The sequence below is a fragment of the Neolewinella lacunae genome (assembly GCF_014349155.1).
Classification (GTDB): Bacteria; Bacteroidota; Bacteroidia; order Chitinophagales; family Saprospiraceae; genus Neolewinella; species Neolewinella lacunae.
Window position 1 is genome coordinate 60,919 of record NZ_JACSIT010000141.1, and the last position, 57,671, is coordinate 118,589.

At 58.3% G+C, this 57,671-nt stretch carries 41 protein-coding genes (1 of these 41 running past the window's edge); 27 read left to right on the top strand and 14 right to left on the bottom strand.

Annotation, left to right across the window (positions count from 1 at the left end; translation table 11 throughout):
* Nucleotides 1–459: 459 nt before the first annotated feature.
* Together H9S92_RS16020 and H9S92_RS16025 are read right to left on the bottom strand one after the other, a co-directional pair.
* Complete coding sequence (locus H9S92_RS16020; protein ID WP_187467702.1) at nt 460–4,104, bottom strand: ABC transporter permease/M1 family aminopeptidase; 3,645 nt, start codon at nt 4,102–4,104, stop codon at nt 460–462.
* 63 nt (nt 4,105–4,167) lie between these two features.
* A complete protein-coding gene (locus H9S92_RS16025) occupies nt 4,168–5,055 on the bottom strand; it encodes an ABC transporter ATP-binding protein (RefSeq protein ID WP_187467703.1) in 888 nt (295 codons plus the stop codon).
* A gap of 214 nt (nt 5,056–5,269) precedes the next feature.
* Between H9S92_RS16025 and H9S92_RS16030 the strand changes: the two genes are divergently transcribed.
* Together H9S92_RS16030 and H9S92_RS16035 are read left to right on the top strand one after the other, a co-directional pair.
* Nucleotides 5,270–6,325: a metal ABC transporter solute-binding protein, Zn/Mn family gene (locus tag H9S92_RS16030; RefSeq protein ID WP_187467704.1), complete on the top strand. Its 1,056-nt coding sequence runs from the start codon at nt 5,270–5,272 to the stop codon at nt 6,323–6,325.
* A 62-nt stretch (nt 6,326–6,387) separates the two neighbouring features.
* A complete protein-coding gene (locus H9S92_RS16035) occupies nt 6,388–7,128 on the top strand; it encodes a hypothetical protein (RefSeq protein ID WP_187467705.1) in 741 nt (246 codons plus the stop codon).
* Nucleotides 7,129–7,137: 9 nt separating this feature from the next.
* On the opposite strand, the gene H9S92_RS16040 is transcribed toward H9S92_RS16035, so the two are convergent.
* On the bottom strand, nt 7,138–8,232 hold the full coding sequence (locus H9S92_RS16040; RefSeq protein WP_187467706.1) for an alkane 1-monooxygenase: 1,095 nt from the start codon (nt 8,230–8,232) through the stop codon (nt 7,138–7,140).
* Nucleotides 8,233–8,498: 266 nt separating this feature from the next.
* Here H9S92_RS16040 and H9S92_RS16045 point away from each other — a divergent pair, with 266 nt between their 5' ends.
* The 3 genes from H9S92_RS16045 (at nt 8,499) to H9S92_RS16055 (ending at nt 16,514) form a co-directional block, all read left to right on the top strand.
* Nucleotides 8,499–9,665, top strand: a complete 1,167-nt coding sequence (locus H9S92_RS16045) for an acyl-CoA dehydrogenase family protein (protein WP_187467707.1) — start codon at nt 8,499–8,501, stop codon at nt 9,663–9,665.
* 545 nt (nt 9,666–10,210) lie between these two features.
* The gene (locus H9S92_RS16050; protein WP_187467708.1) at nt 10,211–15,790 is read left to right on the top strand and encodes an ice-binding family protein; all 5,580 of its coding nucleotides are present in this window, start codon (nt 10,211–10,213) and stop codon (nt 15,788–15,790) included.
* 181 nt (nt 15,791–15,971) lie between these two features.
* Nucleotides 15,972–16,514, top strand: coding sequence for a rhodanese-like domain-containing protein (locus tag H9S92_RS16055; protein ID WP_187467709.1), 543 nt, complete (start codon nt 15,972–15,974; stop codon nt 16,512–16,514).
* Here H9S92_RS16055 and H9S92_RS22695 read toward each other — a convergent pair.
* A complete protein-coding gene (locus H9S92_RS22695) occupies nt 16,511–17,056 on the bottom strand; it encodes a DUF192 domain-containing protein (protein ID WP_187467710.1) in 546 nt (181 codons plus the stop codon). The genes H9S92_RS16055 and H9S92_RS22695 overlap by 4 nt on opposite strands.
* Nucleotides 17,057–17,176: 120 nt before the next feature.
* On the opposite strand from H9S92_RS22695, the gene ribA reads away from it, so the two are divergent.
* The 4 genes from ribA to H9S92_RS16080 all read left to right on the top strand — a co-directional run bounded on the left by ribA (nt 17,177) and on the right by H9S92_RS16080 (nt 21,143).
* Complete coding sequence (gene ribA / locus H9S92_RS16065) at nt 17,177–17,812, top strand: GTP cyclohydrolase II (RefSeq protein ID WP_187467711.1); 636 nt, start codon at nt 17,177–17,179, stop codon at nt 17,810–17,812.
* A 115-nt stretch (nt 17,813–17,927) separates the two neighbouring features.
* Nucleotides 17,928–18,515: a phosphoribosylglycinamide formyltransferase gene (gene purN, locus H9S92_RS16070; protein WP_187467712.1), complete on the top strand. Its 588-nt coding sequence runs from the start codon at nt 17,928–17,930 to the stop codon at nt 18,513–18,515.
* A gap of 51 nt (nt 18,516–18,566) precedes the next feature.
* Nucleotides 18,567–20,207, top strand: a complete 1,641-nt coding sequence (locus H9S92_RS16075; RefSeq protein ID WP_187467713.1) for an NAD+ synthase — start codon at nt 18,567–18,569, stop codon at nt 20,205–20,207.
* A 162-nt stretch (nt 20,208–20,369) separates the two neighbouring features.
* The gene (locus H9S92_RS16080) at nt 20,370–21,143 is read left to right on the top strand and encodes an ADP-ribosylglycohydrolase family protein (RefSeq protein ID WP_187467714.1); all 774 of its coding nucleotides are present in this window, start codon (nt 20,370–20,372) and stop codon (nt 21,141–21,143) included.
* Between the two features lie 6 nt (nt 21,144–21,149).
* Here the strand turns inward: H9S92_RS16080 and H9S92_RS16085 are convergent, their stop codons facing one another.
* Nucleotides 21,150–22,250 (bottom strand): ATP-binding protein, encoded by a 1,101-nt coding sequence (locus H9S92_RS16085; protein WP_406612230.1) that lies wholly within the window; start codon nt 22,248–22,250, stop codon nt 21,150–21,152.
* A gap of 185 nt (nt 22,251–22,435) precedes the next feature.
* Here H9S92_RS16085 and H9S92_RS16090 point away from each other — a divergent pair, with 185 nt between their 5' ends.
* The 4 genes from H9S92_RS16090 to H9S92_RS16105 all read left to right on the top strand — a co-directional run bounded on the left by H9S92_RS16090 (nt 22,436) and on the right by H9S92_RS16105 (nt 25,794).
* Nucleotides 22,436–22,999, top strand: coding sequence for an RNA polymerase sigma factor (locus H9S92_RS16090; RefSeq protein ID WP_187467716.1), 564 nt, complete (start codon nt 22,436–22,438; stop codon nt 22,997–22,999).
* Nucleotides 23,000–23,007: 8 nt separating this feature from the next.
* On the top strand, nt 23,008–23,706 hold the full coding sequence (locus tag H9S92_RS16095; RefSeq protein ID WP_187467717.1) for a hypothetical protein: 699 nt from the start codon (nt 23,008–23,010) through the stop codon (nt 23,704–23,706).
* Nucleotides 23,696–24,847: a DUF4097 family beta strand repeat-containing protein gene (locus H9S92_RS16100; RefSeq protein ID WP_187467718.1), complete on the top strand. Its 1,152-nt coding sequence runs from the start codon at nt 23,696–23,698 to the stop codon at nt 24,845–24,847. The genes H9S92_RS16095 and H9S92_RS16100 overlap by 11 nt, the downstream gene beginning before the upstream one ends.
* Before the next feature lie 191 nt (nt 24,848–25,038).
* Nucleotides 25,039–25,794, top strand: coding sequence for a YfgM family protein (locus tag H9S92_RS16105; protein WP_187467719.1), 756 nt, complete (start codon nt 25,039–25,041; stop codon nt 25,792–25,794).
* 118 nt (nt 25,795–25,912) lie between these two features.
* On the opposite strand, the gene htpG is transcribed toward H9S92_RS16105, so the two are convergent.
* Nucleotides 25,913–27,802, bottom strand: coding sequence for a molecular chaperone HtpG (gene htpG, locus H9S92_RS16110; protein ID WP_187467935.1), 1,890 nt, complete (start codon nt 27,800–27,802; stop codon nt 25,913–25,915).
* Between the two features lie 231 nt (nt 27,803–28,033).
* On the opposite strand from htpG, the gene H9S92_RS16115 reads away from it, so the two are divergent.
* The 4 genes from H9S92_RS16115 (at nt 28,034) to H9S92_RS16130 (ending at nt 33,344) form a co-directional block, all read left to right on the top strand.
* Nucleotides 28,034–29,839, top strand: a complete 1,806-nt coding sequence (locus tag H9S92_RS16115; RefSeq protein ID WP_187467720.1) for a Xaa-Pro dipeptidyl-peptidase — start codon at nt 28,034–28,036, stop codon at nt 29,837–29,839.
* A gap of 127 nt (nt 29,840–29,966) precedes the next feature.
* Nucleotides 29,967–31,334 (top strand): AAA family ATPase, encoded by a 1,368-nt coding sequence (locus H9S92_RS16120; RefSeq protein WP_187467721.1) that lies wholly within the window; start codon nt 29,967–29,969, stop codon nt 31,332–31,334.
* Nucleotides 31,309–31,971, top strand: a complete 663-nt coding sequence (locus H9S92_RS16125; RefSeq protein WP_187467722.1) for an RloB family protein — start codon at nt 31,309–31,311, stop codon at nt 31,969–31,971. The genes H9S92_RS16120 and H9S92_RS16125 overlap by 26 nt, the downstream gene beginning before the upstream one ends.
* Before the next feature lie 98 nt (nt 31,972–32,069).
* Nucleotides 32,070–33,344 (top strand): glutamate-5-semialdehyde dehydrogenase, encoded by a 1,275-nt coding sequence (locus tag H9S92_RS16130; protein WP_187467723.1) that lies wholly within the window; start codon nt 32,070–32,072, stop codon nt 33,342–33,344.
* Between the two features lie 183 nt (nt 33,345–33,527).
* On the opposite strand, the gene H9S92_RS16135 is transcribed toward H9S92_RS16130, so the two are convergent.
* Complete coding sequence (locus H9S92_RS16135) at nt 33,528–34,154, bottom strand: DUF4230 domain-containing protein (RefSeq protein WP_187467724.1); 627 nt, start codon at nt 34,152–34,154, stop codon at nt 33,528–33,530.
* A 138-nt stretch (nt 34,155–34,292) separates the two neighbouring features.
* Between H9S92_RS16135 and H9S92_RS16140 the strand changes: the two genes are divergently transcribed.
* Together H9S92_RS16140 and nadB are read left to right on the top strand one after the other, a co-directional pair.
* Nucleotides 34,293–35,474, top strand: a complete 1,182-nt coding sequence (locus H9S92_RS16140; RefSeq protein WP_187467725.1) for a class I SAM-dependent methyltransferase — start codon at nt 34,293–34,295, stop codon at nt 35,472–35,474.
* Nucleotides 35,475–35,578: 104 nt separating this feature from the next.
* The gene (gene nadB / locus H9S92_RS16145; protein ID WP_187467726.1) at nt 35,579–37,180 is read left to right on the top strand and encodes an L-aspartate oxidase; all 1,602 of its coding nucleotides are present in this window, start codon (nt 35,579–35,581) and stop codon (nt 37,178–37,180) included.
* A 39-nt stretch (nt 37,181–37,219) separates the two neighbouring features.
* Here the strand turns inward: nadB and H9S92_RS16150 are convergent, their stop codons facing one another.
* On the bottom strand, nt 37,220–38,185 hold the full coding sequence (locus H9S92_RS16150; protein ID WP_246463931.1) for a ribose-phosphate pyrophosphokinase: 966 nt from the start codon (nt 38,183–38,185) through the stop codon (nt 37,220–37,222).
* A gap of 202 nt (nt 38,186–38,387) precedes the next feature.
* On the opposite strand from H9S92_RS16150, the gene trmB reads away from it, so the two are divergent.
* The 7 genes from trmB (at nt 38,388) to H9S92_RS16185 (ending at nt 44,988) form a co-directional block, all read left to right on the top strand.
* Nucleotides 38,388–39,131, top strand: a complete 744-nt coding sequence (trmB, locus tag H9S92_RS16155; RefSeq protein ID WP_187467727.1) for a tRNA (guanosine(46)-N7)-methyltransferase TrmB — start codon at nt 38,388–38,390, stop codon at nt 39,129–39,131.
* Between the two features lie 137 nt (nt 39,132–39,268).
* Complete coding sequence (locus tag H9S92_RS16160; RefSeq protein WP_187467728.1) at nt 39,269–40,834, top strand: glycine--tRNA ligase; 1,566 nt, start codon at nt 39,269–39,271, stop codon at nt 40,832–40,834.
* Nucleotides 40,835–40,952: 118 nt separating this feature from the next.
* Complete coding sequence (locus tag H9S92_RS16165; protein ID WP_187467729.1) at nt 40,953–41,234, top strand: hypothetical protein; 282 nt, start codon at nt 40,953–40,955, stop codon at nt 41,232–41,234.
* Nucleotides 41,231–41,638, top strand: coding sequence for a putative toxin-antitoxin system toxin component, PIN family (locus H9S92_RS16170; protein ID WP_187467730.1), 408 nt, complete (start codon nt 41,231–41,233; stop codon nt 41,636–41,638). The genes H9S92_RS16165 and H9S92_RS16170 overlap by 4 nt, the downstream gene beginning before the upstream one ends.
* 20 nt (nt 41,639–41,658) lie before the next feature.
* A complete protein-coding gene (gene hflX / locus H9S92_RS16175; protein WP_187467731.1) occupies nt 41,659–42,870 on the top strand; it encodes a GTPase HflX in 1,212 nt (403 codons plus the stop codon).
* 117 nt (nt 42,871–42,987) lie between these two features.
* Nucleotides 42,988–44,109 (top strand): aminopeptidase, encoded by a 1,122-nt coding sequence (locus H9S92_RS16180; RefSeq protein WP_246463933.1) that lies wholly within the window; start codon nt 42,988–42,990, stop codon nt 44,107–44,109.
* A 120-nt stretch (nt 44,110–44,229) separates the two neighbouring features.
* Nucleotides 44,230–44,988, top strand: coding sequence for a hypothetical protein (locus H9S92_RS16185; protein WP_187467732.1), 759 nt, complete (start codon nt 44,230–44,232; stop codon nt 44,986–44,988).
* Nucleotides 44,989–45,136: 148 nt separating this feature from the next.
* Here the strand turns inward: H9S92_RS16185 and treS are convergent, their stop codons facing one another.
* From treS to H9S92_RS16205, 4 genes are all read right to left on the bottom strand, one after another.
* Nucleotides 45,137–48,418 (bottom strand): maltose alpha-D-glucosyltransferase, encoded by a 3,282-nt coding sequence (treS, locus tag H9S92_RS16190; RefSeq protein WP_187467733.1) that lies wholly within the window; start codon nt 48,416–48,418, stop codon nt 45,137–45,139.
* Nucleotides 48,419–48,631: 213 nt separating this feature from the next.
* The gene (locus H9S92_RS16195) at nt 48,632–49,321 is read right to left on the bottom strand and encodes a Crp/Fnr family transcriptional regulator (protein ID WP_187467734.1); all 690 of its coding nucleotides are present in this window, start codon (nt 49,319–49,321) and stop codon (nt 48,632–48,634) included.
* A gap of 130 nt (nt 49,322–49,451) precedes the next feature.
* Nucleotides 49,452–53,504, bottom strand: a complete 4,053-nt coding sequence (locus tag H9S92_RS16200; protein WP_187467735.1) for a tetratricopeptide repeat protein — start codon at nt 53,502–53,504, stop codon at nt 49,452–49,454.
* Between the two features lie 502 nt (nt 53,505–54,006).
* Nucleotides 54,007–54,783 (bottom strand): hypothetical protein, encoded by a 777-nt coding sequence (locus tag H9S92_RS16205; RefSeq protein ID WP_187467736.1) that lies wholly within the window; start codon nt 54,781–54,783, stop codon nt 54,007–54,009.
* Between the two features lie 327 nt (nt 54,784–55,110).
* Here H9S92_RS16205 and H9S92_RS16210 point away from each other — a divergent pair, with 327 nt between their 5' ends.
* Nucleotides 55,111–56,142 (top strand): dipeptide epimerase, encoded by a 1,032-nt coding sequence (locus tag H9S92_RS16210; RefSeq protein WP_187467737.1) that lies wholly within the window; start codon nt 55,111–55,113, stop codon nt 56,140–56,142.
* Between the two features lie 80 nt (nt 56,143–56,222).
* Here H9S92_RS16210 and H9S92_RS16215 read toward each other — a convergent pair whose 3' ends face one another.
* Nucleotides 56,223–56,714, bottom strand: a complete 492-nt coding sequence (locus H9S92_RS16215) for a hypothetical protein (RefSeq protein WP_187467738.1) — start codon at nt 56,712–56,714, stop codon at nt 56,223–56,225.
* A gap of 102 nt (nt 56,715–56,816) precedes the next feature.
* Nucleotides 56,817–57,671 carry the final stretch of an ABC transporter ATP-binding protein gene (locus tag H9S92_RS16220; protein WP_187467739.1) on the bottom strand. It continues 1,038 nt past the right edge of the window, so the window shows 855 of its 1,893 coding nt (coding positions 1,039–1,893); its start codon lies beyond the right edge, outside the window — the gene reads right to left on this strand; the stop codon is at nt 56,817–56,819.

Genomic DNA, 57,671 nt, shown 5'->3' on the forward strand with positions numbered 1-57,671 from the left:
TTCTCTTGGCCTCCCTCCCCCCGAGGCCGAACAGGTTCGAGCACGCAGTACGCGACGTAGGAGCAATCCTGTCATCCCGACTTCCCTTTTCTCCAGGCCTCCCCCCCAGAGGCTGAACAGGTTCAAGCACGCAGTACGCGACGTAGGAGCAATCCTGTCATCCCGACTTCCCTTTTCTCCAAGCCTTCCCCCTCTCCCGAGGCCGAACAGGTTCGAGCACGCAGTACGCGACGGAGGAGCAATCCTGTCATCCCGACTTCCCTTTCCTCCAGGCCTCCCCCCTCTCCCGACGCCGAACAGGTTCAAGCACGCAGTACGCGACGTAGGAGCAATCCTGTCATCCCGACTTCCCTCAGAAAGGTCTGCACTTGTTGTGCTGGCCTTTTGCTTTTGGGCAACCCTTCATGCCGGACCAGAGGCCTGGATCCAGCGCGACCGCTCTTGTTCCCCGGCCTTGCCCTACTCCTTCACGACAGGAATAAGATTATCATCCGCCACCCGGTCGATGAGCTTGTTGTAGGGGTCGATGCCCGCTTTCTCGGGGAGCGCGTCTACGTACACCACGATGGTGTGCTCGCCGGGCGTCAGCCAGCGCTTCTCCAGAAAGAGCGGTTGCTTCTCCACCAAACCCTGAGCGTTGGTGCCATCCGGACCGAAGACCCCGATCTCGATCAGGCTAGGTGCTGTGGGGCGGGCCTTTTCTTCTCCGGAGCCTTCGTAGCTGATCTTGCGCGTGTCGACCTTCAGCGTTACCCGGTACTTGCCATTGGCCTCTGGGGTAGGTGCGTAGACGGCAGATAGGGCGCGGTTTTCGTAGAGGGTGATCTCGGCGAAGCTTTCCCGGAGGAAGTACTGCATGGAATCCGGCGTAACGGACTGAATGAAGCCATACCAATCGGCCGTAGTGGCGAAGGGTGGATCTTCCTTCAGGGCGAAGCTATCCAGGAAGGCAGCAAAGCCTGCGTTGAGGCGGTCTTCGCCGATGTAGTCGGATAGGGCGTACATGATCAGGCCGCCTTTGCGGTACCAGACGTAAGCCTGGGTGTCGTTGTCCAACAGGGTTTTCTCGAACTTGCTTTCGCCGCTGCGCCCCCGCAGGTAGCTATCGAGTTCGTACTTCAGGAATTTGCCCATGCTGGCCTCGCCGTAGCGCTCTTTGGTGACCATGAGCGAGCTGTATTCGGCCATGGTTTCGGCGATCTGGTTGGCTCCCCGGGTGGCGCTGGGGGCAATTTGGTGGCCCCACCACTGGTGCGCTACTTCGTGGGCCGTGACGGTGAAGGCGTAGTCGTTGTCCGCCGGATCCCGGAAGTCTCCCGTCCAGCCGAAATCTTCTGCGTAGGGGACGGTATTGGGGAAGGACTGGGCAAAGGTGGCGTAGCGGGGAAACTCCAGAATCCGCAATTGATCGAACTGGTAGGGACTAAAGTTTCTGGCGTAATAGGCCAGGGATGCTTTGGCCGAAGCCATGAAGCGATCAAGGTTGCGGTCGTGGTTCTTGTGGTGGAAGATTTGAATTTTGACGTCGCGGCCGTTGGTGTTCCGGTAGACGTCTTCCAGCACTTCGTAGTTGGCGGAGGAGATGTTCCAGAAATTCTGGATTTTGCCTTCGTTGGCGTACTCGAAGTAGCGGCGGCCGTCTTTTTCGTACTCCTTCGTCAGTTTGCCCGGGGCGATGGCGATTTGATCGGGGGCCGTACTGACAGTGGCTCTGAAGGTGACGAAGTCGGAATCGTCGCCAAACAGCAGCGTGGCGCGGCCCTGGGCATCGTCCTGGGGCGGCAGGTCGTAATCCCGGATTTCGAGGCCGCGCTTTTTGCGTTCCAGGTCGGAGCTGATGCCCGCCCCGCTGGGGTAGCCGAAGCCGGGGAAGATGGAGTTGTTCAGAAAGGTGCCGTTGAAGACGATGTCGCGCTGGTAGCCTTCGTTTGGGAAGGCCCCGAAGCCACCCTCCACGACCATTTCCATCAGCGCGCTTTCCCCCGGCTCCAGTGGATCGGCCAGGTGGTAAATTTCGAAATCGAAGTCCTCTTCCCGCTGCACCAGTTCGGGCGCGATGCCGTCGATGGTAAAGACCGACATGATGACCGTTTTTTGGTCGTAGCTGTGGTTGATCAACAACGTATCGATGGCCGTGGCCCCCTTGTTTTTGATGCGGAACAGGCCGCGGGCTTTCACGTTGCGTTGTTCCGGGACGAGGTCGACGAAAAGCTCAGTATCCGTGATTTTGGGCTGGAGGAAACCATCGTACTTGCGGTAGCTTTTTTCGAAGGCCTCCTGTTGGTCGAGGCTTTCTTCGTTGGAAGTGTAGGTGTTTTTTACGCTCACGTTGTTGTAGATCGTGAAGCCGGAAAGGGCAAACACCGCCAGGGCCGCCGCAATGCCGAGGGCTGGTTTCAACCCCCAATCCTGGCCGAAGCGCTGGAAGCGGCTCTTCCACGCATTGTCCGTCCCCCGCGCCCAGAACAAACCACTGAGGATGAGCAGTACGGTACCGAAGGCCAACCAGTACACGTTGAACCAGCTGACTGAGCGTACGAAGTGGCCAAAGCCATTCATATCGGAAATGAGGTAGCCCGGCCGGCTGCCAAACAAAAACATGTTGTAGTCGATCTCCAGAATTGCCGGCACAAAGAACACCACGGCGTAGGTGCCAATGGCAACGACGTGGCCCAAAAACTTGCTGTTCACCAATACGTGCACAAAAAAGGCCAGCGACATCAGCACCAGGTACTGCGGCCAGGTGAGCAGATAAAGATCGGTGAAGTATTGCCCGAAGTCGTAATCGAAATACCCCTGTACCGTTTGGTTGAACACCCCGAGTATCCACACCATCGTCACCAGCAGGAAGGTGACCAGCACCATGGTCATTAGTTTGCCCCCGTAGATCGCCCAGCTGGGCACCGGCAGCGCGTCGCTGATCTGATCAAACTTTACCGTCCTGTCGCGGTGCACCACCTCGCCGGTGTAGAAGACCAGGATGACCAGCACGAAGAAGATGTAGGTCTCGTTCTTCATCTCCAGCATCGTGTAGGTGGTGGGCAGGCTGGGCGTACCGTAAATGGTGCTGCCAAACCAGCCGTCGAAAAACAGGAACAGGAGGGCCCCGGAGATGATCCCCGCGAAGTAGGGGTCGCGGAGGATCGACTTGAACTCGATCCAGGCCTGGGCAAACATGTGGCGGACGTAGCTGACCCCGTCAAACCTTTGCTGTACCGGAGGGATGGGCACTGCACCTGCGGCCGCGCCCCGGTTAAACTCTCCGGAAACGGCCTTTTTTACTTTTTCTGCCTTACCCCCCAAAAAGCGGACAAATTCAAAACGGAAAAGGGTAAACAACAGCAAGGCCAGGGCGATGCCGGGCCACAGCAGGCGGTTGATCAGCAAGTTACCCGTCAGCGGCGCATGAAAGGTATTCTGCTCCGGCGGGGTCAGGTATTTTGTCACCTCCTGAAATCCAAAAAGCCCGAAGGGGTCGATCAGCGAAACCAGGGACTGGTTTTCCAGGTCACTCGCCAGCGTTCCCGCCACCAGGTAAACGATGAAAAAGAGGATGCTGCCAACGTAAGACACGAAGATCTTGCGCGTCAGCGCGACCAGGCAAAAGAAGAAAGTGCCCGTAAAAATCAGGTTTGGCCAAAGGTAAACGGTGGTGCCGTAGACGTAATCGGCCAGCCGCAACGGACCGAACCGCTCCGGCTCCTCCCACTCCAGCAGGGGCCCCAGCGAGTAGCCAATCATCAAGCCCAGCACCACCCCCAGGCTGATGGCTAATAGTGTGACGAGCGACCCCGCGTAGCGACCCAGCAAATAGCCTTTCTCGGAAACCGGGTAGGTGAAGTAGTAATCCTGCACCCCGTGTTCGATATCGCGGTACACCGGCACGCCCATCACCGCCGAGGCGATCAGGACGCCGAAGATGCTCACCGTCATGAGCAGGTTGGCGACGGTGACGGCGGAATTGGCGAAGGCTTTTTCGGAGCTGGCGTTGGCCCCGTTGGCCGCCAGCAAAAAGCCGAAGAGCAGCAAGATGCCGAAGTAGGCCCAGGTGGCCGGCCGCGTGAAGCGGTACTTGAGTTCGAATTTCAGAATTTCCAGGAACATGGAGGAGCGGTTGAATGGTGGGCAAGAGGGAGCAAGGGGCTACTTGATGGGCTGCCGTTTCGGTCAGACCAGTTCCAGTTCCATTCGTTCGCCGATGCGGGTGAAGTACACGTCTTCCAGGTCGGCGTTTACCGCGTGGAAGGAGGCATCCGGCTGGCTTTCGCTGAAGACGTGGATTTCCGTTTTGCCGCCCTTCAGCTGGGTGGAGATCACGCGGTGGGCTTCCAGGTGGGCGGGCAGCTCGGCCTTGTGGATGGACTTGCTCCAGATGCTGCCGTTTACTTCGCGCACCAGTTCGGCGGGGTGCCCCTTGGCGATCACCTGCCCGAGGCAGATGATGGCCATGTCGTTGCAGAGGTTGGTGACGTCTTCGACGATGTGGGTGCTGAGGATGACGATGGTGTTTTCGCCGATTTCACTGAGCAGGTTGTGGAAGCGGTTGCGCTCGGTGGGGTCCAGGCCAGCGGTGGGTTCATCGACGATGATCAGTTGGGGGTTGCCGAGGAGGGCCTGGGCGATGCCGAAGCGCTGCTTCATGCCGCCGGAGAAGGTGCCGAGGTTGCTCTTGCGTTTGTCGTAGAGGTTGACGCGATGTAGCAGGGCGGCAACGAGTTCTTTGCGTTCGGCGCGCTGGTTGATCCCCTTGAGGCTGGCGACGTGATCGAGCATGTTTTCGGCGGAGACTTTGGGGTAGACGCCGAACTCCTGCGGAAGGTAGCCAAGGATGCGGCGGACGGCATCTTTGTCTTTCAGCACGTCAATATCCCCCAGGGTGATGCTGCCCGAATCGGCTTCTTGCAGGGTGGCGATGGTGCGCATCAGGCTCGACTTCCCGGCACCGTTGGGACCCAGCAGGCCGAACATCCCGCGCGGAATCGTCAGGTTGCAGTCGTTGATGGCTTTTACGCCGTTGCCGTACGTCTTATTGAGGTGCTCTATGCGAAGTTCCATGTGCTGAGGTGATTTGGCTGCCTAAGTTCATACATCCCTTTGACTACCTTGAAAAAAACCGACCAACCCACATTTTCTTGGTACGAAGGTGGTCCGAAGGACGTCGAATAAAGGACCAGGTGGCGTGTGGTTTTGGGCGCGGCCGCAGGTGCAGTGGCAAGGACGGAAGAGCGGAGGAAACAACCAAAGCCCTCGCTCGGGCGTAGTGAAGGGTATGCGTAGCCTGATCATCATTTTCACCTTGCTCTTGGGTTACTTACCCGGCATCCCGACCTCCTCCGGGACTATCGCCTGCGTCCGCGGACAGACTACGGTACCGACGGACGAAACCCGTCCATTGGTCCTGGCCTCCGCCTCCATCTTCGCGGATATGGCCGAGGTGATTGCCGGTGGCCTGTTGCGCGTGCAGTCCATCGTCCCCATCGGCGGCGACCCCCACATCTACGAGCCGACGCCGGCCGACGTACAGCTCGTCTCCCGCGCCGACCTGGTGCTCATCAACGGCCTGACCTTCGAGGGCTGGATGAACGAGCTGATCGCCAACAGCGGCACGCGGGCCAACACCGTCATCATCACCCAGGGCATCGGCAGCATCGCCAGCGAGGAATACGCCAACTCCAGCGACCCCCACGCCTGGATGACGGCCAAAAATGGGCAGACCTACGCCCGCAACATTCGCGACGCCCTGATTGCCCTCGACCCCGCCAACCAAGACGTCTACACCTTCAACGCCGGCATCTACCTCCAGCAACTGGAGGACCTGGACGCGGAAATTTTCCAGCAAATCGAGAGCATCCCTCTGGAAAAGCGGGTTTTGATCACGAGCCACGACGCCTTTCGCTACTACGGGCGCCACTACGGCATCCGCGTGGAAGCCGCGCTGGGGACAAGCACCGACGCGGAAGTCCGCACCGAAGACGTCAACCGCCTGACGCGGATCATCCGCGAAACGGGTGTGCCGGCCATCTTCGTGGAAAGCACGATCAACCCGAAGCTCATCCGGCAAATTGCTACCGACAACGGCCTCATCATCGGTGGCAGCCTCTACGCCGATTCGCTGGCCGACCCATCTTTGCCCGCTGGCACTTACCTGGGCATGCTGCGCCACAACACCCAAACCATCGTGGCGGCCCTGCGCGGCGAGGCGGTGGACAGCGGCGATGGCATGGGGCCTTCGGCGGCCCGGCAGGGCGGCTTGCTTGCCATCATCCTGGCCGTGATGCTGGGCGCTTTTTTCTATATGGTTAGGCAGTTGAATACGGGGGCCTGAAGTTCCCTAGCCCTGCGTTGCTGGCCAGAATTCCCTTCTTTTGCTTTCTAAGTGCTTGTTCCATGCCGAAGTTTCGTCCACTGTATTTTCTGCTCTGCTTCGCGTTGGTGGGCAGTTTATTTCTGGGCTGCGACGGGCGGCGGGACATCCGCAGCTACTACTTCCCGGCGCGGGAGTTGACCGACGGACTGGTCTACGTCTACGAAAACACGGGGACCCTCCCGGGACCCGACCGCGAATACTGGTACTACCTGGGCGTGGACGTGGATACGGCCCTTTACCTCAGCGTAACGCGCTATTCGCCAGTTTTGGCTCCCGAGCAACAGGGGCGCGAAGAAATCCGCAACGACGGCGTCTACCTCCGCGAGTTGACCCTGCTGGGTACCGACAGTGCGGGCCTGGCCATCCCCACGCCCACTACGCTGCTGTTTAACCAGACCTTCCCCTTCTACCTGGAAGACCAGCCGACGAAGCCCTACGGCTACCGCATGCGCCTGAGCCCGCCGGACAACCCGGATGCGGTAACTTACGTCACGCTGAACCGCTACTTTGAGCGAGACACTACCATTGAGGTGCTGGGTGGCAGCTACCCGGCCCTCGTCTTTTCCCTGGCGGGCGAGGTGAGCGTGCGCGACCCGGAGGAGGGCGACATCAGTCCGCAGTTCACCGGCTACGAGATCTACGCCAAGGGATTGGGTCTGGTGGAGTACCGTCGGGAATTGGGCAACGGCAATTCGCTGGGCGGCCGCTTAGCCGCGCGGATGACGATGGAGGCGTTTTTGCGGGAGGAAGCAGAACAGTAAGCTTTCCGGCTAAACTGCGGCGGGCAGCCGATCCATAAACTGCTCTACCCGGGGGTTCATCACGGCAAACCACGCGGGCGGAAACAGGGCCAGGATCATGCAGGCCGGATAACCGGTGGGCAGCTGGGGACTTTCCTCGAAGGCCCGCAGGATCTGGTACTTCCGCGTGGCCCGGTAGTGGTGGTCGCTGTGGCGGGTGAGTTCATAGAGAAAGATGCGTCCCATTTCGTGGTTGCTGTTCCAGCTGTGGATGGGCAGTACGGGCTCGTAGCGGCCGGCAGCGTTTTGGCGGCGCAGCAGGCCGTAGTGTTCGATGTAATTGACGGTCTCCAGCATCAGGAAGCCAAACACGGCCGCGGCGATGGCTACCCATAAGCCCGTAAAGCCGAAGGAAGAGTAGACCAGGGCCAGGTAAGCCAGTTGCATCACCTGAAAGCGCAGCATGAGGTTGCGCCAGCTCAGCCAGGTCCAGCGTGGGGAGGGTGCGGTGCCTTCCTCCAGCCCAGTGTCCAATCTCTGCAGCCGTTCAGCCTCCAGCGTCCAGGCGTGCCACCAGCTCAGTACCGTGCTGCGTAGCCAAAAGGTGTAGATCGATTGGTTTTTGCGGCTGGTGGCGGGGTCGTGGGGCGTAGCGACGTAGCGGTGGTGGCCCCGGTTGTGTTCGATGAAAAAGTGCATGTAAAGGCCAAACAGCAGCAGGGCCTGCGCGAGCCACTGTTCAAAAGCCTTTTCGCGGTGGCCCAGTTCGTGGCCTACGTTGATGCCGATGGTGCCGATGAGTAAGCCGACGTTGAGGATCATCCCAGTCAGCTCGTAAGCGGCCAGCTCGCGGGTAGTCACCAGGTGCAGCAGGTACCAGACTGCCGCCACCAGGATGGGCAGGTTGAGGTAGAGCAGCCAGTCGAAAAGACTCCGCCCGGCCCGCTCCGCCTCCTCTTCCGGCGCGTGGTTTTCTGCCGAAGCCGGCAGGATAAACTCCAGCAAGGGCAGAATAATAAAGGCGACGTAGATGCTGCCAAACGACCAAATGCCCCCCAGGTAGAGCCCGAGGAAGCCCGATAGCGGCAGGAGATAAGCGAGGAGGTATTTCAGATCGCGGTACATCCTACTTTTTTTTTGATCGACGATGCAGAGGACTGGAAACGAGCGTTGGTGCACCCACCAAAGATAAGCAAGCTGTGCAAGAAAAAAGTCATTTTCCTGGGCAAATCCTCCGTAGCATTTGGCTCGCTTTTTCGTCTTTTCCTTGCTGTTGCCTGGGCCGACCTCACCCGGCACCTGCGTTTTGCGCAACTAAAGCGGACAAGTCGGGCGATAGGAATTGGCGGCCCCGGCGAAAATTCGCTAGCTTTGCCCAAAAGTCGAATACCATGGAATTTACCCTCAGTGAAGAGCAGTTGGCCGTCCGCGAAGCCGCCGCAGATTTTGCCCAACGCGTCTTGAAACCCGGAGTCATTGAGCGGGATACGCACATGACCTACCCCACCGAAGAAGTGCGGCAGATGGCGGAACTGGGCTTTATGGGCATGATGGTCAGCCCCGAATACGGCGGCGGCGGCATGGATTCGATCAGCTACGTCCTGGCCCTTGAGGAACTCTCGAAAGTTGACAACAGTTGCTCGGTCATTGCTTCGGTCAATAACAGCCTGGTCTGTTACGGCATCGAGCACTACGGAAGCGAAGCCCAGAAAGAAAAATACCTCCGCAAACTGGCCACTGGCGAGTGGGTCGGGGCCTTTTGCCTGAGCGAGCCCGAGGCTGGCTCAGACGCCACCCACCAGCGGACGACGGCCGTGGACATGGGCGACCACTACCTCCTGAACGGCACCAAGAACTGGATCACCAACGGCGGCACCAGTCGCCTCCACCTCGTCATTGCCCAGAGCAACCCCGAAGCCGGGCACCGTGGCATCAACTGCCTTTTGGTAGAAACCGACTGGGAAGGCGTGCAGGTGGGCGCTAAGGAAGACAAACTGGGCATCCGCAGTTCCGATACCCATACGATCATGTACACCGACGTGAAGGTGCCGAAGGAAAACCGCCTGGGGGAGGAAGGTTCTGGCTTCAAGTTTGCGATGCAGACCCTGGCCGGTGGCCGCATCGGCATTGCCGCCCAGGCGCTGGGAATTGCCGGCGGGGCCTACGAGCTGGCCGTTGCTTACGCCAAAGAGCGCGAAGCCTTCGGCAAACCCATTGCCGACCACCAGGCCATCGCCTTTAAACTCGCCCAGATGGCCACTGACATCGAGGCCGCCAAAATGCTCGTCTACCGCGCCGCCTGGCTGAAAGATATGGGCATGGACTACTCCCAGGCCGGGGCCATGGCCAAACTCTTCGCCAGCTCGGTGGCCATGCGGCACACGGTCGAGGCCGTCCAGATCCACGGCGGCTACGGCTTCGTCAAGGAATACCACGTCGAACGCCTCATGCGCGACGCCAAAATCACCCAGATCTACGAAGGCACCAGCGAAGTACAGCAAATCGTCATCAGCCGCGGCCTGCTAAAGGGAGACCTTTACGTACCCGTGGAGCGGTGAAATGGGAGTTTAATTGCCCGATTTTTATCCGAAAAAGGATAAGGATAGAAGCAAATTATTGGGCAATTCCCGCAGACACATTCGGGGAGCGGGGCGTATGGCTAAAGACGTGCCATCCCGACGGGTCCACTTCATTTAAGCACCCACAATATTCCTATCGCAATATCCAATGCCATATTTCATACCCCGCATTCATTTTTGGCGGAAACGGAAGTGGATCATATCAGTACCTTTTAGTGGGTAAAGGTGAAGGCATTCGTACAACGGCGATGGGAGGCTCAAAAATGAATTCTCCCGGGATGCAAAATAAAAACGTGGTGATGCTGTAATGTCAGCGAATTTTCGTATTCTTGAGGCCGCGAGGACAACGATCTTCGCGAGTAAGTCACCTTCTTGGATTGCGTCATAACTTTTGAGTTAGGACTTACTTTTTTCACTTCCACAGTTTCGCTGATTTATCAGGCGGAATTGTAGCGCACCGCCGGAGGTGTCTCTCTCACTTCTCCGGTGGTTCGTCTCTCATGACTTACTAAATCTTAACTAGAATGAATTTCATTAAATCAGTTTCCCTCGCGGGGCTGCTACTCCTGTGCATACCAGCGAGCAATTTTGCGCAAGCCCCCGACTTAGGTGTGGCGACCACTTTTTCGGTGTTTACGGGCATTGGGGCTTTTAACAACGACGGAACAAGTATGATTACCGGTGATATTGGTACGAATAATGGTGCCTTCGCCGGATTTCCTCCGGGGACCGTAGAGGGAACCATTCACGTTCTCGATGCAGTCTCTTTGCAGGCCTCTGTAGACGTAGGCCTGGCGTATGCGCAGCTTGCTTCCCTAACCTGTGATGTGGTGTTGGGCGTAGGCCTTGGTAATAACCAGACCCTATCTCCGAATGTCTACTGTATTGGCGCTGCCAGCACGCTCAATGGCGATTTGATCCTTGATGCCCAAGATGACCCTGATGCCATCTTTGTCTTCCAGATCGACGGCGCTTTATCCACGGGTGCCAATTCCCGGGTAGTGCTCATTAACGGCGCGTCCTTATGTAATGTGTACTGGCAGATCAATGGGGCCGTCGAATTGGGAAGTTTTTCCACCTTCTTGGGGACCCTCATCGCCAATGGGCAGATTGAAGCCTTGGAAGGGGCAACCATTTCAGGACGCGCACTGGCTACCGATGGGGCCATTGCGCTACACAACAACGTAATCACTCTGGGGCTACCGCCGGTTCCTTCCACCATTACTGCGAACGGGGCCATTACCTTTTGCGCGGGCGAAAGTGTGGAGCTTGCGGGGAATCTCGATGGCATTTGGAATACCGGCGAAACAACACCATCGATTACCGTGACCAGCAGTGGCGATTACTTCGTCACCAACTCCACGATCTGTAGCAGCGTGGTTTCCAACCTGACCACAGTGACGGTTAGTCCCCTGCCTACCGTCTCCGTATCTCCCGAAACGATCGCTTTCTGTGCAGGTGAAGAAGTGATGCTGGCGGTAAATGCCAGCAGCGATGGAACCTACCTTTGGTCTACCGGAGCAAGCACCCAGAGTATTGCCGTGACTACCGCAGGATCATTTTCTGTCACCTTCACGGACGTCAACGGTTGCACCGCCAGCGCTACGGCCAGTACTACAGTGAACGCGTTGCCTACGGTCGACATTACGGCAGATGGGCCTACCACCTTTTGCGAAGGCAGCTCCGTCTCCCTTTGCGCCAGCAGCAGCAGTGCTTACCTGTGGAATACGGGGGCGACAGGACAATGCATCACGGTGGCGACCAGCGGAACTTACTCGGTCACTATTATGGACGTAAACGACTGTTCCTCAGAAGCCTCCATTGAGGTAACCGTCACACCAGCACCCACCTGCGACATTACGGGCAACTTCACTTTCTGCGCCGAAGGATCAACGGAACTATATGCCACCACCGGCGCGGCCTCCTACCTCTGGAGCAATGGCGCGACCGGGCAGTGCATTACCGTCAGCAGTGCCGGAAATTACACCGTTACGGTCACCGACGCGGCGGGCTGTGAAGCAACTTGTAGCCAAACGGTAACGGAAAGCCTATTACCCGTCTGCGACATCACGGGTAACCTCACCTTCTGTGAAGGCGGATCAACGGAACTCTGCGCCACCACCGGCGCAGCCTCCTACCTCTGGAGCAACGGCGCTACCGGGCAGTGTACCACCGTCAGCAGCGCCGGAAATTATTCCGTCACGGTAACCGACGCGGCGGGCTGCGAAGCAACTTGTAGCCAAACGGTTACTGAGAACTCAGCACCTACCTGCGACATCACGGGTACCCTCACCTTCTGCGGTGGCGGATCAACGGAACTCTGCGCCACCACCGGCGCAGCCTCCTACCTCTGGAGCAACGGCGCTACCGGGCAGTGTACCACCGTCAGCAGCGCCGGAAATTATTCCGTCACGGTAACCGACGCGGCGGGCTGCGAAGCAACTTGTAGCCAAACCGTTACCGAGAGCCCAGCACCAGTGTGCAACATCACGGGGAACCTCAGCTTCTGCGGCGGAGGATCAACCGAGCTGTGTGCCTCCCCCGGCGCGGCCTCCTACCTCTGGAGCACTGGCGCTACCGGGCAGTGCATCACCGTAAACAGTGCGGGCAGTTATGCTGTCACCGTTACCGATGCGAGTGGCTGCGTTAGCACCTGCGAACGTCAGGTCGTACTAGAAGATGTTTTCCCGCCCGCGATTATCTGCCCTGCGGACGTAGCAGTCGAATGTGGCGAAAGCACGCTACCCGCAGCAACGGGGATGGCCACCGCCATTGATGATTGTTCCGCATCGCCCATTATTCGCTTTAACGACGCGGGAGGGTCGGCGGCAACTTGTCCCCAGATCGGGAGCATTGTCCGGACCTGGACCGCTACCGACGGCAGTGCGAACAGCAGCAGTTGTGTCCAGATTGTACGCATTGAAGACAATACTGCGCCTACCATCGAGTGTCCGGCAGCCATCACGGTGGCCTGTTCCGATCTAGTCCCTTCGGTCAATACGCTGCTGCTTGAGGCGTTCGACGATTGTGACCAAAATGTAGTACTGACCCACACCGGAGACGTAATTACCAATCAGGTCTGTGAAAACACCTACGATTTAAGCAGAACTTACCGGGCCACCGATGCTTGTGGCAACTTCAGCGAATGCACCCAATTGATCCGGGTGACTGATCTTACCCCGCCAGTCATCAGCATCACCAACGCGCTGTTTACCAATGGGGAGACGATTACCGTACCCTGCTTTGGTCAGGATCCCACGTGGGACCTGCCCAGCTACGATGCAGGAAGTGTTACAGCGGTGGACGAGTGTGGTGAGCCCATCTCCATCGCATTTACCCATACGCTGGAAAGCGAAGGATCGTGTGCCGAAGATGGCTACATCAGCTTGTTCCGGCTGACCTGGACGGCCACCGACAACTGCAACAACAGCAGCAGCGTGGTATTATTCCTCGCCTTGGTCGACACCATTCCCCCCGTCCTCATCGGCGTGCCGCAAGACATTACCGTCAACTGCGACGATATCCCGGCCATCCCCGACTTTGTCTACGCCACGGATGAATGTCTCTGCGCCTGTATCGTCTCTTTTGAAGAATCCTTTCCCATTTCCTCCTGCCTGGATGGTCAGGTGATCGTAAGAATCTGGACGGCAACGGACCGCTGCGGCAATAAGACCATCGCCACCCAAAACATCACGCTGGTGGATACGGTAGGTCCACAGTGGGAAATCGTTCTGCCCCAACTCCAGGGAGTAGCCGACGGAACAGTGCTGGAATACCGCTGCGAAAGTGGCGGCATCCCCGAATACTTCAACTGGTTGGACGCTGCAGCCGTGAATGCCCCAAGTTCCTGCGGAGACGCTTTCGGCCTGGCTTTTGAAACCGAAACCGTCTTTTCAACCGACTGCGCGGCGGACGGATACGTGGAGCAAAGAACCTACCGCTGGAGCGGATACGATGCCTGCGGAAACCAGTCCGTCTTCGTGCTCGTGGCCCGGGTGGTAGACCTTAAAAAACCGCAAATCCTCAATGTGCCCAAAAGCACCTGCTGGGGGGATCCCGCCTTGGAGAACATCCATGCAACGGACGGCTGTACTGACGCTACTCTTCGCTTTTGGGACACCAACGTCCCCAACGGCTGTGGAGGAGAAAACATACGGAGAACCTACGAGGCCGTTGATGCCTGTGGCAACACCTCCCGCGCCACCACTGTACTGATCCCCAACACCGGCAGCGGTCCCGTGCTTTCCCTCATCGGGATTGATCTGACCGACTGGAATCCTGGCGACACTCTTCAGCTGGAAGGCATCCCCACGCCCGGCCAGTACACTTACTTTAGCGTCGACAACCTCAGCGTTGAAAACGCCTGCAATTCCCTCACTTTGGCCTTTTCGGAAACAATAGTATCCGCTGGGGATTGCGCCAGAAATGAAGCTGCGCTGATCGAATTGGAATGGACGGCAACCGATCGCTGCGGAAACAGCAGCGTGCTGAAGATCATGGCAGCAATGACCGACGTATCTGGTCCGGAGTTTACCAACTTCGCTGCGGTCATCACCATTGGCTGCATCGACACCTTGCCAACTTTCTACGCCGTGGCCGACAGCGGCGAGGTTACCATAGTTTTCAAGGATAGCATAATTGACGGAACCTGTGAGTTTGCATATGTCGTACAGCGCAGTATTACGGCTACGGATCTGTGCGGAAACGTTACCACCTTGCAGCAGGTCATTCACGTCGGAAATGGGGAAGGCCCCACCATCGAAGGCCTGGAAGCCATCATTTGTGATGACCTCTCGATACCTGAAGTGAATGCCTACGATGCCTGCGCCGGCGTGTTTGTGCCCGTTACCATGCAGCAAGACACCCTGGAGTCGCGTTGCGAAGGCGTAGTGGTGAGAAGGACCTGGACGGCCGTCAACAGCTGCGGGAACATCACCCAGCAGAGCCAGGTGATTTTGCTGGACGATGAAGTGGAACCCAGAATTCACCTCCCCGGCAGCTCCGTCCTCCGCAGTTACGAAGCCTACGAAACCCACTGGGTGAGCCTCGGGCAGTGGAGTGAAATCGAAGCCCTGAACGCCCTCGGCGCAAACAGCGTCATCGTAGTAGACAACTGCGACCAGGCCAGTACCGCCGTATTCTCTCTGGTAATTTCCTATCCCGAAGACTGCCAATCCGCCGGATACGTAGAACAACGCTTGTACACTTGGGTAGCTAGTGACGTGTGCGGCAACGCCATGCGCTTCTACTTCACCATCAATATTGTCGACGACGTGGCACCCGTGCTACTCGGCGTACCCAGCGACCTGACCATTACTTGCGCACCACTACCCCCCGTTGCGGAGGTATTCGCAGCGGACACCCTTGATCTGGGGCCGGTTGCGTACAGCCAGACCATTGAAGACGGAGCAGAAGCTGGCGTTTTCATCGTCACCCGCACCTGGACGCTGACGGATGCCTGCGGCAATACCACAGAAAGCGTCCAGACCATCACCTGGGTGCCCGATACCTTCCTGGAGTGCAACATCATCCTGCCGGAAGACGTCGCGTGCAACTCCCACGGCGTGATTGTCCGCAGCGGCATCACCGGCGCGGTAAGCTATGACTGGGAAATCGTTGGAGAAGAGTGCTTCATCCAGCAGGGCCAGAACACCCCGGAAATTACCATTTACGTAGGGTGGTCGACCGTGAAAATTATCCTGACGGTAACGGATGCTTTCGGCTGCACTTCCATGTGCATGGTCTTCCTGGACTGCAACAGCATCTATGCGCTCGACCCCACGGAAACTTCCGGCGACGCTGCCCTTGGCCAGATTGCGCTGGACGGCATCACCGAAGCAAGCACCGAGACGCTGCAAAACTTCACTTTGCTGCCCAATCCGGCCCGCGATAATGTGTCCCTCCAATTTGATGCACCCGCCGAAGCAGACGTAGCCATTCGCTTGGTCACTGCCTACGGCGTGCTGGTCTTCCAAGACAAGATCCGCGCGCAAAAGGGTACGAATACTTACCAGGTCAACAGCTCCCAACTGCCCAAGGGCAGCTATTTGGCCCAGATCAGTACCGACCAAGGCGTACTGACCAAGGCCCTGATCATCCTGTAATCTCCCGAGGCGGCTCAGGTCGCTGGATAACTGCAAAGCGCTTGTTTGGACCATCGATGGTCTGAGCAAGCGCTTTTGTTTAGGGCGCGGCCGCAGGTGCGGTGGAACGTTGGAGGAAACGGGAGAGACTGCCAACCCTCAACACTCCCCCGGTGTTGGAAAAAATATATCTCCACCGGCTATGTTACCTCGTCCATTCCGATTCTTCCAGTACCTCACTTTGCTCTTTCCACTGCTCCTGGCATCCTGCGTCCGCGCCCAGGAAGTGCCGCCCCGCCTGGCTACCGGCTACGGCCCCCTCGACGATAAGTTGTCGCGCCTGGTGAGTGCCGACGCCAACGCCCTGAGCGCCCGCGAAGCCCGGTCCCTGAAAAATGCCGTGTTTTTAGACGCCCGCGAGGCCAACGAGTACGCCGTGAGCCACCTGCCCGGCGCCCGCCACCTGGGCTTCGATGCGCCGGATTATTCCGTCCTGGAAGGCCTCGATAAAAACCGTCCCCTGGTGGTCTACTGCACCGTAGGCTACCGCAGCGAGCGCGCCGCCGAGCTGCTCCGCAAAAGGGGTTTTACCCAGGTGCACAATCTCTACGGCAGCCTCTACGCCTGGAAACTCGCCGGCCTGCCCCTGGAAGACGCCCAGGGCAAAGCCACCAACAAACTGCACACCTACAATAAGAAGTGGGGCTCCTTCGTGCCCGATTCGATCGGCGAAAAAGTCTACTAGAACGCAATCCGGTCGCCCGGCGCCAGGCCATGGCGGGCGGCAAAGCCGGCATTGACCTCCAGCACGTAGGCAGCGGGCCCCTCGCTGGTGATGCGATCCAGGCTCTTCGGCGGGTTATCGGGCCGGATGTTGACGATGCGGTAATTGGCGTCGATGAAGATCAGGTCCAGGGGAATGTAGGTGTTCAACATCCAGAACGCCTGGGGCTCCGTGGCGGGCATGATGAAGAGCATACCCTGATCTTCTTCCATACTTTGGCGGTACATCAGGCCCTGGACGATGGATTCGTTGTCGTCGGCAATCTCGATGTCCAAAGTAGCTAAAACCTCTTCGGTCGTGCTGCGGAAGATGGTCAGGTCGCCCTCGTCAGTGAAGCGCGGCCCCGTTACGGCGGGCGTCCTCGGAATGCTCAGCAGGACGAAGGAGAGCAGGGCCAGGAGGAGCAGACCAAGGAAGAGGTAGCGGCGCAGCGGACTCTTCTTTTTGGGTTGGTACTTATCCGTCAGGGAAGGACGCTTGGGGGAAGAGGACTGCTTGGCCACGGAGCGGGAGTTTGGGAGGGGCAAATATACGTTCCTTGCAACCCACTCTCCGTTTAGGTGTTGTGGTGTTGACTTTCCGACGAAATAACACTCCCCTACGCCAATTCAGCTCCCTACTCCATGGTCGTACTCGGCGCCCCCAGCATCATTCCTTCTACTTCCGCCACTGCGGCCGTACGCCGGGCCGAAGCACTCATCCCTACGCCCTTCGGGGACTTCCGGATGCTGGCCTACGCCGATGAGCCGGATGCCTACGCTCCGCACCTGGCGCTGGTCCACCCGGAAATGAAGCCGGATACGGAAGTGATCGTTCGTATCCACTCCGAGTGCATCACCGGCGACTTATTCGGTTCCAAGCGCTGCGACTGCGGCGAGCAACTCAACCGCTCCATGCGCATCGTCTCGGCGGGCAAAGGCATCCTGATCTACCTGCGGCAGGAAGGCCGCGGCATCGGCATCATCAATAAACTGAAGGCTTACCAGCTCCAGGACCACGGAATGGACACCATCCAGGCCAACGTTCACCTCGGCCTCGAGATCGACGCCCGCCACTACGAAGTCGCCCAGGAAATGCTGGCCGACCTGGGAATCAGCAAAATCCAGCTGCTGACGAACAACCCGGAAAAAATCGAAGCTTTCGAAAACGGGCCGGTGGAAGTCGTACGCCGCTTACCCATCATCATCGACCCGGGAAAGGAAAACCTGGCCTACCTGCGCACTAAGGAGATTAGTATGGGGCATTGGTTGAAGCTGTAGTTCATAGTTCATAGTTCATAGTTCATAGTTCATAGTTCATAGTTCATAGTTCATTGTTCATAGTTCCTTTGCTCCCCTTATTCCCTTATTCCTTTATTCCCTTATTCCCTTACTTTTGAAGTTAGCACTCTTCGTTTCCGGTACCGGCTCGAACGCCCGGGTGATTATTGATCGCTTTCGGGCCCACCCCGAAGATGGAGTGGAAGTGGTTTTGTTGGTGAGCAACAAAGCCACTGCGGGTGCCCTGCTGATGGCCGCCGAGCGGGACGTGCCGACGCTGGTGCTGGACCGTGAGGAATTTTACGGAGGCACTACCCTGCTGAACGACCTTGCCCGCTTTGGGGTGGACTTCATCGCCCTGGCGGGTTTTCTCTGGTTGGTCCCGGCCTACCTCGTGGCGGCCTTCCCGCAGCGCATCGTCAACATCCATCCCGCGCTCTTGCCCGCCTACGGAGGGAAGGGCATGTACGGGGAGCGGGTTCACCGCGCCGTCAAAGCCAACGGCGAGGCAGAAAGTGGCATCACCATCCACTACGTCAACGAGCACTACGACGAGGGCGATACGCTCTTCCAGGCCGCCGTTCGCCTGGAAGAACACGATACGCCCGCCGAAATCGCCGCCCTGGTGCTCCGGTTGGAACACGCCAACTACTGGCGCGTTCTCAAAAAACTGGCGGAGTCAGAAAAAATTCTTTCAACTTAGCTTATTATGTAAACTAAGTTCGTATTTTTGCTCGTCCAAAGTCCCTGCCTTATGAATATTGCCCTGGCTCAGATCAACATCCACGTCGGTAACTTCGAGGCCAACCTGGCCAAGATGCTGGAGTACACTGCGCGAGCCAAAGCTCAGGGAGCCGACATCATCGCTTTCCCCGAACTGGCCACGGTAGGCTACCCTCCCCGCGATTTTCTGGAATTTTCCGACTTCATTGACAAGGCCGAGCACGTCATTGCCGAGCTGGCCAAGGCGGCCGACGGCATTGCCATCGTGGTGGGCTCCGTTTCCCGCAACCCTGTGGTGGAAGGCAAAGACCTCTACAACAGCGTCTATTTTCTGGCCGGCGGGCGGGTCCAGCAAGTCCAGCACAAGACCCTGCTGCCCACCTACGACATTTTCGACGAGTACCGCTATTTCGAGCCCGCCTCCGAATGGGGCGTGGTTCGTTACCAGGATAAGACGATTGCAATGGTCGTCTGTGAAGACAGCTGGAACGTGGGCAACGAAAACCCGCTGTACAAGATCAACCCGATGGACCAGATGATGGCCTACCAGCCCGACCTGATCATCAACGTTTCGGCCTCGCCCTTTGCCTACGACCACGCCGCCGAGCGCATTGAGGTGCTCCAGACCAACTGCCGCCGCTACAACCTCCCCATGTACTACGTCAACCACGTCGGGGCCCAGACGGAGGTGCTCTTCGACGGGGCATCGATTGTTTTGCACGCCGACGGGACGGTCATTGACGAGATGCCCTACTTCCGCGAAGCCATGCGGATTTACAACACGGAGGAAGTCAATGCCAAGGACAACGTCAGTGGCGAAGTACCCAAAGACAAGCTGACCCTCATCCACGACGCCATCGTGATGGGCATCCAGAACTACTTTGGCAAGCTCGGTTTCCAGCGGGCGATCCTGGGGTTGAGCGGTGGCATTGATTCGGCGTTGGTGGCAGTGTTGGCCGCGCGGGCACTGGGGCCGGAAAACGTCCGTTGCATCCTCCTGCCGAGCCAGCACAGCTCCGACCACAGCGTCAACGACGCACGGCAGTTGGCCGAAAACCTGGGTTGCCAGTACGACATCGTACCCATCGAAGGCATTTACGACGCTTACCTGGAGGCACTGCGGCCGCACTTCTGGGGCACGGCCGAGGGCCTGACCGAAGAAAACCTGCAGGCCCGCGCCCGGGGGATGCTGCTGATGGCCTTCAGCAACAAGTTTGGCCACATCCTGCTCAACACCAGCAACAAATCGGAAATGGCCGTCGGCTACGGCACGCTCTACGGCGACATGTGCGGGGGCTTGAGCGTGATCGGCGACCTCTACAAAACCGAGTGCTTTGCGCTGGCCCGCTACATCAACAAAGACGGCGAGGTCATCCCCGCCAACATCATCAGCAAGCCGCCGAGTGCGGAGCTTCGCCCGGGGCAGCTCGACTCGGATAGCCTGCCGCCTTACGACTTGCTCGACCAGGTCTTGTACCAGTACATCGAAAAGCGGCAGAGCCCGCAGGACATCATCGCCATGGGCTTCGAGGAGGCGCTGGTGCGTAAGACCCTGCGGCTGGTCAACATCAACGAGTTCAAGCGGTACCAGACGGCGCCGGTGCTGCGCGTGAGCAGCAAATCTTTCGGCATGGGCCGCCGCATGCCCATCGTGGCGAAGTACCTGAATTGATGGATTTTTGGGCGCGGACGCAGGTGCTGTGGCCGCCCCCCGGGGAGAGCAATGGAAGGCCGCCTGGTCCGTTGGCCCGGACTTCCCCCGCTACCTGCGACTGGCCTCTGCACCTGCGGCCGCGCCCCAAACATTTCCCTTAAACCTTAAACCATTGACGCCATGAAAGGAGCCATTATTGGGGACATCGTGGGCAGCCGCCTGGAACGCAGCGGGCCGAAAACCACCGATTTTGACCTCTTCACCACCCAGTGCCGCTTTACCGACGACACTGTTCTGACCATTGCCGTGGCCGACGCCATCCTCCACCAAAAGGACTACGGCGAGAACATCAAAGCCTACGCCCTGCGCTACCCCGAAGCGGGTTACGGCGGGACCTTCCGGCAGTGGATGCGCGACGAACTGAGCGAACCCTACGCCAGCTGGGGCAATGGCTCGGCGATGCGGGTGAGCCCGGTGGGTTGGTTGTTCAATGACCTTGACCGGGTGCTGGCGGAGGCAGAAAAATCCGCGCTACCCACCCACGGCCACCCGGAAGGCATCAAGGGCGCGCAGGCCATCGCGAGTGCGATATTTCTGGCGCGGCAGGGCGCTGGGAAAGAAGACATCCGGCAATTCATCACCGACCGTTTTGGCTATCGGCTCCGCCGGACGGTGGAGGAGATTCGGCCGGACTACGTCTTTGACGTCAGTTGTGCGGGGAGTGTCCCGGAGGCCATCATTGCTTTTCTCGACGCCCGCGACCTGGAAGACGCCATCCGGCTGGCGGTGTCTTTGGGCGGAGATACGGACACCCAGGCGGCCATGGCGGGCTGTATCGCCGAGGCCTTCTTCGGCGGCATCCACCCCCGGCTCGAAGACGTGATGAATGCCTTTTTACCGGCCGAATTTATCGACACCATTGCCGCATTTGATGCGGCGATGGAGGTGGGCTGAAGCGTTTTACTTCATCACCTCCCAGAGGTCTTCCCAGCCTTTGCGGTTGCGGACGACGACTTCGAGGTACTCCCGCCAGATGGGGCCGTCCTGGCCCTGGTCTTTGATGACGGCGCCGGAGAGGCTGGCCACGAGAAATTCGGGGGATAGCTCGCCGCCGCCGAAGTGGTGGCTGAGGGCGCGGGACTGGTTGACGACCGAGATGGCCTCGGCGGTGGAGAGGGTGGCGCTGGGGGGTTTAAGCTGGGTGCGGCCGTCTTCGGTGCGCCCAGTGCGGAGTTCGCGGAAGATGGTGACCAGGCGGCGGATTTCGGCGGCGGCGTCTTTTTGGATGGGGGGGAGTTCCATGCCGGCGGCGGCGGCGCTGCTGCGGTCGGTGACGATGCGGATTTCCTCTTCCAGGGTGGCGGGCAGTGGGAGGACGACGGTGTTGAAGCGCCGGCGCAGGGCGCTCGAAAGTTCATTGACGCCTTTGTCGCGGTCGTTGGCCGTAGCGATGATGTTGAAACCCCGCACGGCGGATACGGCGGTATTGAGCTCGGGGATGGGCAGGATCTTTTCGGAGAGGACAGTGATGAGGGCATCCTGAACATCGCTGGGGATGCGCGTGAGTTCTTCGAGGCGGACGAGTTTGCCCGTCTGCATCCCAATCATTACGGGGCTGGGGACGAGGGCGGCGGCGCTGGGCCCTTCGGAGAGCAAGCGGGCGTAATTCCAGCCGTAGCGGAGGGCGTCTTCGCTCATGCCTGCCGTCCCCTGAACGAGGAGGGTAGAGTTGCCGCTGATGGCGGCGGCGAGGTGTTCGCTGACCCAGGTTTTGGCCGTGCCGGGGACGCCTACGAGGAGGAGGGCCCGGTCAGTAACCAGGCTGGCTACGGCTACTTCGAGCAGGCGGCGGTCGCCGAAATACTTGGTGCTGATTTCGGTCCCATCGGGCAGGGTATCGCCTGCGAGGTAATTGACTACCGCGCGGGGGCTCAGCAGCCAGCCGGTGGGGCGGGGCAACTGATCGGAGGCAGCGAGGGCAGCCAGTTCGGCGGCGTAGGCCGTCTCGGCGTGGGGGCGAAGAACAGCGGGGGCAGCGGGGGTTTTGGCCACGGGGCAGATTTTGGCCCCAAGATAAAGCCATCTTTTCCTTCGCCGCCCGGGGGGCGTAAAATGGCCGACAAAAGCGGGTGGAAAAAAGTGCATTAATTTGGCGCTGCTTGCAACCCTCTATTGCGCCTGCCGTCCTTCTTAACATACCGCACTACAACGCAAAAACAGTGGGAGCACAACCAACCATAATACCAATGCCGACAGCAGCCGACTTTCGCGACACACACCGCGAACTTGTGCTGGGCTGCCAGCGTAAAGACCGTAACGCCCAGCGTGCGCTCTACGGCCACTACGCCAAGCCTATGTACAACTTGTGCCTGAGAATGCTCCGCCATTCCCACGACGCCGAGGACGTCTTACAGGTAGCCTTTGTAGACGTTTTCAGCAAGATTGACACCTTCAATTTCGAAGCCTCGATCAGTGCCTGGATCAAGCGAATCGTAGTAAACCGTTGCATCGATCACCTGAAGAAGCGGCGCTTGCTGACCACGGACTTTGACCCCGACCGCCACGACATCATTGCGGATACGACGGACACTGCACCTGCGGTCAGCGCCGAAAAAATGAGCGTCGAGCGCATCAAAAAAGCTACCCTGGAGCTGAGCGAAGGCTACCGGGTGGTCCTATCGCTCTATCTTTTCGAGGGCTACGACCACGAGGAGATTGCCCAGATTCTGGACATCAGCGTCGGGACCAGCAAATCACAGTACAGCCGGGCCAAAAAGCGCCTGGCCGCATTATTAAACGAACAAAAATAATCCTCCCTATGCCTACTGATAAGCTTGAGGATTTCATCCTCCAAAACCGGGAAACTTTTGACGCCGAAGCCCCCGCCGAGGGCGTGTGGGACCGCATCGAGGCGGCGCTCTGCGTACAAGAGGATGACTGCGACCCCTTCGAATCTTTCGTTGCTAAGCGGCGGGAAGACTTTGACGGAACTACCCCCCCTCCCCGGCTGGAGGGCCGGATCTTTGCGGCCCTCGACGAGGTGGAGACGGCCGCAACCCCGCAACTACGAACGGTCCAGCGCCGACGGGCCTGGCTGCCCCTGCTGGGCATTGCGGCCAGTTTGCTCCTCCTGTTGGCCACCGCCTTTACCCTGGGCAACAGCCGGGGCTACCGGAGCGCCGAAGAAGACCGGCTGGCGGCAGAGATTGCGCGGATTGACCCCGACTTTGCCGAAGTCGAAAGCTTTTACCGCAGCAAAATTGCGGACCAGGTGACGGCGGTGACCCAGGCTAATCACGATCCTCAATTGATTGAAGACCTGGCGGCCATCGACGAAGCAACGGAAGACATCCGCAATGCGCTACTCGAAGTGCCCGTTTCCCAACGCGCCGACCTCGTCCAAAAACTCATCGGCACCTACCGTACCAAACTCGATATTCTTCTCCGCATCCAGCGGCAATTACCCCCTCCCCCAATGGAGGAAGCAACTACTCAATCAAACAACAATGAAATTTAAACACATCATCAGCGCCCTGCTGCCCATCCTCCTGCTGTTGGCAGGGACAGAGCTGGGGGCAGCCCCCTGGCTCAGGGCCCAGGACTTTGAAAAGAACTATTCCAAAACCTTTCCCATTTCCGGCAATGGAACCGTACGCCTGGACAATCGCTACGGGGAGATCAAGGTGGAAACCTGGACCCGGAGCGAGGTACAGATTGATGTACGCGTGAAAGTTTCCGCTTCCTCCAAGGAAAATGCCGACCGCGCCTTCAACCGCATTGAAATCACCTTTTCCGGTTCGGGCAACAGCGCTTCGGCGGTGACTTCCATCGGTGAGGGCGGGAACAAGAGCTGGTTCCGGCAGGTAATGGACGGCGACTGGGGCTGGAACAACAATTCCAACGATTTCCGCATCTACTACACCGTGAAAATGCCCGCCTCTGCTAATCTGGAAACCACGGCAAAGTACTGCGACGTCAGTCTGCCCAACCTGAATGGCAATACCGTGCTGACGGTTGGTTACGGCGATTTGGTAGCTGGCGACCTGGCCGGCACCAACGAAATCTCCGTCTCCTACGGCTCGGCCCGCGTCGCCCTGCTGGGAAAAGAAAGCTCGTTCAAGGTACGCTACGGCGAAGGGGTGCTGACTAAGGTAGGCGACCTGCGGTACGACGGCCGCTACAGCGACTGCCGCATCGGGACGGCCAAAAAGCTCACGGTGGACATCGGCTACGAAGAGCTCGAAATTGAAAGCGCCGAAGAACTGCGCATGACCGGGAGCTACAACGACCTGGAAATTGCCAAGGTGGGCCGCATCTTTTTGGATGGCAATTACTGCGACTTCTCTATCGGCCGCGTCACCAAAGAGATCGAAGTAGACGGAAGCTACGGCGACCTGGAAATTGAAGACCTAGCCGCCGGCTTCGAGCGGGTCTATATCCGCACCCGTTACATTGACGTGGTCCTTGACGTGGAGGCGGGCGCTGGCTACACCATGGATCTTGTGACCCGCTACGGCGACATCTCCATCGACGAAAGCCGGGCCAAAGTGAATTCCTCCAAAGAAAGCAACAGCCGGACCGTCAGAGGCACTATGCCGGGTAACGGCATGGGAAAGATCGACATCAGCACCAGCTACGGCGATATCGAAATCGATTAACTCCAGATTTAAGTGTTTTTACTAGTCTCAAATGGTTGTGAGGTGCTCCGCTTTCCGGGGCACCTCTTTTTTTTTCAGCGGCACGCTAAAGACTGGCTTGGCGCGAGTGGCTAACTTGTTTATCCCGAGAATGCTTATCTTTGCGCTCGCTTTCGAGCCTCCCGCCGGGAGGCAACAAAACAATTTGGAAAATGGCAAAGAAAAACAACATCGGACGTCGCCCCACTGGCACGCCAAGCACGGGCCGAAAAGGCGGTACGGGGACTACCACCGTAGAGGGTGATGATACTTTAGTAGACATCGTTGAGGTACGCAACCAGGGCCTGGACTTCTTCGAACGCCACCGGAACACGATTGTGTACGGTGCGCTCATCGTTGCCGCCCTCGTGATTGGGTACGTCGTTTACAATACCTTCGTGAAGCTGCCCGCCGAGAAAAACGCCGCTGCCGAAATGCAACAGGCCCAGGTGCAGTTTGAGCGCGACAGCTTTGCCCTGGCGCTGACCAACCCCGGACAGGGCTTCCCCGGTTTCCTGGACATCATCGATAACTACGGCAGCACCGAAGCCGGCAACCTGGCCAACTACTACGCCGCCGTGAGCTACCTCAACCTCGGGCAGTACGAAGCCGCCCTGGATTTTGCCAAGTCTTTCAAGGCCAAGGGTCGCCTTCTGCCCACCATGAAGTTTGGCGTCATTGGCGACGCAGAAAGCGAACTCGGCAATACGGAAGCCGCCATGGATGCCTACCAAAAAGCCATCGATGCCGCAGGCGACAACTTCCTGACCGGCGGTTACTACCAGAACAAAGTAGCCCTCCTGCTGCGCACCCAGGGCCGCAACGAAGAAGCCCTCACCGCCTTCCGTCGCCTGAAGTCCGATTTCGGCCAAAGCCCCGAAGCCGCCGCTGCCGATAAATACATCGCGCTGCTCGAAGCTGGCCAATAAGGCGCTTTAGCTCCCGGACACTCGTCCGGGACGGATTGAATCAAATAGTAAGCGCGGTACCGGATGCATCCGGTACCGCGCTTACTATTTGGTGGCAGCAGCAGGGTCCGCTTATTCCCTACGCCATCATCTTCATGGAGCGTTCGATGAAGGCCTTCAGGTCGGCACCGGAGAGCATTTGCTGGCTCAGCAGGGCCAACTGGTAGAGGTGGCGGGCACTTTCCTCGCGCTCGGCGGTATCGGTTTTGGCCAGCAGGCCAGACTTTACCACGGGGCTGTTGGCGTTGATGATGACCTGGTACATATCGGGAAACATGCTCGTATCCATGCCCTGGAGCATCTGCATCTCCTTCATCCGCCGCATGAACTCGGGGCGAACGATTTGCACGGGCGCATCGGTGGTATCCAGGGGCTTAACTTCAACGGAGCCGGCCTGGCCGACGATGCCTTTGAAGAGTTCCGATACCGTGCCGCGCTCTTCTTCGGAGAGCAGGTTTTCCTTCTCTTCGTCTTTCTGCACGAGCTGATCGGGGGTGGCCGAGTCTACCCGTACGAAAGTGATTTTTTCTTCCTTTGCCTCCAGCGACTGGATGAAGGGCGCATCGATGGCGTGCTCCAGCTGAAGAACGTCGTAACCCCGGTCGGTGGCGGCGCTCACCAGGGTGTGCTGCTTTTCGGCGTCGGCGGTGTAGATGCCCACCAGCCGGTCGTACTTATCGGTCTGATTTTCCTTGATGCGCTCGCGGTACTCTTCGAGGGTGAACTTCTTGCCCTCCGTGTTTTCCAGCAGGACGAACTTGGTGGCCCGGTCGTAGAATTTCTCCTCGGAGATCATGCCGTACTTTACGAAGACGCCGAGATCGGCCCACTTAGACTCATAGTCTTCGCGGTTGTCTTTGAAGAGGCTGCTGAGCTTTTCGCCCACCTTCTTGGTGATGTAGCTGGTGATTTTCTTGACGTTGGAATCCGCCTGGAGGTAGGAACGGGATACGTTCAGCGGAATGTCCGGTGAATCGATCACGCCGTGGAGGAGGGTCAGGAACTCGGGGACGATTTCCTTGACGTTATCCGTAACGTAGACCTGGTTGCTGTAGAGCTGTATCTTGTTGCGCTGCAACTCCAGGCTTCCGGAGAGTTTCGGGAAGTAGAGGACCCCGGTGAGGTGGAAAGGGTAATCGATGTTGAGGTGGATCCAGAACATCGGTGGCTGGCCCATGGGATAGAGCTCGCGGTAGAAGTCTTTGTAGTCCTGGTCCGTCAGGTCCGCCGGGTTTTTCTTCCAGAGTGGGTCAGTGTTGTTGATGATGTTATCGACCTCGGTCTCTACCTTTTTGGGCTTGGGTTTTTCTTCGCCTTCCACTACGGCTTCGTCGGACTCTTCGTAAGTCGTTTCGGTACGGGTACCAAAGCGGATGGGAACGGGTAAGAAGCGGGCGTACTTATTGAGGAGGGCTTCGATTTCTGCGTCCTGGAGGTACTGCTTGCTGTCTTCGGAGATGTGGAGGATGACGTCGGTACCGTAGAAGTCGCGTTCGGCGGGGCCGATTTCGTAGCTGGGGTCGCCTTCGCAGGTCCAGCGGACGGCTTCGCTGCCTTCCTGGTAGGATTTGGTGACGACTTCGACGCGGTCGGCGACCATGAACGCGGAATAGAAGCCCAGGCCAAAATGGCCGATGATGCTGGCTTCGTCCTTGTACTTGTCCACAAAATCCTGGGCGGAAGAGAGGGCAACCTGGTTGAGGTACTTTTTCACCTCCTCTTCGGTCATTCCGATGCCGCGGTCGCGGATGGTCAGTGTGCCGGCGGTTTCGTCGATGAGGATATCGATGGTGGTATCGGTTACCGGGTCTTTGACCTCGCCTTTGCGGGCCAGGGTCTTGAGTTTGCTGGTTGCGTCAACGGCGTTAGAGACGAGCTCGCGCAGGAAAATTTCCTGATCGGAGTAAAGAAACTTCTTGATGATGGGAAAGATGTTCTCCGTTTGAACCGAGATATTGCCTTTCTGCATAGTCATTATGATGTTGGTGTTGGGGTCGGTTCCGCAAACTGCGTTCCAGCCGTATCGTCCTGACAAGTTGTCGGCCGGCATCGGGCCTGGCTCCTTGTCCGTTCTCCCCCCGTCGGGGGGTCGGGGGGGAGCACCTGCGGCCGCGCCCTAACGATAAAACGGTGTCGCGCGGACGACTCCATAGCGAAGCCAATTGGAACGATGCTCCGCTAAAAACCCTATCTTCCCGGCATGAAAAAGCGCATCTACCTCCTGGCCCTCTGTTACTGCCTGCCGCTCCTGTTGCTGGCCCAACCCCCCGAGAAAACGCTGCCGGTCTTTGCCGACGGGGAAGCCCAGGTGGTGCCTGGCTTTGCGGATGAGAGTAAGTGGATTCGCCACGATTTGTGGGTAGAAACGACGTTTGATACCGACGGCGACGCGCGGCCCGACCGCATGCACGTGAGCGTGACGCGGCCGCCGCAGACCGAAACGGAGGGCCTGAAACTGCCTATTGTGTACGTTACCAGCCCCTACTTTGCGGGGGTCGCCGAGGGCGGGCAGGAGTTGTTTTGGGACGTGCGCCACGAGTTGGGCGTTGCGGGGCCGGAGCACATCCACCCCGAGGTGGTGCGGCGGGGGAAGCGCCCCGTCATTTCGAATTCTCACCTGACGGAATGGGTGCCGCGGGGTTACATTGTAGTTCATTCCTCCTCGCCGGGGACGGGCCTTTCGCAGGGGGCCCCGACGGTGGGTGGCCCCAACGAGTCTTTGGCTCCCAAGGCCGTCATCGATTGGCTCTGCGGCCGCGCCAAGGGCTACACCGAAGCTACGGGCGGCGAAGAAGTGAAGGCCTACTGGTCTTCCGGCAAGGTAGGCATGACGGGCACCTCCTACAACGGCACCCTGCCCCTGGCGGCGGCCACTACGGGCGTGCCCGGGCTGGAGGCCATCATCCCCATCGCCCCTAACACTTCCTACTACCACTATTACCGCTCCAATGGCCTGGTGCGGTCGCCGGGCGGCTACCTGGGGGAAGACATTGACGTGCTCTACGACTTTATCCACAGCGGCGATGAAGCCAAGCGGGCCTACAACAACGCCACGGTGCGCGATAAGGAAATGAAGGAGGGCATGGACCGGATTACGGGCGACTACAACGACTTCTGGGCTGGCCGCGACTACCTCAACCACATGGCGGGGATGAAGGCGGCCCTGCTGATGTCGCACGGCTTCAACGACTGGAACGTGATGCCCGAACACAGCTACCGCATCTACGCCAAAGCGCGGGAGATGGGCCTGCCCGCCAAAATCTATTACCACCAGGATGGTCACGGGGGGCCGCCGCCCATGTCGATGATGAACCGCTGGTTTACCCGCTACCTGCACGGCGTGGAGAATGGCGTGGAAGATGAACCGCGGTCCTGGATTGTCCGCGAATACGCAGACCCCCAGGAACCCACGGCCTACCCCGACTACCCGCACCCGGAGGCCCGGGAGGTCACCTTCTACCCCAGCGCCGGTGCGCCGGGCGTGGGCGGGCTGGGCACCACGCGGACCAAAGCCATGAAAAAAGAAACGCTGGTGGATAATTTCTCCTTCAATGCGGCGGCCCTGGCGGCAGCTGACTACACCGAGCACCGCCTCTTGTACGCTACCCCCGTGCTGGAAAAAGACGTCCACCTTTCGGGCACGCCGCGCGTGACGGTGCGCCTGGCCAGCAGCAAGCCGGCGGCCAATCTCTCCGTGTACCTCGTTTCCCTGCCCTGGGAGGAAAAGCGGCGTGGCCGGATTACCGACAACCTCATCACGCGCGGCTGGGCCGACCCGCAAAACCGCACTTCGCTGCGGGAGAGCGCGCCGCTCGTCCCCGGCACTTTTTACGACGTCACTTTTGACCTTATGCCCGACGACCAGGTGATCCGCGCCGGGCAGCAAATCGGGCTCCTCATTTTTTCCAGCGACAAAGAGTTCACGCTCCACCCCCAACCAGGCACGCAGCTGACGGTGGATTTGGCGGGGACTTCGGTTACCTTGCCGATTGTGGGGGGGTGGTAGTGATGGGGGAGGTAGATTGCTTGCGGGGAACCTTTCGCGAAATAATTTCACTAGATCATCTTGGATTTCCTTAAAAACTTTGCCAACCTAGCCGATAAGCTGTATTTTGCGTGAAAATATCACGCGCATGTTGATTCGAGTCGTCCTGGAAAACATCTTCTCCTTCGGGAAGCAGCGGGAGTTTAACATGCTCCCATACAAGCGTCTAGGGACATTACCCCATCACCAGTATGACCTGGGGGGCATCTCTCTTTTGAAAATGGCCAGCGTCTACGGGGCGAATGGGGCGGGAAAGTCCAATTTGATCAAAACATTGGAGCTGCTACAGTCTTTCGTCCGGGAAGGCAAATATCCCTATGGCCTCAAGGATTCTGCCTTCAAGTTCAACTCCGGCCCTGGAGTTCCCCAGACCATTGCCCTTGAGTTTATCGAGCAAGATATTGCGTATGTATATGCCGTTCAACTCAAAGGCAACGTAGTATTCAGGGAAGAGTTATACCGATCAGGTTTATCTGATGCAGAAGACGTACTGATCTATGAACGTTTCACCAAGGAGGACAAAACGGTAATTAATTTTGCAGAAGGGTTCAATAGTTCTGACCAAGGGAAAGTTTTGAAAGACATCTTGGTATCCGATTTCATTCACCCGGATATACTTATCTTAAAACTTTTGTCTAACAGAGAAAGTGACTATTTTGACGATTGCCGAAAAGCATTCCAATGGATCACCAAAACGTTAGTCATCATACTTCCTGCTTATAAGCCGAATGCACTAGCGGAAATACTCGATAATAACAGTGGCTTCAAGTCTTACGCAGAAGACATGATGCGTGCTTTTAACGTTGGTATTTCTTCTTTGCAGATAGAGAAGAAAAGCGTTCAGGAGTTCTTTGGAGAGGACAATGAAAGAGATGTATTTTCCATATTGGAAATGCTGGAGGATTCTCCTGGTTCCCTGGTAAGAAGCCGAACCCAAGGAAACGATGACTATGTAGTAGTTAAAGAGAACGATAAATACTGGGTGAAACAACTCCGCATCAACCACAGCACATTAAATAAAGAAGCCGCATTTGACCTGGCTGAAGAATCCGATGGAACCAATAGGCTACTGGACTTCGTGCCAGCTTTCCGGGCCTTGAGCGAAGGGAGAAAGGTATTCTTGATTGACGAGATAGAAAGGAGCATCCATCCGCTTTTGATCAAGAAATTGGTGGAAAAATTTTCTTTGGATACTTCCAGTCAGGGCCAGCTCATCTTCACCACCCACGAATCCAATCTCCTGGACCAATCGATTTTCAGGCAGGATGAAATCTGGTTTGCGGAGAAAGATACTTTGGGCAGTACTGATTTGTATTCCCTAAGTAAATTCAAAGAGCACAAAACGCTTGACATCCAAAAAGGCTATCTTTCCGGTCGCTACGGTGCTATTCCGTTTCTGAACGACCTTGAAACCCTAAACTGGCACCAGTATGATACTGAAGAAGCGACTCTTTGAGCGGGAAGAACCCAGCGAAGACGCCAAAAAAATATTCATATTCTGCGAAGGTAAGAAGCGAGAAAACGCCTATTTCAATTATTTCAAAGCAATTGATAGTCGCATCAACATCGAGGTCTACGAATTGAGTGGCCAGGAAGACAACTCTCCTTGGGGCCTGTACAAAATCGCTGTTTCATCCATTTACGGTGACCCAAAAAATAATATTTTGCCAAAGTACGAAGCCCGCCCTTCCGACGAAGTTTGGCTGGTCATTGACCTTGATACGGACAAGTTCGACTCTAGGACTCCGCAGATTGCCCACATCAATGCTGCAATAGCCACCAAAAGCAATTGGGCCCTGGTAAAAAGCAACCCTTGCTTCGAAGTATGGCTCTATTACCATCATTTGTCCGCTAAACCAGAAATTGAAAATATTGACACTTGCAGAGCGTGGAAATCATATGTAAATACCGAAATCCCTGGGGGATTTGACTCAAGAAAGCACCCCCTTCTTATTTCTACCGCCATCGCGAATGCTGTGGCCAACTTTAGCCCGAACCAATTAGAAGTGGGCACAACCGAGGTCCACTTACTGGGCCAAAGCATTTACCACACCATCAAGGATAAAATTGATGCGATTTTGGGTGCGCTATAAAAGGGGTTCCAGTTAGCCAGTCGCTCTCCTTGAAAATCTCCTTTACCTTTGCCCCATGCCCCATCCAGGGTAACCCCGCTACCGCCGATACTTTTTCCATGACAACGAATTCCCCCGATCTATCCACCGCCATCCGGGCCGCGCTGGGCGAGTTGCGCGCGGCCGCCGCTGCACTCAACCGGCAGCCCGTGGAGCGCTTCAACGCCTGCCTGCGCACGCTGGCCGACCTGACGGAGGCCAACACCGCCACTTTGCTGGACGCCAACGCCGAAGACTTAGCCAGGATGGACCCTGCCGACCCCAAGTACGACCGCCTGGAACTGACCCCGCTGCGCCTGCGCGCCATTGCAGAAGACCTGCGGCGGGTGGCGGAACTGCCCAGTCCGCTGGGGCGGGAATTGGAAAACCGGGCCCTGGGCAATGGCCTCCGGCTCCGTCGCCTGAGTGTACCCATCGGCGTAGTAGGGGTAGTCTTTGAATCGCGGCCCAACGTTACTTTCGACGTCTTTGCCCTTAACCTCAAGGCGGGCAACGCCACGGTGCTGAAGGGGAGCCGCGATGCCGCCGCCAGCAACCTGGCCATCAAAAAACTCATTGACGCGGCGCTCATCACAACGGGCTTACCCGCCGCCTGCTACCTGGCGCCAGCCGAACGCAGCGCCCTGGCCCCAATCCTCCAGGCCGTGGGCCTGGTAGACGTCATCATCCCCCGTGGCAGCCAGGGACTGATCGATTTCGTCCGGGACAACGCCAGCGTACCCGTCATCGAAACCGGCGCGGGCATCTGCCACACCTACGTCGATGCTACCGCTCATCTGGACTGGGCCCGCAACATCATCACCAACGCCAAAAGCCGCCGCGTCAGCGTTTGCAATGCCCTCGACTGCCTCTTGCTGCACCGCCGGCAATTGCCGCATTTACCCGGCTTGCTCACGGAACTGGGAGAAAAACACCGGTGCGAAGTCTACGCCGACCCCGCCGCCTACGCGGCATTGGAGGGATACTACCCCGCCGACCTGCTCCACGCCGCTACGGCAGACAGCTTCGGAACCGAATTTTTGAGCATGCGCCTGGCGATTAAAACGGTGGATGACCTGGCCGAAGCCACCGAGCACATTGGCCGCTACGGCAGCCGCCACAGCGAAGCCATCGTCAGCGATGACCCCGCGAGCGTTGAACGGTTTTTGCGGGAGGTCGACGCCGCCGTCGTTTACGCTAACACCAGCACGGCCTTCACCGACGGCGGGCAATTTGAGCTCGGCGCCGAAATCGGCATCAGCACCCAGAAATTGCACGCCCGCGGACCGATGGGCCTGGACGCCCTTACGAGCTACAAGTGGCTGGTGGAAGGAGAAGGGCAGGTAAGGGAATAAAGGGGGAAAGGAATAAAGGGGGAAAGTAGGAAGGGAATAAAGGATTAAAGGCGGAAGGGGGTAAGGGGAAAAAGGAGTAAGGGCGCGGCCGCAGGTGCCGGGCAAGTCGTGAAAGCGAGGCATGAGCCTGCTGTGCAGTCACTCGCTCGGGAAACCTTGTCGATAACTGCCAAAACCGCAATCCTATTCCAGCAAGGTGGGAGGAACGGGCGCGGCGGCTTCCAGCACGAGGGTATAACCTGATGCCTCTACCAGGAAGGTGATCGTCTCGATCAAGGCGTTGCCTTCGGTGCGGGCTTTATCGATGAGGTGGCTGCTGAGGGCCTTGTCGCGGAGCCGTTCTTTGGCCTGTTTGTTCATCAGGCTGTAGTCTTCGGCGGTGAAGGTATTGAACCAGCTCTCTTCGAGGTTGCGGTAGACCAACTCGTGGTCGATGGCTAAAATCTCGGGGTCCGGGAAGTTGCTGAGGGTGACGGTGCGGGTGGCCTCGTCTACGTGGATCTCCAGTTGTTCCAGGTCGTAGCCGACCAGGACGGTGCCCTGGACCTGCACCATCGCCTCCTTGCGGAAGGTAAAGCGGGTAGGCAGCGGAAGGTAAAAAGTGACGTCCCTGGTTTGGCCGGAGTTGAAAATTTCGCTCACGTCTCCTTCTACGGTGACCAACTTAGTGACCTTACGGACGCGCTCCAGCAAGATGGTGGCCTCTTCTTTGGTAACCTGTTGCCCGGTATTGCTGAAGCCCCAGAAGGCGGCGATGCCCAGCAGAAAAGCGAGCAAGGCGACGATGAGGAGGATAGGGATGCTGCGCATGGGCGGAAGATTTTTGGAAAGATGGGGGGTGGCTTCGGTGGGTCGCCTGCCTTACAAACGCAATTTAGGGCGGCAACGATCAGGAAGCGGCGCAGGATTTTTGCTGCAGGGCGATGGCCGGTGTTCTATCTTCGCGCCATGGGAAGTCCGTTACTGGAATTTTGGTCTGCCGCGCGCGCTGCTGCCGCCAAGGGAGAATTATTGAAACTCACCCTGAGCAAGCCCCGCCACGGCGGGAATGACTTGCCGCGCAACCGCTACGCCCGGCTGGTGCAGATCAAAGGACGTACCCAGCTCCAGATCACCCACCGCTACGAAGACCGGGAGGAAGTGAAAAACCACCTGATTGGCATGGGCATCTCCTTGCTCGAAAGCGCGCTGGGCGTAGACTACGGCAATGCCGACTTATTCACCACCCACGAGCAGTTCAGCATTACCCTGACGCGGAAGGGCAACGCGCGCTTTTTACGCAAAACCCTGCACCTGCGGCCGCGCCCCACCGACCCCGTAGTACAGGAACACGACCGGGCCAAGCACCGCGAAATCCCCGCCGACCGCATGTACCTGCACGACCTGGGCATTACCAACGAGCGCGGCGAGGTGCTCCGCGACGGTAAGCGCAAGTACAAGCAGATCAATAAGTTTGTGGAAATCATCGATGGCCTGCTCCGCGATTTCCCCCTCGCCAACGGAGCCCACATCGTCGATATGGGATCGGGCAGTGGCTACCTCACCTTTGCCCTCTACGACCACGTGGTCAATTCCCTTGGCCTCGACGTGACGGTAACGGGCGTTGAGCTGCGCCCTAAACTGGTGGAAAAATGCCGGATGGTAGCCCTCAAGAGTGGTTTCGATGGCCTGCATTTTACCGAGGGCAGCATCGATGGTTTTACCGCCGACCGCATTGACGTCCTCATCGCCCTGCACGCCTGCGATACGGCCACCGACGATGCCCTGTTCAAGGGCCTGCAAGCCAAAGCCGACATCATGGTGGTGGCCCCCTGCTGCCAGAAGCAGGTGCGCCGCGAAATGGAAGTGCCCGAAGAAATGAAGCCCCTGCTCGGCAACGGCATCCTCCTGGAATGGCAGGCCGCGATGCTTACCGACGGCATCCGGGCCCTGCTGCTGGAAGCCGAAGGCTACCAAACCAAACTCTTTGAGTTCATCCCCCTGGAGCACACCGCCAAAAATGTGATGATCACCGCCGTCAAAGGCCGTAAACGCGCGGAGGCCAAGGAGGAAGTCAAAGCCCTCAAAAAGCGCTTCGGCGTAACGCGGCACCACCTGCAAGACCTGCTGAAAGCGAAGAAAAAAGTGTGACGCCCAGCGGCCAAACCTCTTGCCCCGCCGTCCGTTTCGTGAACGGGCCCCGCAACAGTGGCGCGCTGCCACTTAATTGACCAACCAAGCCACCGGTATTCATCATGCTGCAAACCGACGTTCTCATCATCGGCTCCGGAATCGCCGGACTAAGCACGGGCATCAAACTGTCCTTGCTCCGCCCCGACCTGAAAATTGATGTCCTCACCAAAGTAAACGAGCGGGAAAGCAACACCAGCTACGCCCAGGGCGGCGTGGCGGCGGTGTGGGACCATGGCTCGGACAACTACGAAAAGCACATCGCCGATACCCTCGACGCGGGAGCGGGATTGTGTGATGAACACATCGTCCGCATCGTCGTCGAAGAAGGCCCCACGCGGGTGGAAGAGATCATCGATTGGGGTACGCGTTTCGATACGGACCGCTTTAAGAAGTACGACCTGGGCCGGGAGGGCGGACACTCCGAAAACCGCATTCTCCACTACAAAGACCTGACGGGCTGGGAGATCCAACGCGCCCTGAGTGCTAAGGCCGCGACGCTGAAGAACCTCACGGTGCACGAACACTATTTCGCCCTCGACCTGCTCACCCAGCACCACCTGGGCTACATTGTGACGAAGTTGACGCCTGACATCACCTGCTACGGCGCCTACGTCCTGAACCGGCAAACGGGGGAGATCGAGAAAATCCTGGCCCGGAACACCGTGCTGGCGGCCGGGGGGAATGGACAGATTTACCGCAGCACCACCAACCCCGTCATTGCAACGGGCGACGGCATTGCCATGGCCTACCGCGCCAAGGTCCACCTCGAAAACATGGAATTTGTACAGTTTCACCCCACGGCGCTGTACAATCCCGGTTTAGACCCGCAAGCCTTTCTCGTCAGCGAGGCCGTCCGGGGCGAAGGGGCTATTCTGAAGCGGCCCGACGGTACGGAGTTTATGCACGACTACGACCCCCGCGGCTCTTTGGCTCCCCGCGACATCGTGGCCCGCGCCATCGACAACGAGATGAAGCTGGCGGGACTGGAATTTATGTGCCTGGACTGCACGCACATCCCCGCCGAACACTTCATCCGCCACTTCCCCACCATCCACGAAAAGTGCAAGAGCATTGGCATTGACCCCGCCAAAGACCTCATTCCCGTCTGCCCCGCCTGCCACTACATGTGCGGTGGCGTGAAGGTAGACGAGTACGGCAAGACGAGCGTCAACCAGCTCTTCGCCTGCGGGGAGTGCACCAGCACGGGCCTGCACGGTGCCAACCGCCTGGCCAGCAACAGCCTTTTGGAAGCCCTGGTTTTTGGCCACCGCATCGCCCACTGCATCGCCGCCAACATCGATACGGCCCAGGTGCCCGACGGCATTCCGAACTGGAACCGGACGGCTACGAGCAAACCCGACGAGCAGGTACTCATCACCCAGAGCACCAAGGAGCTCAAAGAGGTGATGTCCAGCTACGTCGGCATCGTGCGGAGCAACAAACGCCTCGAACGGGCCCGCAACCGCCTGGAATTGCTGGGTACGGAAACCGAAGACCTCTACAAAAACAGCCTGGTAAGCACCCAGCTCTGCGAACTGCGCAACCTCATTACGGTGGGTTTCCTCGTCACCAAAGCCGCCAGCCTCCGCCACGAAAGCCGCGGCCTGCACTATACGACCGACTACCCGGAGAAAGCGGACTTTGTGCAGTACAGCATTATTTAAGGGGGGAAAGGAGTAAAGGAGGAAAGGAGTAAAGGAGCCCTAGCGCTCTTCGACGAAGAGGGCGGAGATCGATTCGTTGTCGTGGACGTTGCGGATGGCCGTGGCAAAGAGCTGGGCGGAGGAGAGGACCTTGATCTTGGCAGAAATTTGCTTGAGGGGGACGGCGTCGCAAACGATGAGGGTTTCGAGGGCAGATTTTTCGATGCGTTCGTAGGCGGAACCACTCAGGATGGGGTGGCTGGCGATGGCCCGGACGCTTTTGGCGCCGTTTTCCATGATCAGGTCGGCGGCGCGGCAGAGGGTTCCGGCGGTGTCGACGAGATCGTCGACGAGGATGACGTCGGCCCCGGTGACGTCGCCGATGAGGGTCATGCCCTCAATTTCACCGGCGCGTTTGCGGTATTTGTCGCAGATGACGATATCGCGGGCGAAGTATTTGGCGTAGGCACGGGCCCGTTTTACGCCGCCCATATCGGGGCTGGCGAAGGTGACGTTGCTCATGTCTTGTCCCTGAAAGTAAGGCATGTAGATGGCCTGACTCTGGAGGTGATCGACGGGGATATCGAAAAAGCCCTGGATTTGGTCGGCGTGCAAATCGAGGGTCATGATGCGGTCGGCGCCCGCTTCGACGAGGAGGTTGGCGATGAGTTTGGCGCTGATGGGTACGCGGGGCTGGTCTTTGCGGTCTTGGCGGGCGTAGCCGAAGTAGGGGATAACGGCGCAGATGTAGCCGGCCGAGGCGCGCCGGGCGGCGTCGATGGTAAGCAGCATTTCCATCAGGTTTTCGTGGGGCTGAAAGGTGCTGCCAATGATGAAGACGTATTCGCCACGGATGCTTTGCCGGATGATGGGCTGCATTTCGCCGTCGTTGAAGCGGGCGACTTCGAGTTCCCCCAGTTCCTGCCCGTAGGCGGCGGCGATTTTTTCGGAAAGAAAGCGGCTGCCCGTGATCGAGAGGATCGTCACGTGGTCAGTCATCGGGGTGAGACGGGGCTTGTGGGACATTTGGCAAAGTTAGGGGATTAGTTCATAGTTCAGTAGTTCATAGTTCAGTAGTTCATAGTTCAGTAGTTCGGTAGTTCGGTAGTTCATAGGTCGTGGTTAGCTGGTGCTGGGCAACTAACGACTACTGAACTATGAACTGTAGAATATCTTTGCGCCCCGTTGCTGCGTGGCGGCGCGCACATTCAAGTTAATCCTTTTCCGCATGTCTACCCGGAATAAGCTCCAGAAATTTGCCGAAATCCTGCAGCTCCCCAACGTTTACGAAAATTTCGACCCCCGCAACCCTGCGCTCATCGGGGCTGGCGGCCAGGCCGTAGACCGGCGGGGCAACTGGGCCCAGGGGCATTTCGGAAACGCCAACCCCATTACCCTCGAGCTTGCCTGCGGGCGCGGGGAGTACACGGTAGATCTGGCACGGCAGTACCCCGGCCGTAACTTCCTGGGTGTTGACATCAAAGGGGCCCGCATCTGGAAGGGGGCCAAAATCGCCCAGGCGGAAGGCCTTCACAACGCCGCCTTCCTCCGTACCCGCATCGAGATCATCGCCACCTTTTTTGCGCCGGGGGAGATCGACGAAATCTGGATCACCTTCCCCGACCCCTTCCTCAAAAAAGGCAAGGAAAACCGCCGCCTCACCGCCCCCCGCTTTCTGCGCCAGTACCGCCATCTGTTGCGCCCCGGCGGGCTCGTCCACCTGAAAACCGACAGCCGCGAACTCTACGACTGGACGCAGCAGACCTTCGCCCACCAGCCCGCCGTGGAAGTCTTGTACCACGACCACGACATCTACGCCAAGCCCCTGCCCCTGCCCGAGTTGAGCACAGAAACGTACTACGAAAAACTCCACAAGGGCCTGGGCAAAACCATCACTTACACCCAGTTCCGCTTCGGCCCGCCGGAGGTGGAATTGCTGGGTGGGAAGGGCATACCGGGCTTCGAGGTGTGAGGACGGGCCTGGCCTTCAACCTGCCCGGCACCTGCGGCCGCGCCCTCCATTCCCTTACTCCTTTCCCCCTTTACTATCTTTGCAGCCCCGTAGCCAACCCGGCTGCGGCACAGACTCCAAACTGAAGACCACTCACCATGGCTAACCCCACCTTTGCCGATTTCAAAAAACTGACCGCCCACGCCAAGGATTACGGTTTCGTCTTTCAAAGCTCCGAAATTTACGACGGCCTGGCCGCCGCCTACGATTACGGCCCCCTGGGCGTACTGCTGAAGAACAACCTGAAGGAGTACTGGTGGCGCAGCATGGTACAACTGCACGAGAACATCGTGGGCCTGGACGCCTCGATCTTCATGCACCCCAAGACCTGGAAAGCCTCCGGCCACGTCGATGCCTTCAACGACCCGCTGGTGGACAACAAGGACAGCAAGAAGCGTTTCCGCGCCGACGTCCTCATCGAAGAACAGCTCGATAAGATCGAGGGCAAAATGACCAAGGAGATCGAAAAAGCCGCCAAACGATTCGGCGAGGCTTTCGACGAGGCCCAGTTCCGCGCCACCAACCCCAACGTGCTCCGTTACGCCGCTGAACACGAAACGATCAGCAAGCGCCTGGCCACGGCCATGACCAACGGCGATATGCAGGAACTCCACCAGCTCATCGTCGATCTCGGCATCAGCGACCCCGATACGGGCAGTAAGAACTGGACGGAAGTGCGGCAGTTCAACCTCATGTTCTCCACCCAGCTGGGCAACGTGGCGGGCGAGGAAGGCAAACTTTACCTCCGGCCGGAAACCGCCCAGGGCATTTTTGTCAACTTCCTCAATGTTCAGAAATCTACCCGCCAGAAGCTGCCCTTCGGCATCGCCCAAATTGGCAAAGCTTTCCGCAACGAGATCGTCGCCCGGCAGTTCATCTTCCGCATGCGCGAATTTGAACAGATGGAAATGCAATTTTTCATCCAGCCCGGCACCCAGCAGGAATGGTACGCCTACTGGAAGGAAACCCGTATGAAGTGGCACCTGGCCCTGGGCCACCCGGCGGAAAAACTCCGCTTCCACGATCACGATAACCTGGCCCACTACGCCGATGCGGCCGTCGATATCCAATTCGATTTCCCCTTCGGCTTTAAGGAACTCGAAGGCATCCACAGCCGGACGGACTTCGACCTCGGTGCCCACCAGGAGCTCTCGGGCAAGAAAATGACCTACTTCGACCCCGAGCGCAACGAGAGCTACGTGCCCTACGTGCTGGAAACGTCCATCGGTGCCGACCGCCTCTTCCTGGCCACCCTCAGCTACGCCCTGCGCGAAGAGATGGTGCCCGGCCAGGACGACCCCACCAACGTGCGCGACGTGCTGGCTCTCCACCCCGCCCTGGCACCCATCAAAGTGGCCATCCTCCCGCTCAAACGCACCGAAGAACGCATCGTCAAGATCGCCAAAGACATCTTCAACGATCTCCGCTTCCGCTTCGATGTGCAGTACGACGACACCGGCTCCATTGGCAAACTCTACCGTCGCCAGGACGCCATCGGCACTCCCTTTTGCGTCACGGTCGACTACGACAGCATCGACGACGGCACCGTCACCATCCGCGACCGCGACACGCTCCAGCAGGAACGCATCAAGATCAGCGAGCTGGCCGCCTTCATTGGCCCCAAGGTTGATATGGCCAATTTGCTGGCCGCCGCCGCCCGTTAAGGCTTGTTTTTCAGGGCGCGGCCGCAGGTGCAAGGCAAGTTGACCGAGCAAAGATTGGCTGTCGTGCAACCATCTATTGTTGGGAAACCTTTACCTTAAGCACCAAATTCTTCTTTCCATGACCATCTACCGGATTAAGCTACTCGATGCTGAAGCCTTAGCCATCCTGCAAAGCCTTGATAAAGTAGGTCTCATTCAGGTTTTGGAAAAAGAAGAGGTGGAAACAGAGGACACGCCCGATGCCGCTACTTTAGAAAAGCGCGTCTTGGCGCGGCTTGATGCCTTGGAAATCCCCCCCCCCAGTGAGGAGGAACTGGAAGACCTCTTCGCCGAAATGAAGGAGCAGCGGATAAAAGAGGCTGATGCCAGACGCCAAGTCGCGAAGCTGGGAGCAGAATGAGGTTCACTGTCGATCCTAATTTATGGATCAGCGCCCTGATGCGCGGCAAGGTAATTAAGCTGGATGTTTTACTCGGCACCAAGACCATCCGAATGGTGTTCAGCCCGGACCTCTTGCAGAAGTTCTACGACAGTTCAATGCGGGATAAGTTCCGGCGGTGGTTTAGCGAAGAAGACGTGGACAACCTTATTCAACTCATCAGTCGGGAGGGGGAGGAAGTTAGGATCACTAGTCGAGTAGATATTTGTAGGGACCCTAAAGACAACTACTTGTTGGCTCTGGTCAAAGATTCCGGGGCAGATTTCCTCGTCACTGGTGATAGAGACCTGCTCGTCATTAAGCACTTCGCAGGAGCAAAGATCATTAGCTACCAAAATTTCGTCGAAGAACTTGATCGGCTGTAGTCTTGTTAACAACCCACAGTATGGCAAATGAATGGAACGTCGGCAAGAAAGAAGTCGGCCTCAAAAAAGAAATCGAACAGGCGGTAGTAGTGGGCCTCGTGACGCGTATGCAGACCGAGGAACAAGTCAGCGAGTACCTCGATGAGCTGGAATTTCTGGCCCTGACGGCTGGTGCGGAGACGACCCGCCGCTTCGTCCAGAAACTCGATACGCCCGATAAGCGCACCTTCGTCGGCAGCGGCAAAGCAGCCGAAATCGCCAAGTACGTCGAGGAGCACGAAAACATCACCATGGTCATCTTCGACGATGACCTGAGTGGCAAGCAAACTTCCATCCTCGAAGAGATGATGAAGGTCAAGATCATCGACCGCTCCTCGCTCATCCTAGACATCTTCGCCGGGCGCGCCCAAACGGCCCAGGCCAAAACCCAGGTGGAACTGGCCCAGATGCAGTACATGCTGCCCCGCCTGCGCGGCCTCTGGACCCACTTGGAGCGCCAGCGCGGGGGCATCGGCATGCGCGGTCCGGGAGAAACGGAGATTGAGACCGACCGCCGGATCATCCGCGATAAGATCAGCAAACTCAAAAAAGACCTCGAGAAGCTCGACCGGCAGGCAGAAACGCGCCGCAAGGGCCGCGATGCGATGGTCCGCGTGGCCTTGGTGGGCTATACCAACGTTGGCAAATCCACGCTGATGAACCTCCTGACAAAAAGTGAAGTCTTCGCCGAAGACAAACTCTTCGCCACCCTGGATACCACCGTACGGAAAACCGCTTTCCAGGGCGTGCCTTTCTTACTGACCGACACCGTTGGGTTCATCCGTAAGCTGCCTCACCACCTCGTGGAAAGCTTCAAGTCTACGCTCGATGAGGTGCGGGAAAGCGACATCCTGCTCCACGTTGTCGACGTGGCCCACCCGCAGTACGACGACCAGATCCGGACGGTCCAGGGACTGTTGAAAGACCTCAATGCCTCGGATAAGCCCACCTTGCTCGTTTTCAATAAGATCGACCTGTTCCGCGAACGCAACTACGACCTCTACCTCGACCAGGAAGGCCGCGAGGAAGTAGAAGAAAGCCTCCGCCAGAGCCTATCCGGCCAGTTTGGTGCCGAGGCCATCCTCCTCTCCGCTCATACCAGGGAGAACCTGGATAAGCTACGGCAGCGCCTGGTGGAGATGGTCAAAGAAGAGTACCAAACGAACTACCCTTACGTAGCCAAACAGTGGTAAAGCCCCCCCTTTGGGCACTGCGGGGCGGCCCCAACTTTAGTACGGAGGAAGGTAAATAATCCCGTACCCTTTTCGTTTTTTTGCGGTTGCCCCGCAGTTGATTACGCTCACCCCCGAATGGCCAATGCTATGACCGATACCCAGTTGAACGCCTACGCCCACTTGTTGGTCAATTACTGCGTAAGTCTGCGGGCGGGCGAACGCCTTTTTGTAAACTCCACCACCTTGGCGGCACCTCTGGTCGCCGCCATTCAGCGGGAGGTGCTCAAGGCCGGGGGGCACCTGGAATACAGCCTGGCGGTGGAGGGGCAGAGCGAAGCCTTCCGGGAATACGGCAGTGTGGAGCAGTTTGCCTACGTTCCCACCCTCTATCGCAAGGGATTGGAAGAGTTTGAGGCCTACCTCAGCATCAGCGCACCTTTCGACCTGCGCCAGCCTCCCGCTGCCCCGGATTTGCAAGAAGCCCGCCGCAATGCGTTGCAACCCGTGATGAAAAGCTACTTCGAGCGCACCGCCGATCGCCGCCTGAAGCGTAGCCTCTGCGTTTTCCCCTGCCCTGCACTGGCCGCCGAGGCCGACATGACCCTGGAAGAGTACACCGCCTTCGTCGCCCAGGCCACCAAGATCGACCAAGCCGACCCGCAAGCGGCCTGGCTGGAGGTCCGCCAGCGTCAGCAGGCCGTCGTTGACCACCTCAACGCCTGCTCCGAGTTTCGCTACGTCAATGACCGTACGGACATCACCTTCACCACCCGGGGTCGTACCTGGATCAACAGCGACGGCCAGACGAACATGCCCAGTGGCGAGGTCTATACCAGTCCCGAAGAAGACTCGGTCAACGGCACCATTTACTTCGACTATCCCGCCATTCGCGATGGGCAGACCGTCCAGGGTGTCACCCTGTGGGTAAAGGACGGCGAAATCCAGCGCTGGCACGCCGAAAGCGGGCAGGAAGTGCTGGACGAGACCTTCGCCATTGCCGGCACCCGCCGCTTCGGGGAGGTGGCCGTGGGAACCAATTACACCATTGACCGGTTCAGCAAAAACATCCTCTTCGATGAGAAAATTGGCGGCACCGTCCACATGGCCATCGGCCAGAGTTACGCCCAGGCCGGTGGAAAAAACGAGAGTTCCGTACATTGGGACCTGATAGCCGACATGAAAAACGGCGGAAGAATCGTGGCTGACGGCAAAGAAATTTACCGCAATGGCCATTTTATCCAAGAATTGTGGCCCTAACTCGCCCTTTGGGCCCTTACCACCTATTTTTTTCACCTTGTTTACCTACCTTGCAACGCTTTCTATCTACTGCATTATAGGAACTACACCGGGAACGTAAAACTGAATTAACCTCAAACCGTGAACGAGAACATTGCCTTTCTAGAGCTGAAATATGGGAACATCTACGGAGGCTACCCCAATTTCTACGCCATCAGTGAAATCGCCCTGCTCGTCTTCGAGCGTGGCTCCAACAAAATATTCCTCGAAAGCTGGATCAACCAGGCCAACGTGGACATCGTAGACGTTTTTGCCGAGACCGACGAGCTCGGCCACACCGTCAAACGCGTCCGCGAAGTGCTCAACATGCGCACCAACCGCCGCTTTCCTTACGACGAGGAATTCCGCCTGGCCGACAACGACCTCCAGTTTGCCTTCCGCAACCTGCGCTCTACCAAAGCGGCCGTGAAGAACTTCCTCCTCAAGAACTTCCGCAAGTACCGCTTTCAGGACCTGATCGTCTTTGATGGCCGCCGCGACATTTTCCTCTGCGAGCGATCCGGGGTAAATTTCGATTACCTCAACATCATCGACATCCAGAAGAACCTCAACCGGGAGACCGACTACCTCTTCAGCCTCAACAAGCTGGCCGTGGTCATCGATTTCCACACCGACCGTTCTTACCTCCGTTCGAACAACCTGGAGTACTGGCTGCACCCCATTGCCGCCCGCCAGATTGTGCCGGGCACTGCGGCCTTCGACGCCGCCCGCCTGCTGATGGTCTTCAATGAGTACAACGAACGCCACGAAGACTTCATGATCAAGGCCGCTATCCTCCTCAACAAAGTCCAGAAACGGAAAGAAGAGAATAAGGACAGCGGAGCCGAAGACCTGGAATAGCCTTCGGGAAAGGCCCACCGCCACCTTCCGCTACCAAGAGAAAGCCCCTGCGTTCAGTAACGGTACGCAGGGGCTTTTTTGCACCACCAAGGCTGGAAAAGCGTCGGGCGGGAGGGGTAAAGCAATTGCTCTCCTCCCCCTCGCCAGGCTATTCCGCCAATACGGCCAACAGGCCCCGGAGAGGAACCTTGGCCTGGTCTACCCGGTAGTGCAGGTCGTAACGCAGTTCCTGCAGGGCTTTTTCAATGCGGAAGGCATCGAGTAAGACTTCCAGGTCTTTTTCGTCAGCGGGCAGCAGGCGCGTACCCTCCGTTGCACTGCGGTACGCGGTCAGGAATTCAGCGGAGAGGTAGCGTTCGGCGGAGAGCAGCCAGTCTTCCAGGCGGTCGGCATTCTCTTGCCGCAGGTTCAGGCTCAGGTCTTCGTAGACGAGGCCAGCCGCGTAGGAGATGGAACGCATGAGGTTGGCCAGGTCCTTCGCAGGGCTGCGGCGGAGGGTTCGTTGGCTGAAGCTGCGGTCGGGGTCACCGTCGAAATTGTGAATCACAAAGCCATCTTCCGTTAGCGAAATTTGTTCGAGCGTAAAATCTCCGTGGATGCGGATTTTATCGGACTCAATCTTGTGGTCAAAGATCCGCTTGAGCACTTCATGGATGCGATCTTCCTGGGCGATGAGGGCCTCGGCCAGGCCGGTGCCTTCTTCGTCCAGTTCCGCCAGGCGTTGTTTGATCAGGTCGATGGTACTGCGCACTTCCCCCTTCAGGCCGGCGTAAACGCTGCGCTGGTAGTGGAGGGAGAGGGGCTCGGGGGCGAAGCTCTTGTCTCCGTTGGCCTCGTACATCAGGCTATGGAACGCCGCGAAGGTCCGCCCCAGATCGGCCACTCTAGCGATGAAGGGAGCCCCGAGGGTGAGGCGGATGGTTTCGGGCATATCCCGGTACATCACCTCTTCGGTAGCCGCAACGGGGTCGGGGGCACTGTCCTCCAGCTGTTGCAGGCGGGTAACGATGTCTTCTCCGTAGCGTTGCAGGTTGTTGCGGACGTAATCCCAGCTGGATCCTTCCCCCGCCGTGCGGTTTTCAAAAATGGCCAGCGTAGCGTTCATCCCCTTGCGTGGGGCAAAATGGAGGCTGCCCGCCAGCTGCGGCGCACTGCCAAAACCCCGTTGGTTGAGAATCCGCTTTACCTCCAGGTCCGGCACATCGGCATCGTGGATGCGGCGGTAGAATTTCACGTTGTAATCTTTGCTCTGCAACAACTGGTATTCGGTGCCGGAATGCAGCAGGCGCAGTTCTTGGCCGCTGGCGTGGCGCAAATCGTCGTGGCCAGTGAACACCAGGCCCGACTCCGGAGCTAAATCGGGAATACCATGCAGCAATGCAGCGCGGAAGTTCTCGTCGTACAAAGCGTCGGAAACCACCATGGTCTGACCGTCCACCGTGGCCAGGCAGACGACTTCTTCACGGGTGCCGTAGGCCGCATCTTCGGCCGCTGGGTGAAGTACCAGCGGGAGTTGGATCATCTCCGGCAGCCCCTTCAGAAAGCCAACGCTGAGGAATACCCAGCCACTCAGTCCACCACCCAAAACGGGGCTGACGTAATCGAGGATGGTCACGCTTTCCAGCTCAGCGGCTTTGTTGCCCATCCAGCTGACGGAGCGCAGATAAGCCGGCAGTACTTCCTTTTCCAGGGTTCGGAGATTGGCCCTGCTAAAGAGCGCCTCCACCGAAGCAGCCGTGAGCGCCGGACCGGTCAGCTGGCGGTGGTCCTGCCCGCTGTTGGCCGCCGATTCCAGTTGGAGCCAAAAGTAACCGTGCCCCACCATGGTCACCACGTAAGGGTCGTGGTCGACATCCCGAAAGTGGGTCTGGCCAAAGACTTCCCGCACCCGGCTGCCCGCATAATCGCTCAGGTCCAACTCCACCGCCTGGGGGTGACGGCTGAGGTTAATCACTACGGCCACCCGCTCCTCTTCGTACTCTCTGACGAAGGCCAGGACGTGGCCGTTTTCGGGCTTGAGCCAGTGGATCGTTCCCCGCCCGAAGACGCGGAAATTACGGCGCTTGGCCAGCAGGCGCTTAGTCCAGTTCAGTAGGCTGTTGGGCGTCTGCTGCTGTCGCTTGACGTTGATCCAGCGGTAGCTGTACTCCGTATCCCGAATGACGGGCAGGTAGAGACTATGCGGGTTGGCCGTGCTGAAGCCAGCGTTCTCCTCGTTGTTCCACTGCATGGGCGTACGCACGCCATCCCGGTCTTTGAGGTAGAAGTTGTCGCCCATCCCGATCTCGTCTCCGTAGTAGAGTACGGGCGTGCCGGGGAGGCTGAGCAGCAAGACATTGAGCAGTTCAATCTTGTTGCGGTCGTTGTCCATCAAGGGGGCCAGGCGGCGGCGGATGCCCACGTTGATGCGGGCGGTGCGGTCGGCAGCGTAAGTGTTGTACATGAAATCCCGCTCCTCCTCAGTAACCATCTCCAGGGTCAGCTCGTCGTGGTTGCGCAGGAAGGTGGCCCACTGGCAATTGGGCGGGATGGCCGGCGTCTGATCAAAAATATCGGTGATCGGGTGGCGGTTTTCCACCTTCACACTCATGTACATGCGCGGCATGAGCGGGAAGTGGTAGTTCATGTGGCACTCGTCGCCGTCGCCAAAGTAGCTGGCGCTGTCTTCGGGCCACATATTGGCTTCGGCCAGGAAAAGGACATTGTCGTAGTTGTCGTCAACGTGCTTGCGCAGCTTTTTCAGGAAGGCGTGGGTCTCGGGCAGGTTCTCGCCGTTGGTCCCTTCCCGTTCGAAGAGGTAGGGGATGGCGTCGAGCCGGAAGCCGTCGATGCCCATATTCATCCAGTAGTCGAGCACGGCAAAAATCTCCCGCTGCACGTCTTCACTGTCGTAGTTCAGGTCGGGCTGGTGGCTGAAAAAGCGGTGCCAGTAGTACTGCTTGGCGACGGGGTCCCAGGTCCAGTTGCTCGTCTCGGTGTCCGTAAAGATGATGCGCACGTCAGGCCACTTCTGGTCGTCGTCGCTCCAGACGTAGTAGTTCCGTTCGGGGCTGCCTTCGGGGGCGCGGCGGGCGCGCTGGAACCAGGGGTGCTGGTCGGAGGTGTGGTTGATGACAAGCTCGGTGATAACCTGTAGGTTCCGGGCGTGGGCCGCGTCGAGAAAGCGCTTGAAATCAGCAATGTTGCCGTAGGGCGAAGAGACGTTGTAGTAATCCTGGATGTCGTAACCATCGTCCCGCAGCGGACTGGGGTAGAAAGGCAAGAGCCAGATGGCCGTGATGCCGAGTTCTTCCAGGTAATCGAGCCGTTGCTCCAGGCCCGCGAAATCGCCGATCCCGTCGCCGTTGCTGTCGTAAAATCCTTTGATGTTGAGTTCGTAAATGATGGCATCCTTGTACCATAAGGGTTCGCGACGATAATTCTGGCTCATACCTGCTTTGCTTGCTGTGGTTTAACGCTGTAAAAACGGCATCGCAGGCCAGATGTCCAAACTCCCCGGAGGATAAGTTGAGAAATATCGTCGGCATTAGCCTGAGATGGGCGCGGACGCAGGTGCAGGGGCTACGACGAGGAGCGAGGGAGGGTTGGCAAACCTTGCTCCTTCGTTCTTTCCTGGCACCTGCGGCCGCGCCCACCTGCCCCATCACTCCATCACCTCCAGTAGCCGCTCCATATCCCGCACCAGCATGCGCTTGCGGTCAAAAGTGAGGATGTTTTGTCGCCGCAGTTCGTTCAAGACGCTGTTGACCGTTTGCCGGCTGGTGCCCGTCAGATCGGCAATCTCCTGGTGGGTGAGCATGTTGCGGACTTCCCGCTCGTAGCCCACCGTGCGGCCCCGGCTCCTGGCGAGTTCGTGGAGGAATTCGAGGATGCGGCTGCGGCTGGATTTAAACATCAGGTTTTCCAGGCGCTGCTCGAGGGCGAGGGTACGGCTACCGATGAGGCGCAAAAAGTAGACGTGTAGTTCGCTGCGCTCCTTGAGCATTTTCTGCAAGTGGCTCTTTTCTAAGACGCAGAGGGTGGTTTCTTCCAGGGTGTAGGCGAAGTCGCGGCGCGTCTCTTCGCCTACCAGCGCCAATTCACCGAACACCTGCCCGGGCGCGAGGATGGCTTTGGTGATTTCCTTGCCGTCGTTGCCGTAGGTGCCAATTTTGATGCGGCCATTGGTGATCAAAAAAATTTTGTCGGCAGTTTCCTGTGGCAGGTAGATGTACTGGTGTGCTCCGTAAACGGGGTGGTGGTTGGTGTGGAGGAGCCCCATGCCCACTTTTTTCGGGCAGAATAGATGTTGTAAATCGATGTTTTCGACGTACCAAAGGTGCTGGTCAACCATATTAAGGTGGGATTTGAACTAACACCAAGACGCCTGAGCCCAGGGCGAAGTTATCACAGTTCCATTACAAATAAGTGTCGGAATCCGACGCTCCTTTGCGCTGCTCCTACCCTGGGCGGTGCGGCCGGGTTTACGCCCCCCGCAGCAGCTTAATGTTGTGGTTGTAAAGGAATTTCGGCGTCCGTTCGTAGCACTTTTCGAACAGGGCCAGGGCGCGTTGCCGGGCCTCTTCGTCGTCTCCGTCGTTGATGCGGAAGCGGGCGAGGTAGACCTCGGCGCGCCGGTCATCACTCAGGTCTTCCTGGGCCAGGATGTCGGATATGGTCCAGAGTGCTTCCTCCTTGTTGGCTGCGTCGTAAGCTGCCAGCGCCCGGGCGTGCAGCAGGCGGGCCCCGGTGAGCAATTCGGGGTTGCCGAGGCTTTCGGCGATGGCGACGGCTTCTTCTTCCACCGCCCGGAGGGCTTCCAGCTGCCCATCGGCCAACAGCACCTGTCCCTTTTCTTCCAGGCTGGAGCCGAGTACCAGGCGGTTGTTGGTGGACCGGGCCACCTCGATGGCCTGGTCGTAATACATCAAAGAGACCTCGTGTTGCCCCTGCAAGAAGTAAATGTCTCCCAGCGTATTGACGGCCTTGGCCACGCCCTTGCGGTAGCCCAGTTCCCGGCTGATGCTCAGGCTGCGGTCGAGGTGCTGGATGGCTTCGGTGAATTTGCCCATGACGCTGCATAGGTCGCCAATGAGGCCCTCGGTGACGGCAATGCCCTGGCGGTCGCCGAGTTCGTGGCAGATCTGTAGGTCGCGTACAAAATGATCCAGGGCTTCCTGGTACTTACCCTGCCGCTCGAAGACGCTGCCCAGGCTGCCGAGGCCGATGGCTTGCAGGCGCTTGTTGCCCAGTTCTTTGGCCAGTTCCAGCCCGGCGTAGTGCTGCTGCATGGCCTTTTCGTAGTCGCCGCTCTCGAAGTAGATGATCCCCAGGTTGGTGTGCAGGCTGGCCAGGCCCATCACGTCTTCGTTGGCTTCGTGGAGGGGGATCTGATCCAGGACGACCTTGATGGCTTCGGGGTAGTTGCCCAGGTTCATGTGGGTCAGCCCGAGGTGACTGATGGTTTCTGCGGCGCTGGAGGTACCCACGCTGCCGAAGCCGTGGTCCAGGGATTTATCATAGTACGTCAGCGCATCGTGGTAGTGGGCGGTACGGAAGTACAGATGGCCCATGTTGCTGTAGGCCTTGGCGATGCCGAAAATGTCGTCCACCGATTCAAAAAGGCTGGCGGCTACGCGCAGGTAATCCATGGCCTTATCGTACTCTCCTTTGAAGGTGTGCAAGCGCCCGAGGTGGTTGTTGGTACGCCCCAACAGAAGGATATCGCGGCTGGCTTTGGCAATGCGTTGCGCCTCTTCGTAGGCAGACTGGGCTTCGTTCCAGCGGCCTACGATTTCGAGGACCTTACCGCGATTGATGTGGGTATTGACGGTGACCTCCTGATCGGGGCGGGCACTGAATTTTTCGATGAGCCGCTCGTAAAGGTCCAGGGCCTGTTGGTTCTGGTAGTTGGCCCGGGCGTAGTTGGCCGCCTTACCGAGGTATTCTACCGTTTTGGCTTTTGCCCCCGCGTTTTCGTAGTGGAAGGCCAGGTCAACGTAGCGCTCTTCGATGTTATCGGCGTACAGCTTTTCAATGGCCTGGGCAATCTGCCGGTGGAGCTGTTGCAGGCGGGTGGTCAGTTGCATGCTGTACACCGCTTCGCGCAGCAGGGAATGGCGAAAGATGTAGCGCAGTTCATTCATCGCACTCCAGATCTGGCCCCGCTCGGCCGTAGCGATCTGTTCGCGCAGGCGGGGCATCACTTCTTCGGCCGTCGCTACCCCCGAATCCTGGCGCATGACTTCCGAAAGGACGGGGAGCTCAAACTCCCGCCCAATCACCGCAGCAGCCTTTACGGTTTCCCGGACCAGATCCGATAGGCGATCAATGCGCGCAGTGAGGATGGAAGAGATGCTGGTAGAGAGTTTGATGCTTTCGTCGCTGAGGTTCAAGACGCCGTCCGCATCAGCCTCCAACAAGTCATTTTCCCGGAAATATTCCAGGACCTGCTCCAGGTAGAAAGGGTTGCTGTTGGTGGCGCCCAGCAGGGTGGCCAGGCACTCATCGGCAATGGGTGCATTGAGCGTCGTCTCGGCCATGCGGCGCACGGCTTCGGTGGTCAGGGGGGCCACTTCCACGCGCAGGATGTTGAGCTCCCCGCTCTCCCGGGGAAGGCCCGCGAAGAGATCGGCGTACTTGCCATTATCGTCGGCCCGCGCCGTAGCGATGATGAGCAAGGGCAGGTTGGTGGTTTCCCGGACCAGCTCCCGGACCAGAATGCGGCTGTCGTCGTCAATCCAGTGGATGTCTTCGAGTTCCAGTACCGTTGGTTCCAGGAGGGCTTCGGCGACCAGGAGGTTGACAATGGCGGCAATCGTGTTTTGGTAGCGTCCCTGGGCATCGAGCTGGTTCCAGAGCGTATGCGGTACCGGTAAGCCGAGGAGGGCCGCCAGGACGGATTCCGTCCGGCCCAGTTCATTGCTGGCAGCCTCCGCCCGGGGGGAAGACAATTTGCGGAGTTGCTGCCGGACCTGGTTCAGCCGGAACTGAAAACGGCGGCGATTTTGGATGCCGCCCAGGTCGATGCTCTGCCGGAACATTCGCCGCAGGAGGTACACGAAGGGGTTAAAGGGCTTGCGCAGGATCTGATCGGCACTACCGAGGAGCCAGTTCACGGGCCCCTGCAGGTTCAGTTGCCGGCGGACCTCGTGGGTCAGGCGGCTTTTGCCAATACCTGCTTCGCCCAGGACGTAGGCGATACCCGGGCGTTTACCTTCAAACAAAGGCTGGGCAAACTCCAGCAACGCTGCCGTCTCCCGCTCGCGGCCAATGAGTTCCCCCCCGTAGCTCGGTTTGCCGAGGGCTTGCCGACGGCCATTGAGGGCAAAGGTGGGCACCGCAGATTGGATGCCTTTGTACTGGATATTGCCGCGCAGCTCGAAACGAAAATGCGGCGCCTTGGCCAGTTCTTCGTCAACCAGAATGTCTTGCCAGTCGGCCGAACCCATAATCCGGGCGGCGAGGTTGACGCGGTTGCCTACGCAGGCATACTGCGCCCGCTCCTTGCCGCCTACGATGCCGGTAAAGGCAGTACCCACCGTCATGCCAATCCGGAAGCGGAAATCTTGCTCGGTGTCCTCGCGCAACTGGGTCAATTCGTTTTCTACCGTCAGCGCAAACTCCAGGGCCCGCACCGCATTGTTTTCGTAAGAAACCGGCGCGCCGAAGAAGACCACCATCAGGGAGCCTTTGTCGCCGTAATCCACCTCCTTAAAGTAGCCTCCAAAGTCATTGACCTGGTTCAAGACTACGGTCGCAAACTGGTCGAGCGCTTCGTGGGTGACGACGGATTCAAAGGAAATAAAAGTAGAGACCACCGTGCGGAATTCCCCCAACTGGTCATACCGTGCCACTTCGGCGGGTAGGAATTGGGTGGCCACCGCAAGGTCCACGCTGGGTAAGGCCAGGCGCTCTACGGGGTGATCCAGCTGTTCTGCGGGAAGTTCCCCGACCAGGAGAAAAGCCCCCTCCTCCCGCTCTTCGGTCAAAATCAGTCGCCCCTCCAGCAAGTTGTTCATCAGGTCGTCAATGACGATCTCCCCTTCGGTAGCGCAAGACTGGCAGTAGGACGCGCGGTCAATGGCCTTGCCCCGGAAGTAGAAAGCCTTAAGTTCTTCACCCACGATGCCGAAGTTGACGGTGCCTGCGGCAATACCCGCCTTAACGCCAATGGTATACTCATCGCCAAAACGGTTGCCGCGGGCGGAAAAGCTGCGGCGCGCCAGATCGGCGGTATGCAACAGGTGCAAGGCGTGCCGGCGGTCAAGCGGAAGCGGAAAGACCGCCGTGAAAGCATCCCCCGCGAAGTAGGGGATGAAACCTCCGCGCGCGTAAACCAGCGCCACCAGCGGCTCAAATACCTCGTTGAGGATCAGGGAAAGGCGCTCCGCCCCCGAAACGCCTTCCTTCATCAATGATTCCGTCAATGCCGTAAAGCCCGATAGGTCAACGTTGAGCGTGAACGCACTCAACTCGCCAACGCGGTCTCCGGCCAATAGCCGCTGTTGAATAAAGGGAGGAATGAGGGGCTGCATACGGGTGGCTAAAGATACGCCGTCGGGCCGGTTCTGCCCCAGACCCCAACGGCAAAAACAAAATGGCCGCCCGTTTTCAGTAACGGGCGGCCATACGGGGGAAGATTAAAGTCAAAAACAGACTGTTTTTCTATAACTGGGCAAGTATCAGAATAAAAGTAACTAAAACAAGGGGTCTAAATATAGCTAGTCTGTTCATCCGAATAAACTTCCTCTTAGTAACTGCGGGATCCATCAATGAGGGCGGAAGACAGGCTAAGTCCACCACCGATGGCGCAGGCAAGAAGGAAAACGTACAACATTGTCATGGTATGTAGAATTGATGAGTAAGTAAAAAGGTGACAAAGTTGCTCATGGAATAGAACGTAAATAACCAAAATCTACAGCAAAGCTACAAACCACGAATGTTAAATAACTGTAACGGGCCTTCTTCTTGACGGAATGGTATCAAACGAAGGGGAAAAGGATTCTGCTTCCCTACCTGCCGCTTGCGGGCGAAAGCTTAGAAGGTCGGATCAAGCAGACTGATCTCGGCGTAGAGGTGCTCCGTGGGTGGTGCAGGTTCCAGCGGAGCGCCCTCCGGAAGGTGGTAAATGCGCACCCCACCCGTGGGCAAATGGATGGGGAACAGGTGGTGCAGGTCCGCCTGTCCGATCACCCGGACTTTGGTCTCCTGGAGCGCGGAAGAATCGATGAGGTAGTAAGCGTAGTCCGGGTCGGGGGGCGGCACCCGCGATAAATCCAGCAACGCAATATTTTCGCGCTCCAGGTAGTGCACCCGGATGTTGTTGATGCCAAAAACTGAAGCGTGGGCCTTGAGGCTGTCCCAGTTCATTTCCGACTTTTGGAGATTTTTCAGTTGCAGCTCAAAACTTTTGCCATCCTGGGCGTGGCGGGCTTTTTCCGCCAGCAGTTCCTGTTTGAGCGTCTGGTTGGACCGGAACAGAAAGCCACAAAGCGCCACCAACAGCAGGCAGGCAACGCTCAGGGCGTAGCGCCAGATGACCAGCGTGTGATTGCGTTCCGTCATCCGGACGATCATCTCCTGGTCGAGGTCGGCAAAGTCGCGGTGGTTCCGCAGAGGTCGGCCAGCGGGAGTGGGGATGCCCGAGATACCGTCGGCGTAGTCCTCCAGTTGCTTGCGGAGATGCTCCAGGTCCTTGCGGGCCTCGGGGTCCTTGGCAATGAGGTCTTCCACCCACTCGCTCTCTTCGCGGTTGGTTAGCCCCAGGACGTACTGTTCCAACAGCTCATGCTTATCGAAATCGTCCTGGTTCATGCTGGTTACGTTCGAGGTTAATGTTAAGGGTAGGAGGTGCAGGTTATCCACTATAACGAGGCCTTCCCAAAAGTGTTCAGCGGGGTGCCTGGGCTTGCCCAACCTGCACCCCGCAACATCGGTACAACCGCTAAAGGTATGAATGTTTGGACAGTCTCAGGCCTCGCTCGTCGGTCAAGTCCCCCCGGGCGGAGAAAATGCCGTACGTTTTGGCGCTCAGAACAGGGGCGCGGCCGCAGGTGCTGGCGTAGGGACAAGGAGCAAAGGAAGTGCGGCGTCGTTTGGCATCGACGACTTATTTTAGGCCCCAACTAAGTCGCTTCCCGCTTGCAAATTACCGTCCACCCCTATGATCTGCCGCTGGCCAATCCCTTCCGCATTGCCCACGAAAGCCGAACGGTACAGCCTACCCTGATCGTCGGGCTGACCGAACCCTCCCTCGGCCTGGTAGGCTACGGCGAAGCGCCCATGACGCGCTATTACGGGCTCGACAGCGCGACCTCCACCGCCGAACTCCTCGCCCTGGCACCTGCGTTCGCGCCCTACAAAACCCTGGAGCCGACCGAACTGCACGCCCTGCTGGACGAGCACGCTCCCCACCTCAATCCTTTCCTGCGCTGCGCCCTCGACGTGGGCGCACACGACCTCTGGGGCTGGCGGCACGCCCAGCGCACGGGCCTGCTCTGGGACCAGGAGCAGAGCCGACGGGTCCCCACCTGCTACACCATCGGCCTGGGGCCCATCGACGAGATGATTGCCAAACTCCGCGCTTTCCCCTGGCCCGTTTACAAAATCAAAATGGGCCGGGGCGACGACGACGTGGCCATCATCCGCGCGCTGCGGGCCCACACCACCGCCCCTTTTTACGTGGACGCCAATACGGGCTGGACGGCCCGGCAAACCATCGAGTACTCGACTGCCCTGGCCGAACTTGGTGTGGTCTTCATCGAACAACCTCTCCCGCCAGCAGATCTGGCCGGCGCCCGCGAAGTCCACCAACACAGTGCATTGCCCATTTTTGCCGACGAAAGCTGCCAGACGGAAGCCGACGTCGACCGCTGCGCCGAATATTTCTCCGGTATCAACATCAAGGTGGTGAAATGCGGTGGGCTACTGCCCGCGCGGCGCATGATCGCCCGGGCCCGCAGCCTGGGCCTGCAAGTGATGGCGGGCTGCATGACGGAAAGCAGCGTGGGCATCAGCGGCATCGCCCAACTCCTGCCCGAACTGGATTTTGCCGACCTGGACGGCGCTATGCTCCTGGCCCAAGACCCCGCCCGCGGCGTCACCTTCGACCCCGCTACGGGATTTGCGCAGTACCCCGACCGGCCGGGGAACGGGGCTTGGCTGGTGGGGTAGTGGGCCAACCGGTGTGCTTTAGCAGCCCCCCCATACTGATGTATGTCAGGGTATCCACTGTGACAAAATCCATTGCCCTTCTATTGTCGCCACAACTTTACAAAGGCATCATGATCAAAGCCCAGGTATTCTGGCTGAATGATCAACCCTTGGATGCCATTCCACTCCAGCTCCCACTCCCTTGGGGATAGCGAATCAGAATTCATCGTCAGTTGCCCTTTGACAAAAGTTAAAGCCGAATATCTGCCCGACAGGTTTCCGGATTGCGAACAATTGAACGTGAATTCCCCCTGGTCATTTACCTCTCTTAAAACAGCATTGGACGGGGATTCATACGTTGTATACACCAGATGATAGGTGAAATCTGCTTTCAGTTCAAAGCTTAACTCTAAGCATTGATTTTGGTAGCAATTGGTATTGGTGGTGATGAACTCAGGGCTCCCCCACTTGCCGATAATGACGCTGCGGTCCTCCTCCGCACACCCTGAACCGGGCTGATCATCGTCGCTACCGATACATCCGAAAAACATGCTCAATAATAGGGACAGTAGAAGGATGGTGCGGTGAATCATTGTTTTGCATTTTATAGTTGGACCACTTTAGGGACAAGTCAGCTTGCTACCGGAAACTCCCGCAAACGGGCAAAACTCCGCCAAGGCCAGGCGTTTCCCACTTCACACTCCCTGCAACTCCACCAACTTGCCGTACACCCCGCCCCGGTGGAGCAACTCGGCGTGGGTGCCGCGTTCCACGATGCGGCCTTGTTCGAGCACGACGATCTCGTCGGCGGCCTGGATGGTGGACAGGCGGTGGGCGATGACCAGCGCGGTGCGGCCCGCCATGAGCTTCTGCAGGGCGTCTTGTACGAGGCGTTCGGATTCGGAATCGAGGGCGGAGGTGGCCTCATCGAGGATCAGAACCTCGGGATCGCGCAGGATGGCCCGGGCGATGGTAAGGCGCTGCCGCTGTCCGCCGCTGAGCTTGGCCCCGCGGTCGCCGATGTTGGTGTGGTAACCCTGGGGGCTGGCCGCGATAAAGTCGTGAGCGTTCGCGATCCGGGCGGCGGCTTCCACCCGGGCTGCGGTAATGCCCGGCAGGCCAAAGACGATGTTGTTGTAGATGCTGTCGTTAAACAAAATGGCTTCCTGGGAGACGATGCCAAAATGGCTGCGGAGCGTGGGCAGGTCGTAGTCGCGCAAATCCCGGCCGTGGAGGAGAATCTGGCCAGCCGTCGGGTCGTAAAAGCGGGGCAGCAGGTCGGCAATGGTGCTCTTGCCACCGCCGGAGGCTCCCACCAGGGCCAGCACTTTGCCCGGCGGCAGCGCCAGGTCAATGTCTTCCAGCACCAGGGGGCCATTTTCGGTGTAACGGAAGCCGACGCCTCTGAAGACGATGCCTGACTTCCCCTGCTCTCCCCCTTCGGGGGTTGGGGGGGCAACCCTTCTCCCCCCTTCGGGGGGCCGGGGGGGAGCACCTGCGGCCGCGCCCACCGGACCTGCCGCTACCGCAGCCAACATGGGATTGGGCGT

What these genes read in the sequence shown, in the direction of transcription:
- H9S92_RS16030 (WP_187467704.1), top strand. Translation starts at nt 5,270, where the DNA reads ATGCGTAGCCTGATCATCATTTTCACCTTGCTCTTGGGTTACTTACCC.
- H9S92_RS16215 (WP_187467738.1), bottom strand. Translation starts at nt 56,714, where the DNA reads ATGATTCACCGCACCATCCTTCTACTGTCCCTATTATTGAGCATGTTT.
- H9S92_RS16125 (WP_187467722.1), top strand. Translation starts at nt 31,309, where the DNA reads ATGATACTGAAGAAGCGACTCTTTGAGCGGGAAGAACCCAGCGAAGAC.
- H9S92_RS16025 (WP_187467703.1), bottom strand. Translation starts at nt 5,055, where the DNA reads ATGGAACTTCGCATAGAGCACCTCAATAAGACGTACGGCAACGGCGTA.
- H9S92_RS16105 (WP_187467719.1), top strand. Translation starts at nt 25,039, where the DNA reads ATGGCAAAGAAAAACAACATCGGACGTCGCCCCACTGGCACGCCAAGC.
- H9S92_RS16205 (WP_187467736.1), bottom strand. Translation starts at nt 54,783, where the DNA reads ATGAACCAGGACGATTTCGATAAGCATGAGCTGTTGGAACAGTACGTC.
- H9S92_RS16035 (WP_187467705.1), top strand. Translation starts at nt 6,388, where the DNA reads ATGCCGAAGTTTCGTCCACTGTATTTTCTGCTCTGCTTCGCGTTGGTG.
- H9S92_RS16090 (WP_187467716.1), top strand. Translation starts at nt 22,436, where the DNA reads ATGCCGACAGCAGCCGACTTTCGCGACACACACCGCGAACTTGTGCTG.
- H9S92_RS16080 (WP_187467714.1), top strand. Translation starts at nt 20,370, where the DNA reads ATGAAAGGAGCCATTATTGGGGACATCGTGGGCAGCCGCCTGGAACGC.
- H9S92_RS16170 (WP_187467730.1), top strand. Translation starts at nt 41,231, where the DNA reads ATGAGGTTCACTGTCGATCCTAATTTATGGATCAGCGCCCTGATGCGC.
- H9S92_RS16195 (WP_187467734.1), bottom strand. Translation starts at nt 49,321, where the DNA reads ATGGTTGACCAGCACCTTTGGTACGTCGAAAACATCGATTTACAACAT.
- hflX (WP_187467731.1), top strand. Translation starts at nt 41,659, where the DNA reads ATGGCAAATGAATGGAACGTCGGCAAGAAAGAAGTCGGCCTCAAAAAA.
- H9S92_RS16055 (WP_187467709.1), top strand. Translation starts at nt 15,972, where the DNA reads ATGTTACCTCGTCCATTCCGATTCTTCCAGTACCTCACTTTGCTCTTT.
- H9S92_RS16020 (WP_187467702.1), bottom strand. Translation starts at nt 4,104, where the DNA reads ATGTTCCTGGAAATTCTGAAATTCGAACTCAAGTACCGCTTCACGCGG.
- H9S92_RS16100 (WP_187467718.1), top strand. Translation starts at nt 23,696, where the DNA reads ATGAAATTTAAACACATCATCAGCGCCCTGCTGCCCATCCTCCTGCTG.
- H9S92_RS16160 (WP_187467728.1), top strand. Translation starts at nt 39,269, where the DNA reads ATGGCTAACCCCACCTTTGCCGATTTCAAAAAACTGACCGCCCACGCC.
- H9S92_RS16165 (WP_187467729.1), top strand. Translation starts at nt 40,953, where the DNA reads ATGACCATCTACCGGATTAAGCTACTCGATGCTGAAGCCTTAGCCATC.
- H9S92_RS16150 (WP_246463931.1), bottom strand. Translation starts at nt 38,185, where the DNA reads ATGTCCCACAAGCCCCGTCTCACCCCGATGACTGACCACGTGACGATC.
- htpG (WP_187467935.1), bottom strand. Translation starts at nt 27,802, where the DNA reads ATGCAGAAAGGCAATATCTCGGTTCAAACGGAGAACATCTTTCCCATC.
- H9S92_RS16075 (WP_187467713.1), top strand. Translation starts at nt 18,567, where the DNA reads ATGAATATTGCCCTGGCTCAGATCAACATCCACGTCGGTAACTTCGAG.
- H9S92_RS16135 (WP_187467724.1), bottom strand. Translation starts at nt 34,154, where the DNA reads ATGCGCAGCATCCCTATCCTCCTCATCGTCGCCTTGCTCGCTTTTCTG.
- H9S92_RS16040 (WP_187467706.1), bottom strand. Translation starts at nt 8,232, where the DNA reads ATGTACCGCGATCTGAAATACCTCCTCGCTTATCTCCTGCCGCTATCG.
- H9S92_RS16050 (WP_187467708.1), top strand. Translation starts at nt 10,211, where the DNA reads ATGAATTTCATTAAATCAGTTTCCCTCGCGGGGCTGCTACTCCTGTGC.
- trmB (WP_187467727.1), top strand. Translation starts at nt 38,388, where the DNA reads ATGTCTACCCGGAATAAGCTCCAGAAATTTGCCGAAATCCTGCAGCTC.
- treS (WP_187467733.1), bottom strand. Translation starts at nt 48,418, where the DNA reads ATGAGCCAGAATTATCGTCGCGAACCCTTATGGTACAAGGATGCCATC.
- H9S92_RS16045 (WP_187467707.1), top strand. Translation starts at nt 8,499, where the DNA reads ATGGAATTTACCCTCAGTGAAGAGCAGTTGGCCGTCCGCGAAGCCGCC.
- H9S92_RS16140 (WP_187467725.1), top strand. Translation starts at nt 34,293, where the DNA reads ATGGGAAGTCCGTTACTGGAATTTTGGTCTGCCGCGCGCGCTGCTGCC.
- H9S92_RS16200 (WP_187467735.1), bottom strand. Translation starts at nt 53,504, where the DNA reads ATGCAGCCCCTCATTCCTCCCTTTATTCAACAGCGGCTATTGGCCGGA.
- H9S92_RS16130 (WP_187467723.1), top strand. Translation starts at nt 32,070, where the DNA reads ATGACAACGAATTCCCCCGATCTATCCACCGCCATCCGGGCCGCGCTG.
- ribA (WP_187467711.1), top strand. Translation starts at nt 17,177, where the DNA reads ATGGTCGTACTCGGCGCCCCCAGCATCATTCCTTCTACTTCCGCCACT.
- H9S92_RS16115 (WP_187467720.1), top strand. Translation starts at nt 28,034, where the DNA reads ATGAAAAAGCGCATCTACCTCCTGGCCCTCTGTTACTGCCTGCCGCTC.
- H9S92_RS16120 (WP_187467721.1), top strand. Translation starts at nt 29,967, where the DNA reads ATGTTGATTCGAGTCGTCCTGGAAAACATCTTCTCCTTCGGGAAGCAG.
- H9S92_RS16095 (WP_187467717.1), top strand. Translation starts at nt 23,008, where the DNA reads ATGCCTACTGATAAGCTTGAGGATTTCATCCTCCAAAACCGGGAAACT.
- nadB (WP_187467726.1), top strand. Translation starts at nt 35,579, where the DNA reads ATGCTGCAAACCGACGTTCTCATCATCGGCTCCGGAATCGCCGGACTA.
- H9S92_RS16180 (WP_246463933.1), top strand. Translation starts at nt 42,988, where the DNA reads ATGGCCAATGCTATGACCGATACCCAGTTGAACGCCTACGCCCACTTG.